Annotated in this window: 57 protein-coding genes and 1 pseudogene (1 of these 58 only partly in view); 14 read left to right on the forward strand and 44 right to left on the reverse strand. The window is 67.5% G+C overall.

Going from position 1 to position 55,671, the window contains the following annotated elements; genetic code table 11:
• Positions 1-50: 50 nt before the first annotated feature.
• Positions 51-374, reverse strand: a complete 324-nt coding sequence (locus QZ607_RS18145) for a hypothetical protein (protein WP_295885576.1) — start codon at positions 372-374, stop codon at positions 51-53.
• Between the two features lie 53 nt (positions 375-427).
• Between QZ607_RS18145 and QZ607_RS18150 the strand changes: the two genes are divergently transcribed.
• The 10 genes from QZ607_RS18150 (at position 428) to QZ607_RS18195 (ending at position 9,512) form a co-directional block, all read left to right on the forward strand.
• Positions 428-865: a hypothetical protein gene (locus tag QZ607_RS18150; protein WP_295885579.1), complete on the forward strand. Its 438-nt coding sequence runs from the start codon at positions 428-430 to the stop codon at positions 863-865.
• A 179-nt stretch (positions 866-1,044) separates the two neighbouring features.
• The gene (locus QZ607_RS18155) at positions 1,045-1,236 is read left to right on the forward strand and encodes a hypothetical protein (RefSeq protein WP_295885582.1); all 192 of its coding nucleotides are present in this window, start codon (positions 1,045-1,047) and stop codon (positions 1,234-1,236) included.
• Positions 1,237-1,303: 67 nt separating this feature from the next.
• Positions 1,304-2,425, forward strand: coding sequence for a class I SAM-dependent DNA methyltransferase (locus QZ607_RS18160; RefSeq protein WP_295885584.1), 1,122 nt, complete (start codon positions 1,304-1,306; stop codon positions 2,423-2,425).
• Positions 2,349-3,482, forward strand: coding sequence for an N-6 DNA methylase (locus QZ607_RS18165; RefSeq protein WP_295885586.1), 1,134 nt, complete (start codon positions 2,349-2,351; stop codon positions 3,480-3,482). The genes QZ607_RS18160 and QZ607_RS18165 overlap by 77 nt, the downstream gene beginning before the upstream one ends.
• On the forward strand, positions 3,479-4,765 hold the full coding sequence (locus QZ607_RS18170; RefSeq protein ID WP_295885589.1) for a restriction endonuclease subunit S: 1,287 nt from the start codon (positions 3,479-3,481) through the stop codon (positions 4,763-4,765). The genes QZ607_RS18165 and QZ607_RS18170 overlap by 4 nt, the downstream gene beginning before the upstream one ends.
• Positions 4,762-5,373, forward strand: coding sequence for a hypothetical protein (locus QZ607_RS18175; RefSeq protein WP_295885592.1), 612 nt, complete (start codon positions 4,762-4,764; stop codon positions 5,371-5,373). The genes QZ607_RS18170 and QZ607_RS18175 overlap by 4 nt, the downstream gene beginning before the upstream one ends.
• Positions 5,374-5,376: 3 nt before the next feature.
• A complete protein-coding gene (locus tag QZ607_RS18180; protein WP_295885595.1) occupies positions 5,377-8,451 on the forward strand; it encodes a DEAD/DEAH box helicase family protein in 3,075 nt (1,024 codons plus the stop codon).
• A gap of 137 nt (positions 8,452-8,588) precedes the next feature.
• A complete protein-coding gene (locus QZ607_RS18185) occupies positions 8,589-8,717 on the forward strand; it encodes a hypothetical protein (RefSeq protein WP_295885598.1) in 129 nt (42 codons plus the stop codon).
• Positions 8,718-8,726: 9 nt separating this feature from the next.
• The gene (locus tag QZ607_RS18190) at positions 8,727-8,939 is read left to right on the forward strand and encodes a hypothetical protein (protein ID WP_295885601.1); all 213 of its coding nucleotides are present in this window, start codon (positions 8,727-8,729) and stop codon (positions 8,937-8,939) included.
• 39 nt (positions 8,940-8,978) lie between these two features.
• On the forward strand, positions 8,979-9,512 hold the full coding sequence (locus QZ607_RS18195) for a restriction endonuclease (RefSeq protein WP_295885603.1): 534 nt from the start codon (positions 8,979-8,981) through the stop codon (positions 9,510-9,512).
• Between the two features lie 583 nt (positions 9,513-10,095).
• On the opposite strand, the gene glgC is transcribed toward QZ607_RS18195, so the two are convergent.
• Complete coding sequence (gene glgC, locus QZ607_RS18200) at positions 10,096-11,367, reverse strand: glucose-1-phosphate adenylyltransferase (protein ID WP_295885605.1); 1,272 nt, start codon at positions 11,365-11,367, stop codon at positions 10,096-10,098.
• Positions 11,368-11,668: 301 nt separating this feature from the next.
• Between glgC and glgB the strand changes: the two genes are divergently transcribed.
• On the forward strand, positions 11,669-14,020 hold the full coding sequence (glgB, locus tag QZ607_RS18205) for a 1,4-alpha-glucan branching protein GlgB (protein WP_295885607.1): 2,352 nt from the start codon (positions 11,669-11,671) through the stop codon (positions 14,018-14,020).
• A 196-nt stretch (positions 14,021-14,216) separates the two neighbouring features.
• On the forward strand, positions 14,217-15,791 hold the full coding sequence (gene dacB, locus QZ607_RS18210) for a D-alanyl-D-alanine carboxypeptidase/D-alanyl-D-alanine-endopeptidase (RefSeq protein WP_295885609.1): 1,575 nt from the start codon (positions 14,217-14,219) through the stop codon (positions 15,789-15,791).
• Positions 15,792-15,958: 167 nt separating this feature from the next.
• Here dacB and QZ607_RS18215 read toward each other — a convergent pair whose 3' ends face one another.
• From QZ607_RS18215 to QZ607_RS18230, 4 genes are all read right to left on the reverse strand, one after another.
• The gene (locus tag QZ607_RS18215) at positions 15,959-17,410 is read right to left on the reverse strand and encodes a TolC family protein (protein WP_295885611.1); all 1,452 of its coding nucleotides are present in this window, start codon (positions 17,408-17,410) and stop codon (positions 15,959-15,961) included.
• A 116-nt stretch (positions 17,411-17,526) separates the two neighbouring features.
• A complete protein-coding gene (locus tag QZ607_RS18220) occupies positions 17,527-19,746 on the reverse strand; it encodes an FUSC family protein (protein ID WP_295885613.1) in 2,220 nt (739 codons plus the stop codon).
• 55 nt (positions 19,747-19,801) lie between these two features.
• Positions 19,802-20,989 (reverse strand): multidrug transporter subunit MdtN, encoded by a 1,188-nt coding sequence (gene mdtN, locus QZ607_RS18225; RefSeq protein WP_295885616.1) that lies wholly within the window; start codon positions 20,987-20,989, stop codon positions 19,802-19,804.
• 4 nt (positions 20,990-20,993) lie between these two features.
• A complete protein-coding gene (locus QZ607_RS18230; RefSeq protein WP_295885619.1) occupies positions 20,994-21,212 on the reverse strand; it encodes a YtcA family lipoprotein in 219 nt (72 codons plus the stop codon).
• A gap of 509 nt (positions 21,213-21,721) precedes the next feature.
• Between QZ607_RS18230 and QZ607_RS18235 the strand changes: the two genes are divergently transcribed.
• Positions 21,722-22,783: an EAL domain-containing protein gene (locus tag QZ607_RS18235; RefSeq protein WP_295885622.1), complete on the forward strand. Its 1,062-nt coding sequence runs from the start codon at positions 21,722-21,724 to the stop codon at positions 22,781-22,783.
• Between the two features lie 34 nt (positions 22,784-22,817).
• Here the strand turns inward: QZ607_RS18235 and QZ607_RS18240 are convergent, their stop codons facing one another.
• The 8 genes and pseudogenes from QZ607_RS18240 to QZ607_RS18275 all read right to left on the reverse strand — a co-directional run bounded on the left by QZ607_RS18240 (position 22,818) and on the right by QZ607_RS18275 (position 30,906).
• Positions 22,818-24,053, reverse strand: a complete 1,236-nt coding sequence (locus QZ607_RS18240; RefSeq protein ID WP_295885623.1) for a hypothetical protein — start codon at positions 24,051-24,053, stop codon at positions 22,818-22,820.
• Positions 24,040-24,984: a glycosyltransferase gene (locus tag QZ607_RS18245; RefSeq protein ID WP_295885624.1), complete on the reverse strand. Its 945-nt coding sequence runs from the start codon at positions 24,982-24,984 to the stop codon at positions 24,040-24,042. Before QZ607_RS18245 ends, QZ607_RS18240 begins: the two co-directional genes overlap by 14 nt.
• 72 nt (positions 24,985-25,056) lie before the next feature.
• Positions 25,057-26,562 (reverse strand): NDP-sugar synthase, encoded by a 1,506-nt coding sequence (locus tag QZ607_RS18250; RefSeq protein WP_295885625.1) that lies wholly within the window; start codon positions 26,560-26,562, stop codon positions 25,057-25,059.
• 85 nt (positions 26,563-26,647) lie between these two features.
• Complete coding sequence (locus QZ607_RS18255) at positions 26,648-27,382, reverse strand: exopolysaccharide biosynthesis polyprenyl glycosylphosphotransferase (RefSeq protein ID WP_295885626.1); 735 nt, start codon at positions 27,380-27,382, stop codon at positions 26,648-26,650.
• Positions 27,379-27,915 carry a WecB/TagA/CpsF family glycosyltransferase gene (locus QZ607_RS18260; RefSeq protein ID WP_295885630.1) on the reverse strand — a complete coding sequence of 179 codons (537 nt, stop codon included), beginning with the start codon at positions 27,913-27,915 and terminating at the stop codon, positions 27,379-27,381. Before QZ607_RS18260 ends, QZ607_RS18255 begins: the two co-directional genes overlap by 4 nt.
• 383 nt (positions 27,916-28,298) lie before the next feature.
• A pseudogene (locus QZ607_RS25940) lies at positions 28,299-28,787 on the reverse strand (sugar transferase); the annotation flags it as partial.
• A 404-nt stretch (positions 28,788-29,191) separates the two neighbouring features.
• The gene (locus tag QZ607_RS18270; protein WP_295885634.1) at positions 29,192-29,944 is read right to left on the reverse strand and encodes an SOS response-associated peptidase; all 753 of its coding nucleotides are present in this window, start codon (positions 29,942-29,944) and stop codon (positions 29,192-29,194) included.
• 80 nt (positions 29,945-30,024) lie between these two features.
• The gene (locus QZ607_RS18275; RefSeq protein ID WP_295885636.1) at positions 30,025-30,906 is read right to left on the reverse strand and encodes a PEP-CTERM sorting domain-containing protein; all 882 of its coding nucleotides are present in this window, start codon (positions 30,904-30,906) and stop codon (positions 30,025-30,027) included.
• 702 nt (positions 30,907-31,608) lie between these two features.
• Here QZ607_RS18275 and QZ607_RS18280 point away from each other — a divergent pair.
• A complete protein-coding gene (locus QZ607_RS18280; protein ID WP_295885637.1) occupies positions 31,609-37,293 on the forward strand; it encodes an excinuclease ABC subunit UvrA in 5,685 nt (1,894 codons plus the stop codon).
• A 45-nt stretch (positions 37,294-37,338) separates the two neighbouring features.
• On the opposite strand, the gene QZ607_RS18285 is transcribed toward QZ607_RS18280, so the two are convergent.
• From QZ607_RS18285 to rplC, 30 genes are all read right to left on the reverse strand, one after another.
• A complete protein-coding gene (locus QZ607_RS18285) occupies positions 37,339-38,184 on the reverse strand; it encodes a tellurite resistance TerB family protein (protein WP_295885639.1) in 846 nt (281 codons plus the stop codon).
• A gap of 169 nt (positions 38,185-38,353) precedes the next feature.
• The gene (gene prsT, locus QZ607_RS18290) at positions 38,354-41,146 is read right to left on the reverse strand and encodes an XrtA/PEP-CTERM system TPR-repeat protein PrsT (protein WP_295885642.1); all 2,793 of its coding nucleotides are present in this window, start codon (positions 41,144-41,146) and stop codon (positions 38,354-38,356) included.
• A 102-nt stretch (positions 41,147-41,248) separates the two neighbouring features.
• A complete protein-coding gene (locus QZ607_RS18295) occupies positions 41,249-41,971 on the reverse strand; it encodes an SAM-dependent chlorinase/fluorinase (protein WP_295885644.1) in 723 nt (240 codons plus the stop codon).
• Positions 41,972-42,142: 171 nt separating this feature from the next.
• Positions 42,143-42,541, reverse strand: a complete 399-nt coding sequence (rplQ, locus tag QZ607_RS18300; protein ID WP_295885647.1) for a 50S ribosomal protein L17 — start codon at positions 42,539-42,541, stop codon at positions 42,143-42,145.
• A gap of 36 nt (positions 42,542-42,577) precedes the next feature.
• Positions 42,578-43,591, reverse strand: coding sequence for a DNA-directed RNA polymerase subunit alpha (gene rpoA, locus QZ607_RS18305; RefSeq protein WP_295885649.1), 1,014 nt, complete (start codon positions 43,589-43,591; stop codon positions 42,578-42,580).
• Positions 43,592-43,627: 36 nt separating this feature from the next.
• The gene (rpsD, locus tag QZ607_RS18310; protein WP_295885651.1) at positions 43,628-44,248 is read right to left on the reverse strand and encodes a 30S ribosomal protein S4; all 621 of its coding nucleotides are present in this window, start codon (positions 44,246-44,248) and stop codon (positions 43,628-43,630) included.
• Between the two features lie 20 nt (positions 44,249-44,268).
• The gene (gene rpsK, locus QZ607_RS18315; RefSeq protein ID WP_295885654.1) at positions 44,269-44,655 is read right to left on the reverse strand and encodes a 30S ribosomal protein S11; all 387 of its coding nucleotides are present in this window, start codon (positions 44,653-44,655) and stop codon (positions 44,269-44,271) included.
• Positions 44,656-44,753: 98 nt separating this feature from the next.
• Complete coding sequence (gene rpsM, locus QZ607_RS18320; protein ID WP_295885655.1) at positions 44,754-45,110, reverse strand: 30S ribosomal protein S13; 357 nt, start codon at positions 45,108-45,110, stop codon at positions 44,754-44,756.
• Positions 45,111-45,196: 86 nt separating this feature from the next.
• Complete coding sequence (gene rpmJ, locus QZ607_RS18325) at positions 45,197-45,310, reverse strand: 50S ribosomal protein L36 (protein WP_295885657.1); 114 nt, start codon at positions 45,308-45,310, stop codon at positions 45,197-45,199.
• A gap of 198 nt (positions 45,311-45,508) precedes the next feature.
• A complete protein-coding gene (gene secY, locus QZ607_RS18330; protein WP_295885659.1) occupies positions 45,509-46,861 on the reverse strand; it encodes a preprotein translocase subunit SecY in 1,353 nt (450 codons plus the stop codon).
• Positions 46,862-46,953: 92 nt separating this feature from the next.
• Positions 46,954-47,391, reverse strand: coding sequence for a 50S ribosomal protein L15 (rplO, locus tag QZ607_RS18335; protein WP_295885661.1), 438 nt, complete (start codon positions 47,389-47,391; stop codon positions 46,954-46,956).
• A gap of 1 nt (position 47,392) precedes the next feature.
• Entirely contained in the window at positions 47,393-47,593 is a 201-nt protein-coding gene (rpmD, locus tag QZ607_RS18340) for a 50S ribosomal protein L30 (protein WP_295885664.1), read from the reverse strand.
• A complete protein-coding gene (gene rpsE, locus QZ607_RS18345) occupies positions 47,590-48,096 on the reverse strand; it encodes a 30S ribosomal protein S5 (RefSeq protein WP_295885667.1) in 507 nt (168 codons plus the stop codon). The genes rpmD and rpsE overlap by 4 nt, the downstream gene beginning before the upstream one ends.
• Positions 48,097-48,106: 10 nt before the next feature.
• On the reverse strand, positions 48,107-48,463 hold the full coding sequence (rplR, locus tag QZ607_RS18350; RefSeq protein ID WP_295885668.1) for a 50S ribosomal protein L18: 357 nt from the start codon (positions 48,461-48,463) through the stop codon (positions 48,107-48,109).
• Between the two features lie 10 nt (positions 48,464-48,473).
• The gene (rplF, locus tag QZ607_RS18355) at positions 48,474-49,007 is read right to left on the reverse strand and encodes a 50S ribosomal protein L6 (protein WP_295885670.1); all 534 of its coding nucleotides are present in this window, start codon (positions 49,005-49,007) and stop codon (positions 48,474-48,476) included.
• Between the two features lie 13 nt (positions 49,008-49,020).
• A complete protein-coding gene (rpsH, locus tag QZ607_RS18360; protein ID WP_295885672.1) occupies positions 49,021-49,416 on the reverse strand; it encodes a 30S ribosomal protein S8 in 396 nt (131 codons plus the stop codon).
• A gap of 107 nt (positions 49,417-49,523) precedes the next feature.
• Positions 49,524-49,829 (reverse strand): 30S ribosomal protein S14, encoded by a 306-nt coding sequence (gene rpsN / locus QZ607_RS18365; RefSeq protein WP_295885675.1) that lies wholly within the window; start codon positions 49,827-49,829, stop codon positions 49,524-49,526.
• A 9-nt stretch (positions 49,830-49,838) separates the two neighbouring features.
• Positions 49,839-50,378 (reverse strand): 50S ribosomal protein L5, encoded by a 540-nt coding sequence (rplE, locus tag QZ607_RS18370; RefSeq protein ID WP_295885677.1) that lies wholly within the window; start codon positions 50,376-50,378, stop codon positions 49,839-49,841.
• Between the two features lie 11 nt (positions 50,379-50,389).
• Positions 50,390-50,707 carry a 50S ribosomal protein L24 gene (rplX, locus tag QZ607_RS18375; protein WP_295885679.1) on the reverse strand — a complete coding sequence of 106 codons (318 nt, stop codon included), beginning with the start codon at positions 50,705-50,707 and terminating at the stop codon, positions 50,390-50,392.
• Between the two features lie 52 nt (positions 50,708-50,759).
• A complete protein-coding gene (gene rplN / locus QZ607_RS18380) occupies positions 50,760-51,128 on the reverse strand; it encodes a 50S ribosomal protein L14 (RefSeq protein ID WP_295885682.1) in 369 nt (122 codons plus the stop codon).
• A gap of 109 nt (positions 51,129-51,237) precedes the next feature.
• Positions 51,238-51,495, reverse strand: a complete 258-nt coding sequence (gene rpsQ / locus QZ607_RS18385) for a 30S ribosomal protein S17 (RefSeq protein WP_295885684.1) — start codon at positions 51,493-51,495, stop codon at positions 51,238-51,240.
• 57 nt (positions 51,496-51,552) lie between these two features.
• Complete coding sequence (gene rpmC / locus QZ607_RS18390; RefSeq protein ID WP_295885686.1) at positions 51,553-51,759, reverse strand: 50S ribosomal protein L29; 207 nt, start codon at positions 51,757-51,759, stop codon at positions 51,553-51,555.
• A complete protein-coding gene (gene rplP, locus QZ607_RS18395; RefSeq protein WP_295885688.1) occupies positions 51,756-52,169 on the reverse strand; it encodes a 50S ribosomal protein L16 in 414 nt (137 codons plus the stop codon). The genes rpmC and rplP overlap by 4 nt, the downstream gene beginning before the upstream one ends.
• 3 nt (positions 52,170-52,172) lie before the next feature.
• Positions 52,173-52,853 (reverse strand): 30S ribosomal protein S3, encoded by a 681-nt coding sequence (rpsC, locus tag QZ607_RS18400; RefSeq protein WP_295885691.1) that lies wholly within the window; start codon positions 52,851-52,853, stop codon positions 52,173-52,175.
• Between the two features lie 14 nt (positions 52,854-52,867).
• A complete protein-coding gene (rplV, locus tag QZ607_RS18405) occupies positions 52,868-53,200 on the reverse strand; it encodes a 50S ribosomal protein L22 (RefSeq protein WP_295885692.1) in 333 nt (110 codons plus the stop codon).
• Between the two features lie 23 nt (positions 53,201-53,223).
• On the reverse strand, positions 53,224-53,502 hold the full coding sequence (gene rpsS / locus QZ607_RS18410; RefSeq protein ID WP_295885695.1) for a 30S ribosomal protein S19: 279 nt from the start codon (positions 53,500-53,502) through the stop codon (positions 53,224-53,226).
• A gap of 23 nt (positions 53,503-53,525) precedes the next feature.
• Positions 53,526-54,353, reverse strand: coding sequence for a 50S ribosomal protein L2 (gene rplB, locus QZ607_RS18415; RefSeq protein WP_295885697.1), 828 nt, complete (start codon positions 54,351-54,353; stop codon positions 53,526-53,528).
• Between the two features lie 26 nt (positions 54,354-54,379).
• The gene (gene rplW / locus QZ607_RS18420) at positions 54,380-54,676 is read right to left on the reverse strand and encodes a 50S ribosomal protein L23 (protein ID WP_295885698.1); all 297 of its coding nucleotides are present in this window, start codon (positions 54,674-54,676) and stop codon (positions 54,380-54,382) included.
• On the reverse strand, positions 54,673-55,275 hold the full coding sequence (gene rplD / locus QZ607_RS18425; protein WP_295885699.1) for a 50S ribosomal protein L4: 603 nt from the start codon (positions 55,273-55,275) through the stop codon (positions 54,673-54,675). The genes rplW and rplD overlap by 4 nt, the downstream gene beginning before the upstream one ends.
• 7 nt (positions 55,276-55,282) lie before the next feature.
• Positions 55,283-55,671, reverse strand: the 3' portion of a protein-coding gene (gene rplC, locus QZ607_RS18430; RefSeq protein WP_295885700.1) for a 50S ribosomal protein L3. The gene runs 262 nt beyond the window's last position; only the last 389 of its 651 coding nucleotides appear in the window; its start codon lies off the right edge, out of view; it ends in the stop codon at positions 55,283-55,285.

Consider the following 55,671-nt stretch of genomic DNA (forward strand, 5'->3'; position numbering starts at 1 on the left):
TCGTAGGGCACGCCGCGAGTGTCCGTTATGAGACAAATACCTGCCGGCTCTCAGGGACAGCCTGACCGGCAGTTCCCGGCCCACTGCGGCCACTGGGTCAGCAAACCGAGACGTCTGCTACGGAGTGGTAAGCAGGCAATCAAGTAACCTGTCACCGGAACTGAGCCGCGCAATGCCACCAGTCCGGCCAGACAGCCGGGTTCGACGGCCACGATCTCTGCCAGCCCGAGCGTCTCTCCGATGAGAAGACAGGGTTCTGACAAGGCCGCAACCGGCGCCGCGGCGGCTTGCATGTGCGCAAGCACGCGCTGACCGATGTCGCGAATGTCGGCGGCACGCTCGCGCAGATAGGCATCGTCCATCTGCTCGAACACCAGAGCTGGGCGGAGGTGCGTCACGCCGCCAGCACGCCTAGCACTCGGCGGTAGTGGATGAGCGGGGCGCCGATGCCCTGCGCCGCCAGGCGCACCCGGCCGGCACGCCCGTGCTGTGCGTCGATACGAAGAAGAAGGAGTTGCTCGGCTACCTGCATCGCCCCGGCCAGTGCTGTGGCACCGGTGTCCAGCTCGTCTACGACCATGATTTTCGCCATCTTGCCGAGGGCCAGCTCGTGCCGCACGGCGTGTACGACGACTTCAACCATCGCGGCTTCATCACCCTCGGCACCTCGCGCGAGACCAGTGCGTTCGTCTGCGACGCCATCGCTCCGGCCTGGACCGAAACCTTCCGCCACGACGACCCGCAGGCGACGGAGATCGTCCTGACTTTCGATGCCGGCGGCGCCAACGCGGCGCGCTCGCTGCGCAATTTTTCCAAGCCCCTATTTTTCCCACCGGGGCTGCAAAACGCGAGGCGTTACATGTGAGAACTGACCCCAGTCACCCCGCGAGGCGTTACATGTGAGAACTGACCCCAGTCACCCCGACCCCAGTCACCCCGTGCGAGCGAGTACCGGCCGCGCCATGGCGACGTTCCTTGTAAGGAAAGATCGCTGTAGTATATCCGCAGTACATCCAGCGGCCACAACGGTCTAGGGGTTAACAGATGGCGGCAGTAAAGACCGAGACCATCACGGTGCGGATCGAGCCCGCGGTGAAGGCGGGCCTGAAGGCGGCCGCCGAGCAAGAGCACCGCTCCATCGCAAACATGGTCGAGGTGCTGATCCGGGACCACTGCGGGCGCCATGGCATCCCCATCGGACAGCCAACGTCCAAGACCGGGGCGGAAGAGAAGTGAGCAAGAATCAGACCGAAAACAGCATGGAGCCGACTGTGACTGCAGTCAAAAACAAGGACAACCGCCGTTGAACACTCAGACGCACGAAGAGCTGAAAGGAAAGATCTGGGAGATCGCAAACCGGCTGAGGGGTCCGTATCGGCCGCCTCAGTACCGCCTGGTGATGCTTCCCATGGTCGTCTTGCGGCGGCTCGATTGTGTCCTGGAGCCGACCAAGGATGCCGTGCTGAAGCAACGGGAGAAGCTGGAGGCCCAGCAGATGCCCGAAGCGGCCATGGATCGCCTGCTCGGCAAAGCCGCTGATCCGGACCGCAAACACCCGCTCTACAACACCAGCCCCTACACCTTCGCCCGTCTGCTCGGCGACGCGGAGAACATCGCGCCGAACCTCGTCTCCTACATCAACGGCTTCTCACCGACCGCCCGGAGCATCTTCGAGCGCTTCAAATTCGCCGATCAGATCGAGAAGCTGGACGCCAGCAACCGGCTCTTCACCATCGTCAAGGCGATGGCGGATGTCGATCTCCATCCCGACAGGATCGACAACCTCCAGATGGGTTACCTGTTCGAGCATCTGGTGATGCGCTTCAACGAGCAGGCCAACGAAGAGGCGGGCGATCACTTCACCCCGCGCGAGGTCATCCGCCTGATGGCCAATCTCGTCTACACCGGCGAGCAGGACGTCTACAAGCCCGGCATCTACCGCACCATCTACGACCCGGCCTGCGGCACCGGCGGCATGCTCTCCGAATCCGAGAAGCTGATCCTCTCCCAGAACGAGCGCGCCGAGCTCGCCCTGCACGGCCAGGAGTACAACGACGAGTCCTGGGCCATCTGCTGCTCGGACATGCTCATCAAGGACGAGGACACCAGCAGCATCGTGCTCGGCGACACCCTGGGCGACGGCAAGACCCGCGACGGATTCGAGGGCAAACGCTTCCACTACATGCTCGCCAACCCGCCCTTCGGCGTCGAGTGGAAGGACCAGAAGGCCCAGGTCGAGAACGAGCACAAGACCTTGGGGCTAGCGGGCCGTTTCGGCGCCGGCCTGCCGGCCATCAACGACGGCTCGCTGCTGTTCCTCCAGCACATGATCGCCAAGATGCACCCCCATGCCGACGGGGACGAAGACCGGCCAGCTCTCCAAGATCGCCATCGTCTTCAATGGCTCGCCGCTCTTCTCCGGTGACGCCGGCTCCGGCCCCTCCAACATCCGCCGCTGGATCATCGAGAACGACTGGCTCGACGCCATCGTCGCCCTGCCGGACCAGCTCTTCTACAACACCGGCATCTTCACCTACGTCTGGCTGGTGACCAACCGCAAGCCCCCGGAGCGGCGCGGCAAGGTGCAGCTCATCGACGGCACCCGCTTCTACCAGAAGATGAAGAAGAGCCTCAACAACAAGCGCAACGAGATCAGCGAGGACCAGATCCGCTTTCTCACCCAGGTTTATGGCAACTACCAGGACGGCGAGACCGCGGAGGTACCGATCAACGGCGAGACCGAGACCCGCGTCATCTCGCGCATCTTCGAAAATCGGGAATTCGGCTTTCTCAAGGTCACGGTCGAGCGCCCCTTGCGCATGAACTTCGAGGCGACCCCGGAGCGCATCGCCCGGCTTGACGAACAGACCGCCTTCGCCAATCTGGCCGTCTCGAAGAAGCGCAAGGACAAGGCCCAGGTCGAGCGCGAGGAACAGGAAGGCCGCAAGCAACAGGACGCCATCCGCGCCCTGGTCGCGACGCTCGAAGGCAACGGCCGCTACATGGATCGCGCCGCCTTCGATGCCGACTTGACGCGGGCCGCGAAGCGGGCCGGCATCAAGCTCGCTGCCCCGATCAAGAAGGCCATCTTCGCCGCCCTTGGCGAACGCGACCCGGACGCCGAGATCTGCCGCGACGGCAAGGGGCGCTCAGAGCCCGACAGCGAGCTGCGGGACACCGAGAACATCCCGGTCCCGCCCGGCACCACACTGCCCCTGCCCATGGACTTCGGCCCGGACAAGCCCAACGACCGGCTGATCGCGACCTTCCGGGACGAGATCGACGCCTACATCGCGCGCGAGGTGCTGCCCCATGTCCCCGACGCCTGGGTGGACTACGACAAGACGAAGGTCGGCTACGAGATCCCGATCAACCGGCATTTCTATGTCTACAAGCCGCCGCGACCGCTCGATGAGATCGAGGCAGACATTACGAAACTTGAAGGGGAGATTGCGGGGCTGCTGAAGGGGCTGGTGCCGTGAGCTACTTTGCGCACAGCGATGAACTGCCCGAGTGGGCGGCGCATGTCCCGGAAGGTTGGGGTAGCAACTGGCTAAAGTGGTCGGTTGACCTATCCACGAAGCGCCCGACCGAAGAAGAGCAAGAGGCACTTCCATTCATCTCCAACGAGGATATCGCGCCCTGGACGGGCAAACTTCTGGTCGAGGAGCCGAAGCCGGCTGAGGCGGACAGCCGCAGGTTTCACAAAGATGATGTTCTCTTCAACAAGCTCCGCCCGTATCTCGCCAAGGTATTGCACGCGACATTTGACGGAGTGAGTTCTGGGGAACTCCTTTGCCTCCGGCCTTCCCAGACTGTTGAGCCCCGCTTCTTGTTCTACGTGCTTGTTTCAAAGGGCTTCATTGACACCATCAACGCCGAAACCTTTGGGGCGAAGATGCCCCGCGCGGACTGGGAGATCGTAGGCCATCAGCCGCTACCTTTACCCGCTCCCGACACGCAACGACGGATTGTGCAGTTTCTGGATGAGAAGACGGCGCGAATCGACGGACTGATCGAGAAGAAGCGCGCGCTGCTGGACCGGCTGGCCGAGAAGCGCCAGGCCCTCATCACCCGCGCCGTAACCAAGGGCCTCAACCCCGACGCCCCCCTGAAACCCTCCGGCATCGACTGGCTCGGCGACATCCCGGCGCATTGGGAAAAGGGCAACATACGTCGCTTCGCTCAAATGAAGACGGGACACACGCCTTCGCGGTCCAACCCAGAGTATTGGGACGAATGCACTATCCCGTGGTTCACACTCGCTGACGTTTGGCAGTTAAGGGATGGGACCCGCTGGTATTTGGAAGAAACAGCTGAAAAGATCAGTGAAATCGGCCTCGCCAATTCGGCAGCGGAATTGCTCCCGGCTGGAACAGTGGTCTTCTCGCGTACTGCCTCGGTTGGCTTTTCCGGGATCATGCCGCAGCCGATGGCTACCACGCAGGACTTCTGGAACTGGATTTGCGGCCCCAAGCTGACGTCCGAGTATCTTCTCCTCTTATTCAGGAGTATGAGGCAAAAGTTTGAGGAGAGCACAAGCGGCTCAACCCATAAGACGATCTATCAGGGGATCGCAGCGGGTCTTGAAATCTGTGTAGCACCGATTGAAGAACAGCGGGAAATAGCATGCTTGGTCTTCGAGTGGGCGGCTGCGATCGATGCGGCCGCGAGGCAGGTCCGTAGCTCCATCGATTTGCTGTCGGAGTATCGCGCCGCCCTCATCACGGCCGCGGTTACAGGGAAGATCGAGAGCCTCGAATGATACTGACGGCCGCCACATATTTCGAGCATCTGAAGGCGTACGTAAACAGCGACTACGTCATCCACGATGGATCGGGAAGCAAGGTTGTTCTAACCGAGAAGTACTTCCGCCGGGAAGACGTGAAACCTCAACAGCGAAGAATCGAACTGCTGTTGCCTGGTGCGGGAATGGCATTCAAGCTCGACCAAGATGACTTCGATGCATCAAAGAGTACGAGCAAGCCGCCGCTCTTTCACTTCCTCGACGGTAATGCGAAACCCTGGTCAAAGCGCTGTGATTTCGTGATCTTCTACGTCAACGGTCGATCCTTCTATCCTGACTTCATCGAATTCAAGTCAAAGAGCCTGGCCGCTGAGAAGATCGTGCCGCAGCTCAGGGCCGGGACATGCTGGGTTGCCAGCCTGAAGCGCACGATCGAGCACTACACCGGTGACAAACGCAAGCTCCGTCTGCGCAAGTTCGTCTTTGCTGAGAACGCGAACCCCGGCCCGTATATCGACGGAAACCGGCAGCTCAATGCCGATCCCTCAATTCGCTACTATCACTTAGACGAGGTGCAGGGGCGTCCACTTGCCGACCTTCAAAATACTTCGGTGCAGGAGATTTGAACCATGTCCGGCCAGACCGAACGCGATTTCGAGACAGCGATCGAAGCCGGGCTGACCAGTTCGGGCGGCTATGAGAAGCGAGGCCCGGCCGACTATGACGAGGGCCTGGCGCTCTTCCCCGAGGACGTCACCGGCTTCCTGAAGGACAGCCAGCCGGCCAAGTGGGCCGCACTGGAGGCGCTGCTCGGGCCGAAGACGGCCGCGACCGTGCTCGACAGCCTGGCCAAGGAGCTGGACCTCAAGGGCACGCTGCACGTCCTGCGCCATGGGTTCAAGTGCTACGGCAAGACCTTTCGTATGGCCTGGTTCCGGCCGAACACCCGCATGAATCCCGAGGCGGCGGAGCACTACGCCAAGAACCGGCTGACCATCGCGCGCCAAGTCGGCTTTACCTCGGTGATGAAGAAGGCGGACGGCCCGGATGCAAACAGGCACCGCCGCTGCATCATCGATGTCACCCTGGCCGTCAACGGCATCCCTGTCGTCACCGCCGAGCTCAAGAACCCGTTGACCGGACAGCGCGCCGCCGATGCGATGCGCCAATACGCGCATGAGCGGGACGAGCGCGATCTGCTCTTCGCCTTCAAGAAGCGCGCCCTGGTGCACTTCGCCCTGGACCCGGACGAGGTGTGGATGACGACCCGGCTGAGAGGGAAGGAGACCCATTTCCTGCCCTTCAACCGGGGCAACAACCACGGGGCGGGTAACCCACCGGCGGAGGGGAACTGGAAGACCCACTACCTCTGGGACGAGGTGCTGAAGGCCGACAGCCTGTTGGAGATCCTGCAACGCTTCATGCACCTGGAAGCGAAGGAAAAGCAGGTCAAGACCGACAAGGGTGTGCGCACCGTGCGCAAGGAGACCATGATCTTCCCGCGCTATCACCAGCTCGACGCGGTTCGCCGGCTGGTGGCCCACGCGAAGGCCCACGGCTCGGGCCGCAACTACCTGATCCAGCATTCGGCCGGTTCCGGCAAGTCGAACTCGATCGCCTGGCTCGCGCACCGGCTGGCGAGCCTGCACGATGCGCAGGACGAGAAGGTGTTTCACTCGGTCGTCGTGGTCACGGATCGGCGGGTGCTCGATCAGCAGTTGCAGGCGACCATCTACCAGTTCGAGCACAAGACCGGCGTGGTCGAGAAGATCGACGAGGATACCCAGCAGCTCGCCCGCGCCTTGTCCCAGGGCACGCCCATCGTCATCACCACCATCCAGAAGTTTCCCTTCATCTCCCAAGCGCTCTTGACCCTGGAGAAGAAGGGGAGCGGCGTGACCATCGACACGGCGGGCAAGCGCTTCGCCGTCATCGTCGACGAGGCGCACTCGTCCCAGAGCGGGGAGACGGCGACGGCGCTGAGGGGCATGCTGAACCAGCACGGCATCGAGGCGGCCATTGCCGCGCAGCTGTCTGACGAAGAGGATGATGCCCTGTCCGATGACGCCCGGGCGGCGGTGCTGCGCGATGCACTGAAGCGCGCCCGGCAGCCGAACTTGAGCGTCTTCGCCTTCACCGCCACGCCGAAGTTCAAGACCAAGGCCCTGTTCGACGAGCCCGGCCCGTCCGGCACCTCGCCCTTCCACGAGTACAGCATGCGCCAAGCCATCGAGGAAGGCTTCATCATGGACGTGCTCGCGAACTACACCACCTACAAGCGCTTCTTCGGCCTGATCAAACAGGTCGAGAACGACCCCGATGTGCCGCGCAAGAAGGCCGCGAAGGCGCTGGCGCGCTATCTGGAGCTGCATCCAGTCAATATCGAACAGGTTGTCTCCGTCATCGTCGAACATTTCCGGCTCTACGTGATGCACGAGCTGGGTGGGCGGGCGAAAGCGATGGTGGTTACCGGCTCACGCCTCGCGGCCGTGAGATACAAGCTCGCTTTTGATCGCTACATCAAGGATCAGGGCTACACGGGCATTCGCTCGCTGGTGGCCTTCTCGGGCACGGTCGAGGACCCGGACGACCCCGGTTCGTCCTACACGGAAGTGGCGATGAACGAGGGACTCGCTGAAAGCGAGCTGCCCGAGACCTTCGAGCGCGACGATTACCGGGTTCTATTGGTCGCGGAGAAGTACCAGACCGGCTTCGACCAGCCCCTGTTGCAGACCATGTATGTGGTGAAGCGGCTGGCCGGTGTGCAGGCGGTGCAGACCCTCTCGCGGCTCAACCGCATCGCGCCTGGCAAGTCGCGCACCTTCGTGCTCGATTTCGCCAACGAGGAAGATGACATCTTCCAGGCGTTCAAGCCCTACTACGAGACGACGCCGGTTGACGAGAACGCCGATCCGCAGCGCCTTTCGGAACTGCAACACCGCCTGCTGGAGTGGGCGATCTTCACGCCGGCGGATGTGACCGCTTTCGCCGAAATCTGGTACAGCCATAAGCGCGAACACTCGGCGAGCGATCACAAGAAGATGAACGCTGCACTCGATGTCGTCGTGCAGCGCTTTGCGGAAAGAGAAGAGGAAGAGCGGGAGGAGTTTCGTGGCCAGTTGGCGGCCTACCGCAACCTCTATGCCTTCCTGTCGCAGATCATCCCTTACCAGGATAGCGACCTGGAACGGCTCTACACCTTCGTGCGGAACCTGTTGGCGAAGCTCCCCCCACCGGGAGAAGGTCAGGGCTTCGTGCTCGACGACGAGGTGGCGCTACGGTTCTTCCGGCTTCAACAGATGACCGAAGGTTACATCGACCTCGCGCAGGGGGAGGCTTACCCCTTAAAGGGACCGACCGATGTCGGAACTGGAGGTGTCAGGGATGAACCAGTTGCTCTTTCGAGCCTGATCGACACCCTCAACGAGCGCTTCGGCACCGACTTCACCGAGGCGGATCAGTTGTTCTTCGACCAGATCCGGGCCTCGGCGGAAAGCGACGAGAACATCGCGGAGGCTGCCCGCGCCAACAACTATTCAAACTTCGCCGCCTACTTCGATCGGATGCTCGACGAACTGTTCATCGCGCGCATGGAGGGCAACGAGGAGATCTTCTCTCGGGTGATGACGGATGCCGAGTTCCGCTCGACGGCGCATGAGCACCTTGCGCAGGAGATTTTTCGCCGGGTGCGAGAGCAAGCGTAGGCCGCTCCCGTGCGTGAACTTGCGTAGTCCGGAGTCAAGGCGCACCCCGGAAGGACGACTGCCGGAGCCGTTAAGAGTGCGCGAGAATCGGATGACGTGCGGAGCCGAGCACCGGAGCGATTGACGGGAGACTTGCCATGGCACTGTGGTTGGTTCGCGCCGGTCGTCACGGCGAGTATGAAAAGAAGTTCCTCGGTGAGAGCCGCGTCTATCTCACCTGGAACGGGCTCTCGCAAGATCTCGGCTCGCTCAAGAACCGCGGGTAACTCCGCGTCTTGTTGGAGAAGGTTTATCCCGACGCGCCCAAGGGCCGGATCACCAACAACCTGGGGCAGATCTGGGCCTTCAGCCAGGCCATCGCCAAGGGCGATTGGATCGTGCTGCCCCGCAAGCAGAAGCCCGCGATCCATGTCGCGAAGGTCACCGGGAATTACACCTTCAACCCCGACGGCGATGATCCGTTCTTTCACTTCCGGGATGTCGAATGAATTGCCCAGGATGTACCGCGCACCAACTTCGATCAGGACTTGTTGTATTCCTTCGGTGCCTTCATGACCGTCTGCCAGGTGAGCCGTAACGATGCCGAGCAACGGGTTCACCAGATGGCGAAGCACGGATGGAAGTCCTCGGGCGCCCCGGCCGGCCCGAAGAAGAAAGCCGACGACGAGGCCACGGCTAGCGGCGAGGGACTGGAGGACTTGGCCCAGGCCGCGCGGGATCAGATCGCCAAACTGATCATCGCCCGTTTCCAGGGGCACGGCATGGCGCGGCTGGTGGATGCTGTGCTTCGCGCCAGGGGATACACCACCTACCTGAGCCCAGAGGGTCCGGACAAGGGCATCGACATTCTGGCGTCACCGGAGCCGATGGGGTTCGGCGAGCCGCGTGTCTGTGTGCAGGTGAAATCTGGGGATTCCACCCTGGATCGCCCGACGCTGGACCAGCTCATCGGCGTGATGCAGAACGTCCAGGCCAGCCACGGCCTGTTGGTCTCTTGGGGCGGTTTCAAGTCCAGCGTCGACAAGGAAGAGGCCACCCAGTTCTTCCGCGTGCGCCTTTAGGATCAGGGTGACCTCATCGACCAAGTCCTCGCGCACTACGACAAGCTGGACGAGGAGATCCGCACGGAACTGCCGCTGAAACGGATGTGGGTGGTTGCCGAGGCGGCGGAGTCATCGTTGTTGTGCAACACCCGCTATCGCTCGTGTTGCGGAGCTTTGTTCCGCCCGGCACCAGAAAGGCAAACAACGCCTTTCTGATGCCGGGCTTGGATCACTCCCCATCCACATCAACGGGAGCTTTGAGCGGGCAAGTAACGTACGCCCACGCTGGGTTAAGCAGACATATGGCACGCACCACGATACGTCTCGTCAATGACATCCCTGTACTGCGCTAGCCCGCCCGGTTTAGCGTTCGCGTCCCGCTTCAGCGCCGTCCGATTACGTGTCTGCTGGAGGAGCGGTTGCGGCCGATCTCCGGCGCCGGCTGAGCGTCCGCACTTGGCCGACAGCTGCCCATCCCGGCACTGCCGAAGCCTGTCCGTTGTCTCGCCCCAAGCTGCCGCTTCCCGCAGGCATCGGCGGCGGAGAGTGCGCTCCAGGCACCGACCGCAAGGGAACGCGATAACGCCGATCACGCGTTGTGCTATCTCACTCTGTTGATCTGCTGCCCCAGCATGTCCGGCGTCACCAGCGTCACGCCGCCCTCGCTCACATGGAAGCCGGCGGCCTCGTCGGCGGCGCGGTTGTAGCCGATGGTGGTGTTTGGCGCGATGCGGCACCAGCGGTCGATGACGGCCCGCTGGATGCGGCAGTTGCGACTGATCTCGACGTTCGGCAGTACCACCGAGTCCTGTACGTAAGAAAACGAGTTCACACGCACGCTGGAGAAGAGCAGCGAATGGCGCACCGTGGCGCCGGAGATGATGCAGCCGCCGGAGACCATGGAGTCCACGGCCATGCCGCGGCGCTCGTCGCTGTCAAAGACGAACTTCGCCGGCGGCAGCTGCTCCTGATAGGTCCAGATGGGCCAGTGCTCGTCATACAGGCTGAGCGGCGGTGTGACGCCGATGAGCTCCAGATTGGCCTCCCAGAAGGCGTCCACGGTGCCGACGTCCCGCCAATAGGCCTGCTCGCCGGACTTCGGGTCCCGGAACGGATAGGCCATGACCCGGTAGTGCTTGATCACATAGGGCAGCAGGTCCTTGCCGAAGTCACGGCTGGAGCCCGGTTGGTCGGCATCACGGATGAGCTGCTCGTACAGAAAGTCCCGGTTGAAGACATAGATGCCCATGGACGCGAGCGACAGTCCCGGCTGGTCCGGGAGCTCGGGCGGCGCCGACGGCTTCTCGACGAAGCCGCACACCCGCCCCTCGCTGTCCACGTCCATGACACCGAACTCCCGGGCGCGCTCCGCCGGCACCTCCAGGCAGCCGACGGTGAGATCCGCCCCGGTTTCGACGTGGTGGGCGATCATGGTGCCGTAGTCCATTTTGTAGACGTGATCGCCGGCGAGGATGAGCACGTATTCCGGGTCGTGATTGCGGATGATGTCCAGGTTCTGGAACACCGCATCCGCCGTGCCGGCATACCAGGCGGTCTCGGCGACCCGCTGCTGCGCCGGCCACAGCTCCACGAACTCGCCGAACTCGCCGCGCAGGAAGCCCCAGCCCTTCTGAATGTGGCGGATCAGCGAGTGCGCCTTGTACTGGGTCAGCACCCCGATGCGGCGGATGCCGGAATTGATGCAGTTGGACAGCGGGAAATCGACGATGCGGAACTTGCCGCCGAAGGCCACGGCGGGCTTGGCACGCCAGCGGGTCAGGTCTTTCAAGCGCGAGCCGCGCCCGCCGGCCAGAATCAGCGCCAGGGTGTTGCGGGTCAGACGGCTGACGAAACGCGGTCCGGCATCCGGCATGGGTCACCTCGTGGGGTCTTGGGGGCGCCGGTGTTGGGGCGCCGGCGTCCGGGTGCCGCAGGGACTCAGGCGTCAGCGCGTCCCGGCGCAGCCCGCAGTCGCCCCGCAGTCGCCTGCCTCGCCGGCGGTGGATGCGCTTCGCTCATGCACCCGACTTCGGGCCCCCGCAACCTCCCCATGGCGCTGCCCGCCACCGGCCGGCGGCAACCCCCGGGAGCCCCATGGTAGCATTGCGGGTCGTCACGCCGCCGCCGTTCATGCCCGCACCGGCCCGGCACAAGATACGCCAACGGAAGTCCTCATGCCCATCGGTCCCTCCCCGTCTCCCGCCCTCCCCGAGCCGCTGCTGCGCATCATCGAGGCACGTCACCACGACCCCTTCGAGGTACTCGGCAGCCACCGCCAGGATGACGGCACCGCCACGGTGCACGCCTTTCTGCCGCAGGCGGAGCGCGCCCGCATCAACGAGGCGGGCATCGACCTTGAGCGGATTCCCGGCACGGACCTGTTCGCCTGGGAAGGCCCGGCGGACCAGCTCGCGCAGCACAGCCATTACCGCGTCACCTGGTACGACCGCCAGGGCCGGGTGGAGAGCCGCTGCGACCCTTACACCTTCGGCCCGCAGCTCGGCGACTTCGACCTGCACCTGTTCGGTGAGGGGCGCCACTGGCATGCGTATCGGTTCCTGGGCTCGCACCGGCGCACGGTGGACGGCGTCGAGGGCTTTCAGTTCGCGGTCTGGGCGCCGGGCGCCCACCGCGTCAGCGTCATCGGCGACTTCAACAACTGGGACGGGCGCGCGCACCCCATGCGCGTGCGCGGCGGCTCCGGCGTCTGGGAGCTGTTCATCCCGGACCTGACGCCGGGCACCCTGTACAAATACGAGCTGCGCGACGGCGGCGGCAACGTGCATGTGAAGATCGACCCCTACGCCAACGCCTTCCAGGAGCGCCCGGACAACGCCTGCATCCTGACCGCCCCCAGCAGCTACCGCTGGGGCGACGCCGAGTGGCTCGCCGCCCGCGCCAAGCGCGACTGGCAGCACAGCCCCATCTCCGTCTACGAGATCCACCTGGGCTCATGGCAGCGGGAGGCCGACGGCAGCTTCCTGAACTACCGCGAGATCGCCAAGCGCCTGGCGGCTTACTGCACCGAGATGGGCTTCAACTACGTCGAGCTGCTGCCCGTTACCGAGCACCCGCTCGACGCCTCCTGGGGCTATCAGGCAACGGGATACTTCGCCCCCACCGCCCGCTTCGGCGCGCCGGACGACTTCCGCGCTTTCGTGGACGAGCTGCACAAGCACGACATCGGCGTGCTGCTGGACTGGGTGCCGGCACACTTCCCGCGCGACACCACGGCGCTCGCCAAGTACGACGGCACGGCGCTGTACGAGCATGCCGACCCGCGCCAGGGCGAGCACAAGGACTGGGGCACGCTCATCTTCAATTACGGCCGTCACGAGGTGAAGAATTTTCTGCTGTCCAGCGCCCTCTACTGGCTCGCCGAGTACCACATCGACGGCCTGCGCGTGGACGCGGTGGCCTCCATGCTCTACCTGGACTACTCCCGGGAAGACGGCGAATGGATCCCGAACAAGTACGGCGGCAACGAAAACCTGGACGCCGTGGATTTTCTGCGCCAGTTGAACACCGTCACCCATGAGCAGCACCCGGGCTCCCTGATGGTGGCAGAGGAGTCCACCTCCTGGCCGCAGGTCTCCCGCCCCACCTATTTGGGCGGCCTGGGCTTCAGCATGAAATGGAACATGGGCTGGATGCACGACACCCTGTCCTACATGGAAAAGGATCCGATCTACCGCCACTACCACCACGACCTGCTGACCTTCGGGCTGCTCTACGCCTTCACCGAGAACTTCGTCCTGCCCTTCAGCCACGACGAAGTGGTCCACGGCAAGAAGTCCATGCTGGACAAGATGCCGGGGGACGCCTGGCAGAAGTTCGCATCGCTGCGGCTGCTCTACACTTTCATGTTCACCTACCCGGGCAAGAAGCTCCTGTTCCAGGGCTGCGAGTTCGGCCAGGGGCAGGAATGGAACTTCGATGCCGAGGCCGACTGGTATCTGTTGGAGCGCCCGCAGCATCAGGGCATCAAGCAGATCGTGCGCGACCTGAACCAGCTCTACCAGGCGCATCCGGCGCTGCACGAGGTGGACTTCGACAGCGCCGGCTTCGAGTGGATCGACTGCCACGACTCCAGCCAGTCCGTGCTGAGCTATCTGCGCAAGTCCAAGGACGGCAAGCAGATTGTCTGCTGCGCCTTCAACTTCACACCCGTGCCGCGGGAGAACTACCGCATCGGCGTGCCGCTGCCGGGCTACTACCGCGAGGCCATGAACTCCGACGCCGAGCTCTACGGCGGCAGCAACGTCGGCAACCGCGGCGGCGTGCATGCCGAGCCCGTGAGCTGGATGGGCCGGCCCAACTCCATCCCCCTCGCGCTGCCGCCGCTGGCGGGGGTCGTGATGGTGCATGAGCCGGAGGTGGACGCCGCAGCGGAGACCGCGGACACGCCGACGGCGACCGCCGAGGGGGCTGCTGCGGCTGCGCCCAGGGGCTCCGCCGCAAGCCCGGGCGCCGCCGCCGGCAGCGACGCAGACGCCGGTGCCGACCCCGACGCCACGCCGGGCTGACACGGCGGCTGCCCCGTCGCCGCGCCGGCGGGCGCTGACGACCGCCGCGACAGCGCTGTGCCTGCTGCTGGCGGCGCACGCCCTGGCTCAGCAGGCGGCACCAGACCCAGGCCCAGCGCCGGACGCCGCAGCTCGGGAAACCGCCGCACCGGAACAGCCCGGGGCAAGGGCACCCCATGACCGGCTCCCGCCCGAGGTGGCGGCCCTGCTGCCGGAGCTGACGCTCGAGCCGAGCCAGGTGAGCGCCTACGTGCGCGCGGTGGACGCCGACCGGCCCCTGCTGGCCGTGGCAGCCGAGCGGCCGCGCATCCCCGCCTCCACCATCAAGCTCGTCACCAGCATCGCCGCGCTGGACCTGCTCGGGCCTGACCACCAATGGCACACCGAGGTGCGGATTGATGGCGAGGTGGTGGCCGGCACCCTGGAGGGGCGCTTGAGCATCAAGGGCTACGGCGACCCCTTCCTCAGCACCGAGGATTACGCTGCGCTGATCCGCGCCGTCCGCGCCAAGGGCATTCGCCACATCGCAGGCGATCTGATCCTGGACAACAGCCACCTGGTGGCCCCCACGGCCGGGCGCGGCGACTTCGACGGGGCCGCGCAGCGCAGCTACAACGCCCTGCCGGCGGCACTCAGCCTGAACCGGCAGGTGACGGACGTGCACCTCTACCACGACCGTGCCCGCGGCGGGGTCGGCGTCTACACCGAGCCGCCGCTCAGCCACCTCGACATCGTCAACGAGGCGCGGGTGGTGCAGGCGCCCTGCCGCGGGCGCTACCACAGGCTCAGCGTGCGTTACACGGAGCCTGCACCCGCATCCACCGGTGAAGAGACGATTGCCGCAACGCCGCAGCCCGATGCCGACGGCAGCCCCGGCGGGGGCGATCCCGGGCCGCTGGAGCCGCAGCCGCCTGCGGATGACACACAGGCACAACAACCGCAGACCATCCCGCTGCCCGAGCTTCCCGGCAATGGCGGCCCCCAGGCCGGCTCGCGGGACCTGGACGCCGACGCCCGGGCGGCACAGCCGCCCAGGCTCACCATCACCGGCACCTTCGCCAGCGAATGCCCGGACGAGCGCATCCCGCGCCTGATCCTGAGCCCCGAGCAGCATGCCGCCGCGGCCTTCGACGCCCTCTGGCGGGAGGCCGGCGGCACCCTGAGCGGCCGGGTGCTGGCGGCATCCACGCCCGCGGGCGCCGAGCTGTTCCACAGCACCGACTCGGAGCCCCTGCACGCCGTGCTGCGGCGGATCAACAAGTGGTCCGACAACCTGATGGCGCGGCTCGTCTTCCTGGCCCTGGGCAGCCAGCACGCGGGTCCACCGGGCAGCAAGGAGAAGGCCCGGGAGGCGCTGCATGCCTGGCTCGCCGAGCGCGGCTTCCGCTTCCCGGAGCTTGTCATCGACAACGGCTCCGGTCTGTCGCGGGACAGCCGTATCGCCGCTGCCAGCCTGGGCGAGCTCCTGACCTGGGCCTACCGCCAGCCGTGGATGCCGGAGCTGATGGCATCCATGGCCATCATGGGCGTGGACGGCACCCTGGCCAAGCGCATGCGCAACGAGCCCATTGCCGGCCGCGCGCACCTGAAGACCGGCACCGTGCGCGACGCCAGCTGCATCGCCGGCTATGTGCTGGGCGCGGACGGTCGGCGCTGGGTCGTGGTGGTGCTGGTGAACGCCCTGCCCGGCCAGCGGCTCGCGGCCTGGCACGGTCACGCGGTGCACCACGCACTGCTGCGCTGGTTCCAGGACGGCGCCAAGCTGCCCTGAAGACGCCGCCTGGGGGGCCAAGGCGCTGGCGGCGCCGATGACGCGCCAGCGGCCCGGCCCCGGCCAGCTGGGCGACGGGCGAGGCCGAAGCGGTGCGTCGGGCTTCCAGCAGCGAGCACGGATCTCCCGGCCCCGAGCGGACGGATTTCCGCGTACGCGCTGTCTCGCTAGCGCAGCGCCGCCGTCACAAAGGCAAGATTGGTGGCCGCGTCGAAGGCATCCCGGCGCGTCACCGCGAGCACCTCCTCCGCGTCCATCAGGGCCTTCTCCGCCGCGACGGCTTCGGTGAGCGTGCCGAGGCCGACATCCAAGCCCTTGCGGGCGGCGTCCACGGTGATCCGGCTCGCCGCGACCAGGGAGCGGGCGCTGCGTTGCGCCGCCAGCGCCGTGCGCAGGGCCGTATAGGCCGCCGCGATCTCCCGGGCCGCGGCGTCGCGCACGGCGGCGACCTCCGCCTGGGCCGCACGCACCCGCGCATAGGCGCTCCTGCGCCGGCTCCGGCGAAGGCCGCCGTCGGACAGCGGCAGGGTCATGCCCACCAGCACGCCGGTCTGCTCCAACGGCGTGCCCAGCGTGCCGCTGTTGTTGAGGCGGAATTGGTTGTCGTCGACGGCCAGGCTGCCGACGACCCCGACCTTGGGCATGAAGGCCGCCTGCGCCAGGTCCACGCCGGCCTGTGCCGCGCGCAGCTCCGCCACGGCCGCGATGATGTCCGGGCGCTTGGCGAGCGCCGCATCGATGACCTGGTCCAGGGAGCGCGCGCTCGCCGCCGGCAGCGGCCCCGGAGACGCCAGGCGCAGCCGGATCGCCTGGGGCAGGCCGAGGGCGGCGTTGAGCGCCACATGGGCGGTGTCGGCCTCGCCCTGTGCATTGGTCAGCGACAGCTGCGCCTGGGCCAGCTGCTGGCGCGCCTGAGCCACCTCCACGCGGGTGCCGACCCCGCGCGCCTGCCCGGTCTCGGCAGCAGCGAGGATCTGCCGGGTCGCGGCAACGGCCCGCGCAGCGGTGCGGCGTTTCTCGGCCGCGGCCACGGCGGCGTGATACGCCTGGCTCACGTCGAACACCAGCTGCTGGTGCACCTGGTTGAATTCCACATTGGCAACGGTGGTAAGGTGCCGCGCCGCCCGCACTGCCGCATCGCGCTCGCCGAAGTCGAACAACAGCCACTCCAGGCTCAGCACCGGCATCACCCCCTGCACATCCGCGCTCAGGGTGCGGGTGCCGCCCAGCGGCAGCTGGATGGGCGTGGAGACGCGCTGATAGCCGCCGACGACAGTGGCGGCGAGCCGTGGCAGCAGCGTGGCCTCGGCCTCCCCCACCGCCTGCGCCGCCTGTCGTGCCGCCTCCCAGGCCACGCGGGTCTGCGGGTTGTTGCGCTGGGCGATGTCGATGAGCTCAGGCAGCGCGTAGGCGCGACCCGTATCGATGCCGACAGCCGGCGGCGCAGCGGCCCCGTCCCGGCGCCCGGCGCCCACCTGCGCCACCACGGAGGCGACCTCTGCCTGAAGCTCCTCCGGCACGGGCCAGGGCGCCGCCGGGCTCGCCGGCGTCGGTGCCGGCGTCAGGGTGCGGCAGCCCGTCAGCAACACCAGCAGCAAGCCGCCGGCGGCAAGGCCCAACAGAGCAGCACGGCGGCGCGCCCGGCGCATGCTGCATCGCACGCACCAGCGCGATAATGCCGGGCCGGCTTGGCGCCCGGCGCCGCCGCGTCGAGGCCGCCTGTCAGGTCGCTGGATCATACGCTTGCCCACTGCGCTCGACTCCCCAGGGCGGGCTCGCCGCCCGCATGCGCGAGGGCCAGCAACGGTGCCAGCCGCGCATCGAAGGCTTGGTACAACCGCCAGCGGTCCTGAAGGTCCGGGTCCTCGGCGCGGGCGAGCGCCGGCGCACCCTCGGGCATTCCCGGCGGCGCCGGCGCATCCGGCGCGTGCGCCCGCAGCCGCGCGGCAAAGGCTTCGAGCGCGTTGGCCCGCGCGCGGTCCTGGGTCTCGATGTCCGCGAGCATGTCCTGCCCCAACCACGCCGTCGCCCCGTCTGCGCCCGAGTGCATCGCCAGCAGCCGCAGCCGCTGCTGCGCCAACTGCGCGCCCACCTGGTAAAGGCCGTCGGCCAAGGCCGCGAGCTGCACCGCCTCGCGCCGGCGCTGACGGCTCGGGCGAATACGGGCGGGCTCGAACACCACCAGCTCGGCCGCATCCCGGGCCGCGGTGAGCGCCGCATTGATGCGGTCGCCGGCGCGTGCCACCGCCGCCGGGCGCGCGGGCGCCGCAAGCACGGCAGCGATGCCGTCCAGCCCGTCGGCGAAGCGCCGGCGCACCTTAGCTTCCGCGCTGACGGGCCAGAGTGTTGTAAAGAACAGCGCCACGGCAAGATTGCCCACCACCACCCCGATAAGCCGGCCGCTGGCCACGTCCAGGTGCACCGTGGGGCCGAACCCGTGCAGGGTCGCCAAGAAGAAGCAGAGTGCGATCTGCAGGCCGATGTAGGACGTCCGCTCGCTGCCGACGCCGATCCAGGCGGAGGCGAAGGCGACGACACCGATGACGAGCGCCAGCGAGCCCACGGAAGTCATGTGCGGAAAGGCGAAGATCAGCACCGCATAGCTCAGCACCGCGCCGATGGCGCAGCCGATGAGCCGCAGGATCAGCTTGTGCATGGTCTCCGCCACCGAGCTCAGGGCGACGTAGAAACAGGTGATGACACAGGTGTGGATGCCCGGCCAGTCGAGGGAGACATAGAACAGGTAGCAGGCGATCACCGCCAGCGTGGTCTTGAGCGCATAGCGGGGGTACTCGGGGTTGGTGAAGGCGTCCGCAACGAAGAGCCCGCCGCCAGCGGCGGGCGCCGCATCGCCCCTGGCCTCCGCGACGGCGGCGTCGTCGCCGGCGCAGACCCGCGCGAGCGCCGCCACCACGCGGTCGATCTCCTGCTCCTCGGCGCGGGGCGGTCGCGGCAGGCGGGTCGGGTCCAGCCCGCTCGGCCCGACGGCGGCCGGGTGCGGCGGGTCGGGCCGCTGGAGCCAGGCCTCGCAATGGCCGAGCACCGCATCGCGCTGTCGCAAGCGGGCAGGATCGCTCGGCAGGTGGGGCTGAGGCGCGGCGCCCGACAGCGCACTTGATCGCAACGCTGGATCAGCGCGCGCCGTCGCCGGCGTCTGCGCTGCCGCCAGCGCCGAGCGCGCCGCCAACGCCGTCAGCAGGCGCATGGACAGGCGCTCCATGGCCTCCAGCTGCGCCAGCCTGCGCATCGGCACCAGATGCAGCAGACGGGTCATCTTGGCGAAGTCCGCACTGCGGGCGTCGCCCTCGTGCAGCAGGGTCAGAAGACGGCGGCCGCCGCCGTCCCCATCGTGCAGCGCGGCACGGGCGGCAGCGAAGCGCTCGCGCAGCAGCGCGCGATAGAGCCGTACCGGGCTGCGCCCCGCCACCAGGTTACTGACGATGAGCAACGCCATGGGCACCAGACCCACCGGCAGCATCCAGAAGAAGGCGGTCTCGATGAGCTGCGGATAGCCGATCAGGTCCGGCGCCGTCAGCGCCATGGCCAGCACCATGGCCACGGAGCTGGCCACGGGCCCGAGCGACGTGGTGGCCGCGAGGAACATCCCGCCGAACACCAACAGGCCCAGAGCCGACACCCGCAGCGCCGGGGAGCCCAGGGTCGCCGCGGTGGCGACGAAGGCGACGCCGATCACCAGGACGATGAGCACCATCAGCACGAAGCCGTCGATGGAGCTGGTGGCGGCGTCGTCCTTGCTCGCGAAGAACACCAGATACGCCGCGAGCGCCGACTCCGGCATGCCGAAGGCCATGAAGACGATCACCACCAGCATGCACAGGACGGCGATGCGAAGGGCCCGGCCGAAGCGCCCCGGGAAGGGGGCGAGCTCCCGCCACAGGAAGGCCCACAGCCGCGCGCCCGCGGACGGCTCCAGCACGGCGGCGGTGGGGCTCATGCGCGCCGGCCGGCCGGCCGGCCACGGACCCCGCCGGCCGCGGGCACCGGCGGCGTCAACGCCGCTCATCCACCTGCACCACGGCGGAGGCGCCGATGCGCATGAGCCGCTCCGGCGGGTCCGTCAGCGCGATGCGCACCGGAAACCGCGCGGCCACCCGCACCCAGTTCAGGGTGCGCGCCACATAGGGCAGATCCCCGAGGGCACCGATGGCGTCGTCGGAGACCACGCCCCAGCCGATCTCCGCCACCTCGCCGGCGATGGGCCTGGACTGGTCGATCATGACGTAGACCCGGGCCGGATCGCCGACGCGCAGGTGCTTGAGGTCCGTCTCCCGAAACAGCGCCCGGGCATGCCAGCTTGCGGTGTCGATAAGGGTGAACAGCGGCTCCCCGGGCTGCAGAAACTCCCCCTCAGCCAGCCGCAGACCGGCCACCCGGCCGGCGATGGGTGCACGCACCGCGGTCTTTTCCAGCTCGCGGCGGGCGATGGCCACCAGGGCCTCGTTGGCGCGCACCTGCGCCTTGAGCGCGCGGGCGGTCTGCACCTCGCTCTCTGCGGCGCGGGCGCCCTCCAGTGCCTGGCGCAGCGAGACCTCGGCGTCGCCGACGGCGGTGCGCGCCTCGTCCAGCGCCTGCTGCGAGGCATAGCCATCCGCAGCCATGGCGCGGGTGCGCGCCAGTGACCGGTTGGCGAGCTCCAGGTTGGCGCGGGCGCGGCTCACCTCGTCGCGTGCCGCGGTGGCATTGGCGCGCTCGGACTGGAGCAGCCGCTCCTGCTCCGCCAGCTGCGCCTGCACGGCGGCCAGCTCGGCCTCGGCCAGCGCCAGCTCCTGACGGTAGGATTCGGCGGCGATGCGAAACAGCACCTGCCCGGCGTCGACCCGCTCGCCGTCGGCCACCCGCAGTGCCTGAAGGCGCCCCGGCACGGCAGCGGCGATGCGCACCACCTCCGCGTCGATCTCCGCATCGCTGGTGCGCGGGGCGTCGCTCAGCGTCGTCAAAAGGCGATAGCCCAGCCCGATGGTGCCCGCCAGCATGAGCACAAACAGCAGATGTCCCAGGGCCGCCAGCAGTCGCTCATGACGGCGACCGGTGCGCGCGGCGGGCTCCGGCATTGCCAGCGAGCCGACGGCGCCCGGACTCGCTGTGTCTGCCGTGCGCGCGTCCTGTCCGTCGGCCCGCACCGGTGTGCCACCCGCGGTCTCGGGCGGACCGTTCTCGGTGGGTGTTGTCCCGCTCATGCCGTCAGCCCAGCGCGTCCGTGAACAGCAACAGCCAGAACAGCATCGCCGCGGATGCCCCGGCCATCAGATAGAACAGGCCCGGCAGGGGAATCCAGCGCGCCATGCCGAGCTTGACCAGCAGCGCATAGAGCACCACGGCTGCAACGACACCGAAGACGGCGCTTGGAATCCAGCCCGGGAAATAGGACCCCGCGATATCGATGACCGGCCCTGCCAGCATAGGCGCGGGCTATTGCGGCACCGGACCACGCAGCCCTGAGTCCGCCGCGACCAACGCCGCCGTCTGGGGAAGCTTCATGGACTGGGGTTTTACCTGATGCAAGGGTAATATCCCCCCTTTATGGCATAGGGCTCAAGCGGGCCGCAAGCCCGCCGGTGAGATCGCTGCGCCGCGCGGGCCCAAGATCCGGGGGAAATGGCCCAAACTGGTGCAGATTCAGATCAGCCATCCTTTTAAAGCGCCCCCAAGCCCCGTACTTTTCTGTCGCATGGATCAGCAGCGGCCTGCGGCAGCCGGGGACGGCCTGGTTGACGGGCCGTCGCGACCGGCCGGGGGCAACCGCGCAGGGCTTCGCCCTGGGCTTGCGGGCGGTTCCCCGGTAGTCAAAGCCATTGCCGCCTGCGGGCGATCCCCCGCCCCGCCGGCGCTGCCCTGGTCCAGGTCACCCTGGGCGCGACCCCCTCAGATGCCGCCGGTCACGCCTGCCCGTTGGTCCGCCGGAGCCCTCCATGCGTTGTCCTGAATGCGAAGCCATCGAAGCACTGCTGTTCGAGCCCACGCTGTTCTGGCTGCACCTGCCCACCGTCGATGTGCTGGACAAGCTGAAGCAGGCCTATGCCAGCCACGAGCCGCCGCTGCGCAGCGACCATGACCACCACGCGGCGCTGCTGGTGCCACGCGCCCAGGTGGGCCGCTTCATCGACACACTCAGCGCAACCCTGAACGGCCAGGAGCTCGCCGGCATCCGGCTGATCACCACTCCGGGCAAGGACCCCGGCATCGAGGATCTGGGCCGGGTCCTGGACGGCAAGGTCTTCGTGAACCGCTACCGGGGCCGCGAAATCACCGATGCACTGGCCGCAGGGCGCTACACCTCCTGGTTTCAGCCCATCCGCGCCGCCCAGGCACCCGAGGATGCGAAGCCCTTTGCACGGGAGGCCCTGTTCCGCCTCTGGGACGCCGCCGGTCATCTGATCCCGCCGGCTCGGGCCTTCCTGCAGGCGGACCTCTCCGGTCAGCTCTTCACGCTGGACTTGCTTGCCCGCCGCTGCGCCGTCGAGACCGCTGCCCGCGCCGGCTTCGCAGGCAACCTCTTCATCAACTTCAATCCGTCCAGCATCTATGATCCGGCCTACTGCCTGCGCACCACCGCGGCCACCATCGCCGAGCTGGGGCTGCGTCCGGAGAACATCGTCTTCGAGCTGACGGAGACCCATCGCGCCCGGGATATGGAACATCTGAAGCAGATCCTGCACTTCTATCGCGACGCCGGCTTCGGCGTCGCCATCGACGACATGGGCTCAGGCTGGGCGGGGCTGAATCTGCTGCACGAGCTGCGCCCCGACTACATGAAGCTCGATATGGCGCTCATCCGGGACATCGACCGGGATCGCTTCAAGCAGTCCATCGTCGTGCACCTGTTCGAGACCGCGCGACGCAACGGTATCCAGAGTCTCGCCGAAGGTGTGGAGACCGAGGCCGAGGCGGATTGGCTGCGCGCGGCCGGCGCGGATCTGTTGCAGGGCTTCCTGTTCGGCAGGCCCGAGCCCGTGGCGGATGCCGGGGATTGAGAGCAAGACCCGACGCGCAGACGCCCCGGCGTGCTCAGGCGTAGCGCGCCCAAAGTCCGAGAAACCGCTCCGCCGCGAGCTTCCAGTGGACCTGCGCCGGCAGCCCCAGGGCGCTCGCGGCACAGGGGTCCAGCAGCGAGCCGGCCTCGGTGAGCAACAGCGGCAGGACGGCGATGAGACGCTCGCGGGGATAGCGCAGGGCGCGGCGCGGCCGGCGCAGCGGCTCACGAGGGCCGAAGTCGCGCAGGGTGACGCCGAGGTTGCGGACCAGGTTGCCGCCCTGGCCCTTGGGCAGGTCGGGGCGACAGTAGTCGTGCCAGTCCGCAAAGCTGCGGCCCAGCCTGCGGATCTCGAACGCACGCAGGGTGGCGGTCCAGATGCGCAGCACGCGCGCCAGCCAGTCCGACGGGCGCGCGTGCGCAAACTCCGCATAGGCCGGATGGAACTTGTGCCGATAGGCAAGTCGGTAGAGCTCCAGAAACTCGTCATGCCTGGGCATGGGGTCCGGGCGCTCGTGCTCGTCCACGTAGACCGCCGGGCGCGGCGCCTGCAGGCGGGCGAGCTTCTCGGGGTAGGAGGGATGGTAGCACCCCGCGGCGGCGAGGCGGGCGTCGCCGCAGGCGAGCACTGCCTTGAACAGGTACTTGAAGAAGACCTCCCGCTCGCCCGCATCCAGACCACCGCCCACGCCGAGGGAGCGGCGCTCCAGCAGCAGTTGCTGATCCATGAGCAGCAGGGCGCCGCGGTTCAGCATGAGCCGGGTGAATTCACCCGGAGGCAGGCCGTGGAAGGGCATGTCGCGCATACCCCGCAGCACGTCCTGATCCCCCGCCACCACGCGGTGGCCCCAACGCATCTCGGCGTTCATCAGTGAGTATTCGGCGCGCTTCAGCCGCTCGACGCCGAGGAGCGCGAAGTCCACCTCCACACCCAAGCGCACGGTGAGCGTCTCGGCAAGCTCGCCCAGGGCCGCGTGCAGGGCGGCGCGGGCGCCGCCCGACATGCGGCGGACGACGACGAAGTAGTCGTAGTCGTTGAAGGGCGCCGGTCCCTGGTCGGTGACCACATAGCCGCCCTCGCCGCGCCCATAGCCGCCCATGAGCACCAGGGCGACGAGATGCGGCGCCGGCACCACGGCGGTGACCGCCGCCGCCACCTCGTGCTGGTCGGCCTCGATGCGTGCCTCCACCTCCGGCCCGCCGTCCAGGGTCCAGCGCGCAGGCGGGGCGGCGATGGGCTCCGCCGCTGCAACCGGCTCAGCCCTGCCCATGCGCAGCGCCCCGCTTGCCGTTCACCGCCCGCAGCCCCGCCCGCAGTCCACGCCAGCGGCCCCACTTCTGGGTCAGCCGCAGCGGGACGCTGTGCAGCGCCGCGTCCAGGGAGCGCTCGCGCACGGCCCAGTCCAGGTCCCGCAGCACCTCCATGCCCGCGGGCAGCACCATGTAGCGCAGGAAAGACATGTCCATCTCGCCGTTACGGAAGATCCAGGCCTCGGCCTTGCCCTCGCCGAACTGGCGCTTGTACGACTGCGCCAGGGTGTAGTTGTGGGAGTGCGTGGCCGCCGCCTCCGGCACGTAGACGATGCGCAGCCCCGCGCGGCGCAGCCGGTAGGACCATTCGATGTCTTCGGAGTATTGCACACGCGTCTCGAAGGGGTACTGCTCCAGTACCTCCCGCCGGGCGGCGGCGTTGGCCATGGAGAAGAAGTGCACCCAGTTTGCGGACTCGCTGCCGTCGCCGAAGGCGCGCTCCGTGTCCTTGCGGAACAGCTCCCGGCAGTCCGGACGCGCGGTCTGCCGGCCGAACACGGCGCCGACCTCCGGCGCCGCCAGCGGGGCGATGAGCCGCTCCAGCCAGTCCTCGCGCTCGGGGGTGGCATCGGAGTTGAGAAAGACCACGATGTCCGCGTCGGCGCCCGCCGTGGCCACGGCGTGGTTCAGCACCCGGCCCGGATTGTAGTCCTTGGGGTCGTTCTGCAGAATGCGCGCCGGGTCGTTGTACTCGCGGATCACCTCCAGGGTGCCGTCGCTGGAGCTGGAGTCGAAGCTCCAGAGCCTGAAGTTGCGGTAGCCCTGGCGGGCGACCATCTCCAGCGTGCCGCGGATGGTGTCGATGTCGTTGTAGGAGCGCATGGCGATGGCCACACGCGGTGCATGGCCCGGCTGTCCGCCGGCCCTGACCTGAGCACTGTCCCCGGGCATCTCATCCTCCCCGTGCCGTGTCGTTGTTGTGATTTGGGCGCCGTCGCGGGCTCGAAAGCCCCGCCACCGGACTCAGACGCGCTGCCAGGCCCGGCGGCTGAAGAGGCCGAGCAGGCCGGTCCAGAGCCAGCGCAGGTCGCCCAGGGCGCTGCGCTTGCCGGCATAGAAGGCGTCGCTCATGAGCCGCTCGTCGAAGGGCGCGTCCGCCGGCAGGTTCAGCTGGGTCGGCCCGATGAGCCCCACCGGCGCCTGGTCGCGCACCCGCTGCCAGTCCTCGGTGCGCGCCTCCGCCTGCTGCGGCGTCAGGGGTGCGACCCCCACCGGTCGCAGGTCGCCGCTGATGACGGCCAGGACCCGCGGCAGGGTCGCCAGCACCGGAATGCGGGTTGCGAACCTTCGGGTGACGAAGGCCCGCTCATTGCCGCCGCCGGCAGCGCCGTTCAGCGCCGGCGCGCGGTTGCCGATGAGGGTCTCCCCACGCAGCAGGCCGCCGCCGGACTCCAGCGCCGCGGCGGCAAGCGCAATGGGCCAGAGCGGCAGCGACAACAACAGCAGCAGCACGCCCAGCATGCGGTCGGAGAGGCGCGGACCCTCCGGCTGTGCGGCCTCCCCGCCCAGGCGCCCGAGCAGGAAGGCGTCCGCCACCTTGAGCACCGCACCCGTGTCCACTCGGATCAGCACATCGTGGGCGACGATGGCGTTGCTCACCTCCACCAGCTCGCCGATGTAGCTGTGCGGCAGGATGACGCTGTCGGCGATGGTGGCGCCCCGGTCCACTACCACGTCCCGGGCGACAACCACCTCGCCCAGCAGCTCCGCATCGGCGCTGATGCGGCTGTTCTCGCCCACATAGGCCTGGCCCTGCTTGAGGCTGCGGGGGGCCACGGCGGCGCGGCGCCCGGCAGTGAGGCCGAGCGCCACCTCGCGGCCGGCGGCGGCGAGGCCCGGGAGCCGCCCGGCCACCAGGTCGCGGTTGGCGCGGTGGTAGTCCGGCAGCGTCGCAAGCAGATTCAGGGGCGTGGCGGTGAGGTCTATGGCGTGGGCTGCACCGGCGGCGTCACCCGCCGCAGGCTGCGGATCCGGGGCGCCGCCCCAGTGCAGCAGATCCAGGAGCGGGCCCGGGTCCGGATGGCCGGCGCGCAGCAGCAGCAGCGAAGCGCGCGGGTCCGCCGCCTGCCCCACCACCACCGCACCGGGCAGCCCCTGGGCCTGGTCCAGGAAGGCCGCGATGCAGGGCGCCGCAAGCACGTCCGCGCGCAGCGCCAGCAGCGGCTCGTCGTCGCGCAGGGCGATGCGCGGCCAGACCGCGCTCGGCGCCTCCGCGCCCCCGCCGCCGGTCCGGCTGAGGGCAAAGCGAAAGCGCCCGCCCCAGCGCTCGCCGGCGCCGAGCAAAGCCTCCAGCTTGTCCGCATGCTCGCCGAGCACGAAGATGCACTCGGTGATGCCGGCGTCGATGAGCTCCTCCAGCCGGAACTGCACCAGGGGCCGGTCCGCCAGCGGCAGCAGCGCCGGCGCGTACTGGGCGTCCAGGGGCGCCAGGTCGGCGGCGGGGCGGTCTGCGAGCACGAGTGCGCGCATGGCTCAGGCGCTCCCGCCGCTGACGGGTGGGCGCACAGGCGCGCGGTGGCAAGCGGTGCGTCTCGCCTTGCACATGTCATGGTCCTCAGTAGGCGCCGGTGCCGAGCAGGAGCGCCGGCACGGTTTTGAGAAGGATTTTCAGGTCGGTCCAGAAGGACTGGGACTCGATGTACTGCACGTCGAGCTCCACCTGCTGCTCGAAGGGGATCTCCGAGCGCCCGGAGATCTGCCAGATGCAGGTGATGCCCGGGATGACTTCCAGGCGCCGGCGGTCGGAGAGGGAATACTCGTCCACCTCCGCGGGCACCGGCGGCCGCGGCCCCACCAGCGACATCTCGCCGCGGAGCACGTTCCACAGCTGGGGCAGCTCGTCAATGCTGGTCTTGCGGATGAAGCGGCCGACCTTGGTCACCCGCGGATCGTTCTTCATCTTGAAGATGACGCCGCCGGCCATCTCGTTCTGCGCCATCAGCGCCGCCTTGCGCGCCTCCGCGTCCACGTACATGGACCGGAACTTCCACATGGTAAACAGCCGCCCCCAGCGCCCGACGCGCGTCTGCCGGAACAGGATGGGCCCCGGCGACTCCAGCCGGATGGCCAGCACCACCATGGCGAATACCGGCAGCAACAGCACCAGCAGCACCGCGGAGGCTGCGATGTCGAACAGGCGCTTGACCAGATAGGAGCCGCGCACCACGCCCACCCAGGCGGCGCGCTTGAGCCACATGCGCGTCCGTGCCCGGGCACCGAGGGCAGCGGGATTGCCGTAGCGCTTGATGAGCGCCGCCTGCCGGCGCCGCTGCTCGCTGGCGGTGCTCATGGCGCGCCCCCGGGCGCGGCTTGCGCTGCCGGTGCGGGCCGCGGGGCGGTCGGCAGTTGGGCGGGCAGCGGGAAGCGCTCCGGGCGCTGCATCTGCCACCAGACGCGGTACAGGAACAGCGGGTTGCCGATGACGTAGCGCCGCCACATGCGCCCCAGCTCCTGAAGCAGCCGGTAGGCCCACTCCAGGCCGATCTCACGCATCCACTCGGGTGCCCGCGGGATGCGCCCGGAGTAGAAGTCGAACAGGCCGCCGACGCCCATGCGCACCGGCGGTGCGAGAACGTCCCGGTGCTGGTGCAGCCACAGGTCCTGGCGCGGCGCACCGAAGGCCACCAGCAGGATGTCGGCGCCGCTGGCGTTGATCTGTTCGATGACGGCGGGCTCCTCGGCGGCGTCGAAGTAACCGTCCCGCGTGCCGGCAATGCGCAGCGCCGGGTAGCGCTGGCGCATGCTCTGCGCCGCCGCCGCGGCGACCCCGGGCCGGGCGCCCAGCAGGAACAGCGAGCGCCCTGCGCCGCCGCCGCCTCGCACAGCAGGGGGAACAGGTCGGTGCCGTTGACGTTCTCCCGCAGCGCCAGCCCCTGCATGCGGCAGCCGATGTGGATGCCGATGCCGTCCGGCAGCACACGCGCCGCCGCAAGCAGCGCCGTGCGGTAGTCCGCATGGCGCCAGGCGATGTTGAGGCAGTCCGGGTTGACGAAGGCGACCTGCCGAGGCGCCCGGTCCGCCGCCCCGCAGGCCGCCATAAGCCAGTCCACCGCCGCCTGCATGCTGGTGTTGAGGATGGGAATGCCGAAGAAGTTGAGCACCGCGGGCATCTCCCGGGCGCCGCCGCCGCCCAGCACTCCGCTCACCATGGAGCGGGCGGCGAGACCGAGGTCCCCATGCATCGATTGGCTGTAGACGAAGTCCCGGTCCAGCCGGCTCTCGCCCACATGGGCGATGCCCACGCTGCGCTTGACGCCGAAGGGGGACACCAGACCCGGGCGCACCGTAAAGCGCACGGCGTCCGCAACCGGCACGGCAGCGGCCTCCGCCGCCGTGAGCGGGCGTGGCCCGACGATGGCGAGGTCCCCCTTCAGCACGCTGAGCCACACGGCGAGCCCACGCAGCGGACCCCGGCCGGCAAAGCGCAGGCGCTGGATGCGGCTGCGAAAGCGCCCGATGAGCGCCTGCGGCGTGAACAGTCCGCCCGTTTGCGCCAGGCTGGCGGCGGCGCGCGCCAGGACCAAGGGCGAAAGCACCAGCAGCAGGGCCGACGCAATGGCAATGTCCAGGAGCCGCGGCAGGGCATCCGCAAAGAAGCGCAGCACCGGCAGCAGCCTGCGCCTGACGGCAAGGCGCCACCGCCCGCGCGTGCGCTTGCCGAGCGGCCCCGGAATCTTGAGCGCTTGTCGTCCCATGTGCCTGCCGACGTCGTGCTGATTTATGTGCGTCTCAGGGTGGCGCTCAGGGTGGGTCTAAGGCTGGCTCTCAGGGTGGGGCTCAGGCGCCCGGCGCCCTCGGTGCCCCATGGCCGAAAGCGCCGCCGCCGGCCTTGGTGCCACCGCAGCCGCGCGCAGGAGAAGGACAACGGGTTCAGCCCACAGGAACTGTGCGCCGCATCACATTTTCAGGCGCAGCGCCGGGCGGCACGGACCGCGCCCGGAGTCCCGGCACCGAGCCGCATCGACCCTTGAGCACAGTTCGGCAACAGGCATGCTGCAAGTGGTTGGATGCAGGTAACTGACGCACACGCCCCAGCAATCCGCCGACGACGCGGGGAGCCCTGGACATGGCTGGGGCAGCCGCGTCGGGAGGGGGCGGATCAGCCGCCGTCGGTGATCGGCGTCAGCAGATCCGCATCGTCATTGCGGGGGCTGTTGACCCGGCGCGAGACCGGGTCCAGCACCCAGGCGCCGGCGGGCGCCGGTCTGAGCAGGGCCTGCAGGGCATCGGTGTCGGCGTTGTCCGGGTCGAGCCAGGTATCCATGGCGCCCGGGGTATCCGGGTCGAGCACCACGGGCATGCGCTCGTGCACCGGTGCGATGGCGGCATTGGCATCCGTGACCACGATGGTGCACGAGTGCACCGGATCACCTTCCTGCGGCCGCCAGACCTCCCAGAGCCCCGCGAGCAGAATGGGCGCGCCGTCCCGGCGGTGGATGAAATAGGGCTGCTTGGGCTTGGACCTATCCTTGCCCACGCCCTTACCGCCGCCCTTGCCTGCATCCTCGCCGGCGACAGGTGCCTGCCATTCGTAGAAGCCGTCCGCGGGGATCAGGCAGCGCCGGCGCTTGAAGGCGCTGCGATAGGCCGGCTTGGTCGCGACCGACTCGGCGCGGGCGTTGATCATGCTGTAACGGTTGTCCGGCCCCTGCGACCAGCTCGGAATCAGCCCCCAGCGCAGGGCCGCGAGCTCCCGCCCGCCGTCCTTGGCCGCACGGATCGCCAGCACCGGCCGGGTGGGCGCAACATTGAAGCTCGGGCGCCAGTCGCCCAAGCCATCCGCCGGCAGCTCCGCGGCGTATCGGCTCGCGTAGATCTCCGGGTCCGCGTGTTGGACGAAACGACCGCACATGGGAGGAGCCTAGCGAGTCGAGTCTGCTCACTGCAAGCGCTGTCCGTCGAGCGCCGGCCGGCAATCAACTGGTATCTCCCTTAGGCAGCCCCCCGCCGTCGCCGCTGAACACCGATGGCAGCAATGCCGATGCCGAGAAGCGCGACCGTGGCCGGCGCAGGGACGGTGGGCCCAGCGGTAGCCGACGCGAAGCCGTCTGCGTCGATCAGGCCGGTGATGAAGTTCTGCCCGCCCGCGGCCAGATCGAAGGAAAAGGTCCCCGTGCCGCCGTCGCTGTCGCTGAGGGGGCCGAAGAGTAGGCCTGCGCTTGCTTCGAGCACGAAATCAACAAAGCCCTCGTCGTCGAGGATGTCCACGAGCGCGAAGGCAGAGGCATCGTCCCCATCGGCGAGGGAACCGGTGACCCCAGCAGCCACCGCGAAATCGTAGGCGAAGTTGAAGTTCAGAACGTCAGGGGAGAGGTTCTCGACGAATAAGCTGAAATCCGTCCAGGAGAGGGACTCGGCGCTGCCGAGCGTGGCGTTCCCGAAGGCCCTGGACGACTGGACCACGGTGTCGTCGACGCCCAGCAACAACGGCGGATCGACGACGACGTTGTCGAAGTCGGCGTTGGCCGATCCTGTGGTGAAGGCGCCCTCGTCGAAGGTCGAGCCGGAGGCCCCGACCAAGAAGTCGTCGGGGCTCGCAGCGCCGTCGCTGCCGACCACCGAGAGGAGCGTCAGACTGATGCTGGCTTCCGCCTCATAGGTGGCGAAGGCGCTTGCCGCCGGCGTAAACGCTGTACCCAATATGAGGGTCGCCGCGAGCGCCGCTGAACGCGCGCAAGAAGATTTCGTTTGCCTACCGTACATGTCATTCACCCTGGTGGTCAGACGTTTGCGGGATGTACATTTGCACGACGAGACGGCACCCAGCGCCAATGGACATTGCGGCCGTTGCAGGCCCGCATTCATGCCCATCATTGATAACCGCGGTGTCCGATCAGTCGGTCAGCCTGCCAAAAATCTCTCTCCGACGTTTTCACTGCGTTCCCGGGTGAAGCCGAAAACACAGGGGCTGCATCGCATACGCCCGCGATTAAATCTCTGCTGGCGAGCATGCAACAGCTCCAATCAGCAATGGCAGCGTGCGAGACGATACAAATCGAACACGCTCTGCGAAAGCATCCGGGAGCCCGAAGCCTGTGGAGGCGCAAAAAAGTCCGACGAACGGCCAATGTATAGGTCTTTTGACTGAGCTTGGAATACAGTGATTCCCTGAGCCTTATATCCAGCTTTCTGCAGAAAAAGCGTTTTTGGTCGGCAGCCCGTGTCCGGGTCAGGTTTCACGCGCCAGCGCCTTGCAGCCTCATTGCGCATCGACGCAATGCTGTGTCATTCGCAATCGCGGGGGCCTCAGCGCACTGACATTGGGACGACGGTGCACGGGGCGCTGGACCATCGTGCAAGGCGTACCGACCAAGAGCACACCATGGACCACGTGGATGATCTCAGCGCTGCCGATGCCGCAGCTCCCGGCGCCGAGCTGGCGCTACGCGGGTTGGGTACTCCGCCGGCGGCAGCCTCAGGCCATCGAAGGTTGCTGCGCCTTGACGCCCGCCACGCGCCTGCGATGATGGCGGGCTCCGCCACCGCGCCTTTGCACGCCCTTTCCTGACGCCCGCCATGCCCGACCCCGCCGACCGCATCCGCCTGCGCGGGGTGCGGCAGAACAACCTGAAGCACCTGGACCTGGACCTGCCGCTCGGCGAGCTCATCGTCGTCACCGGTGTCTCGGGCTCCGGCAAGTCGTCGCTGGCCTTCGACACCGTCTATGCCGAGGGCCAGCGGCGCTATGTCGAGACCTTCTCGCCCTATGCCCGGCAGTTCCTTGACCGGATGGACCGCCCGCAGGCGGACCGCATCGACGGCATCCCCCCGGCCATCGCCATCGACCAGACCAATCCCGTGCGCACCTCACGCAGCACCGTCGGCACCATGACGGAGCTGAACGACCATCTGAAGCTGCTCTTCGCCCGCGCCGCCCGGCTGTTCTGCCGTGGCTGCGGCCGCGAGGTGCGCCGGGATACGCCCGAGAGCATCTGGGGCGCCCTGCGCCACCGCACGGGGCAGGACCGGGCGGATGCCGGTGAGCGGCCGGAGCCCCTGCGCGCACTCATCTGCTTCGACGTGCCGGTGCCGGAGTCCATGACCGCGGCGCAGGTGAAGGAGCTGCTGGGCCAACAGGGCTACATCCGGTTCCTCGCCGAGTCCGATGCGCGGCTTGAGGTGATCCAGGACCGGCTCAAGCTGGACGCGGACAACCAAAGCCGTGCCGTGGAGGCACTCGCCGCAGCGCTGGAGCACGGCCGCGGTCGGCTCCGGGTCTATCCGCTGGACGCGGAGCGCAATCCGGGCGAGCCCTGGCGCTTCTCCTCTGACCTGCACTGTCCGGACTGCGACATCCATTACCGGGACCTGCAGCCGGCGCTGTTCTCGTTCAACTCGCCGCTCGGGGCCTGCGACAGCTGCCGCGGCTTCGGCCGGGTCATCGGCATCGACTGGTCGCTGGTGGTGCCGGATGCGTCCAAAAGCCTGCTGGACGGGGCCATCAAGCCCATCCAGTCGGACAGCTACTCGGAGGTGCAGGAGGACCTGATGGCCTTCGCCCATCGCCGCGGCGTGCCCACGGACGTGCCCTGGCGGGATCTCTCGGAGGCCGATCGCGAGTGGGTACTGGAGGGCGAGGGCGAGTGGGAGGAGCGGGTGTGGTACGGCATCCGCCGCTTCTTCGACTGGCTGGAGGGCCGCGCCTACAAGATGCACGTGCGGGTGCTGCTGTCGCGCTACCGCAGCTACGACAGCTGCCCCGCCTGCGCCGGCGCCCGGCTCAAGGACGCGGCGCTCGACTTCCGCGTCGGCGACCATGGCCTGGCGGACACCGCCCTGCCCCGGGGGGAGCGCTTCCGCCACCAGCGCATCGCCATGCCGGATCTCGCCTGGCTCGGCCTGCCGGGGCTCAACCTGCACGACCTCATGCGCCTGCCCATCGCCCGCTGCCGGGCCTTCTTCGACGACCTGGCACTGCCCGGGGCCATGGACCAGGCGATGGAGCTGCTGCTCGCGAACATCCGCTCGCGGCTCAGGTATCTCACCGAGGTGGGACTCGGCTACCTGACCCTGGACCGCCAGTCCCGCACCCTCTCCGGCGGCGAGGTGCAGCGCATCAATCTCACCACGGCGCTGGGCACCTCGCTGGTGAATACGCTGTTCGTGCTGGACGAGCCGAGCATCGGCCTGCATCCGCGGGACATGGACCGGGTGGTGGGCATCCTCGAGCGTCTGCGCGACCAGGGCAACACGCTGCTGGTGGTGGAGCACGACCCGCAGGTGATGCTCGCGGCGGACCGGATTCTGGACATCGGCCCGGGCCCCGGCGAGCGCGGCGGCGAGTTGGTGTTCCAGGGGCCGCCGGCGGCGCTGCTGCAGGCGCCTGGGTCCCTCACCGGCGCCTACCTGGCCGGGCGCCGCCGGGTGGAGCCGCCGCGGGAGCCGAGACCACCCGCGGCGGATGAGCCCGCCATCGGCATCCGCAACGCCCGCGAGCACAACCTGCGCGGCGTCGACCTCGAGATTCCGCTCGGCCGGCTGGTGGTGGTGACGGGCGTCTCCGGCTCCGGCAAGTCGACGCTGGTGCAGGAGGTCCTGTTTCACCACCTCGCCAAGGCCAAGGGGCATCCGGAGGGTGCGCTCGGCGACTGCGATGCGGTCACCGGCGCCGACCTTGTGCGCGACGTACTGATGCTGGACCAATCCCCCATCGGCCGCTCATCGCGCTCCAACCCGGCGAGCTTCGTCGGCGCGCTGGACCCCATCCGCAAGCTGTTCGCCGCAACGCCTCTGGCCAGGGAGCGGGGCTGGAAGGCGGGGCACTTCAGCTTCAATTCGGGCACCGGGCGTTGCCCCACCTGTGCAGGCTCGGGCTTCGAGCACGTGGAGATGCAGTTCCTCTCCGACGTCTATCTGCGCTGCCCGGACTGCAACGGGCGGCGCTACAAAAGCGCGGTGCTCGACGTGCGCCTGGACGGGCTCGCGCAGCCCGGCGCCGGGCATGCGCCGGAGCAGCGCCCGAAGCAGCACCCGGAACAGCATCAGCAGCCGAGCGGGGCCGGGCTCAACATCGCCGAGGTGCTGGAGCTGACGGTGGCCGATGCCCTGAGCGCGTTCGCCGCGCATGCGGACGTCACCCGCGCGCTCAAGCCGCTGGCCGATGTGGGCCTGGACTATCTGCGCCTGGGGCAGCCGGTGCCGACGCTGTCCGGCGGCGAGGCACAGCGCCTGAAGCTCGCCGGGCACCTGGCCAAGTCGCTCGGGAAGCGCCGTGGGGCGGGGCTCCTGTTGTTGCTGGACGAGCCCACCACGGGTCTGCATTTCGATGACATTGCGACCCTGCTCCGGGCCTTCCGCCGCCTCATCGACGCCGGCCACTCCCTGGTGGTGATCGAGCACAATCTGGACCTGATCCGCGCCGCGGACTGGCTCGTCGACCTGGGCCCCGAGGGCGGCGACGGCGGCGGGAACATCGTCTGCACCGGAACACCTGTGGATGTCGCCCGGCATGAGACAAGCCACACGGGCAAGGCGCTGCGGGCACTGGGAACGAGTATCGAGGCGCGCGGTGCGAGGGCTGCGCGGCGGGTCGCTGACAGCGCCGGGCACTACATCGCGGAGGAAACCGTGGTGGCCGCGCCCCTTGAGCTTCGCCCCTCGAAACCCGACCACCAAAACGCGATCCTCATCAAGCATGCCCGCGAGCACAACCTGAAGGATCTGACCCTGTCCATCGAGCGCGAGCGCTTCGTGGTGGTCACCGGCGTCTCCGGCAGCGGCAAAAGCACACTCGCCTTCGACATCCTGTTTGCAGAGGGCCAGCGGCGCTATCTGGAGTCGCTGAACGCCTATGCGCGGCAGTTCGTGCAGCCGGCGGCGCGGGCCGATGTGGACGCCATCTTCGGCATCCCGCCCACCATCGCCATCGAGCAGCGCACCAGCCGCGGCGGGCGCAAGAGTACCGTCGGCACCCTCACGGAAATCCATCACTTCCTGCGGCTGCTCTACGTGAAGCTCGGCGTGCAGCACTGCCCGGACTGTAACCTGCCCATCGCCGCACAGCCCCGCACGGCCATCCTGGAGCGCCTGCGCTCGGACTTCGCCGGCCGCAGCGTGACCCTGCTGGCACCGCTGGTGATCGCCCGCAAGGGCCTCTACAACGATCTCGCCGCCTGGGCGGCCCGCCAGGGCCATCCGCTCTTGTGGGTGGACGGGGAGCCCATGCCCACGCAGCCCTGGCCGAAGCTGGACCGGTTTCGCGAGCACGACATCGACCTGCCCGTGGGCGATGTGGAGCCGGGCAGCGCACCCACCGAGACCCTGGCGGCCCTGCTGGACCAGGCGCTGGATGCCGGCAAGGGCCTGGTGCGGGTGCTGCCGGCGGGCGCGGCCACGGCCGCCGCCACCTATTCCACCAGCCGCACCTGCCCGGGCTGCGGGCGCGGCTTCGAGGAGCCGGACCCGCGGCTCTTCTCCTACAACTCCAAGCACGGCTGGTGTCCGAGCTGCTTCGGCACCGGCGTCGAGCTCGCCGGCTTCGACGCGGAACAGAGCGGCGAAGAAGGCCAGTGGCTGGAGGGCGACGACGGCGGCGCCGAGGTCTGCACCGCCTGCGACGGCGCCCGGCTCAAGGCCGAGGCTTTGGCGGTGCGCTTCAAGGGTCAGAGCATCGCCGAGCTGTCGGCGCTCACCGTGGCGGCGGCGGCGGACCTGCTGGGCGCTCTGACGCTGGATGCCCGGGAGGCGGCCATCGGTGCCGACGTCATCGCGGAGGTGCGCTCTCGGCTCGGCTTTCTGGCCCAGGTGGGCCTTGCGTATCTCAGCCTGGACCGGGCGGCGCCGACGCTCTCCGGCGGCGAGGCCCAGCGCATCCGCCTTGCCGCCCAGCTGGGCTCGAATCTGCGCGGTGTCTGCTATGTGCTGGACGAGCCGAGCATCGGCCTGCATCAGCGCGACAACGCCCGCCTCATCGACACCCTGGCGGGCCTGCGCGCGCGTGGCAACAGCGTCATTGTGGTGGAGCACGACGAGGACACCATGCGCGCCGCCGATGAGATCATCGACCTGGGCCCCGGCGCCGGGCGCAACGGCGGCGCCGTGGTGGCCCGCGGCAGCGCAGCGGAGCTGGCGGCGGCCCCGGCTTCGCTCACCGGGCGCTTCCTGAGTCGCCCTCCCCAGCCGCCCGCACAGCCGCCCCGCCCCTGCCGGCCGGACGCCGCCGACCGGCTCCGGCTCCAGGGCGCGGCGCGGCACAACCTCCGGCACCTGGACGTCGCCCTACCCCTGGCGCGGCTGGTGTGTGTCACCGGTGTGTCGGGCTCCGGCAAGTCGACCCTGGTGCGCGATGTGCTTGCACCCTCCCTGCGGGGACTGCTGGCGGCGGAGCGCCCGGGCCCGCGTGGGCGCCGGCATGTGCTTCAGGGCTGCCGCTCGGTCACCGGCTGGCAGGCCCTGAGCCGGGTGCTGGAGGTGGACCAGACACCCATCGGCAAAACCCCGCGCTCCTGCCCCGCCACCTACATCGGTTTTTGGGACGCCATCCGCCGGCTGTTCGCGGCGACGCCCGAGGCGCGCATGCTGGGCTGGGGGCCTGGGCGCTTCTCCTTCAACACCAAGGGCGGGCGCTGCGACGCCTGCGACGGCCAGGGCGTGCAGCGCATGGAGATGAGCTTCCTGCCGGACGTGAAGGTTCCGTGCGAGGTCTGCCACGGCAGCCGCTTCAACGCCGAGACCCGGGGCATCCGCTACCGCGACCACAGTATCGGCGAGGTGCTCGGCCTCAGCATCGACGCGGCGACGGAGCTGTTCGCCGCCCATCCTGCTGTGCGCCGGCCGCTGGAGCTGTTGCAGGCCGTGGGCTTAGGCTACCTGACCCTGGGCCAGGCAAGCCCGACCCTGTCCGGCGGTGAAGCGCAGCGCATCAAGCTGGTGGCGGAGCTGGCGAAGGCGCGCAGCGACGCCGAAGGCCGCGCCGCGCGGCCCACGCTCTATGTGCTCGACGAGCCGAGCGTGGGGCTGCACATGGCCGACGTGGAGCGGCTCATCGTGGTGCTGCAGCGGCTGGTGGACGCCGGCCACTCGGTGGTGGTGATCGAGCACGACCTGGACCTGATCGCCGCCGCCGACTGGGTCATCGATCTCGGGCCAGAAGGAGGCGCCGGCGGCGGTACCCTGGTGGCAGCGGGGCCGCCAGCCGCAATTGCAGCCGCGGGCACGGGCCACACCGCCCTGGCGCTGCGCCGGAAGCTCGGCCTCGGCTGAAGCCGCGCTTTCGGCGCCGCCCGGGCGCGGGTTGACGTCAGTCGCTCACGCATGGACGCCGAGGGTCTGGTGGATCTGGCCCACCACCAGCGGATGCAGTCCGCTCGCCTGGGCGAACTGCTGGAGGTACTGCCTCTCGGCGTCGGTGTCCACCTCCACCGCCAGCAGCGAGGCCGTGTACACCTGCGCCGCGACCTCCTGATTCGGAATCTCCGCCGCGAACGCCTGCACATTGAGCGGCGCCTGCATCTCCTGCATGACCCACTGCTGCATGCCCTGATCCGCGCCGGATTCCTGGAGCTTGCCGACGATGCGCTGCATCTCCTTCGGGGAGATCTGGCCGTCGGACTTGGCGGCGTTGATCATGCCCTTCAGCACCAGCTGGGCGGTGGACTCCAGGGCCTCTTCCTCCGCCGTGGTCTGCGGCGGGCGCATGCCGAGCGGCACGTCGCCACCGGACCAGGGGCCGCTGCCCTGAGCTTGACCACCGCCGGGCATCAGCCCCCCCAGCAGGTCCGCGAGGCCGCCGCCCTGCCCGCTCGCTGTCTGCTGCTCGCCGGCTGCGGTGAGCGCCTTCATGGCGACGCTGGCCAGCACCGCCATCATGCCGCCCTGCACGGCCCCCTTGCCGCCACCCATCAGCGAGCCGAGCACGGCACCGAGGCCACCCGCCTGCCCAGGATGCTGCGCAGCGCCGCCGAGCCCGCCTTTGACCATGTCGAGGATGCCGCCGAGCATGCCACCCGGGCCGCCTGGCATGCCGCCGGCCGGCGCGCCGCCGCCGAAGCCGCTGCGCTGGAGCTGCTCCAGTGCGCTGCCGATGCGGTTGCCCGCAGACGGCGCCATGGCGCTTTCCATGAACGCGCCGATGAGATTGCCGAAATTGCTCATGTGCCTTGCCTCTGTGGGGTAGAACGCAGGGGCGGCGGCTGCCGCGCCTGTTCAGCCCGACGCTCAACCGGATGCCCGGGCCGGCGCATTGTGCGCCGCGCCCGGTGACCTGGGAAGTATCGATGTCCGAAACAGGCCGGTTTTGCTGCCATGCGGAGCGGCAGCAGCGTCAACCGCCGAGGCGCTTAAGCAGCGCCCGTGCCGCGCTGCGCTCGGGGAAATCCTTGTCCAACAGATTGAGCAACACCACGCGCGCCTCTGCATCGCGCTCGGCCATGGCCAGGGCCTCGGCGTAATGGAAGCCGATGGTCGCGTTCGTGGGCTCGGCGCGCGCGGCCTGCTCCAGCAGCCCCAGGCCGCGCTGCAGCTCGCCGGCATGCACCAGCAAGTTGCCGAGGGTGTCCTTGACGGCGGCGGAGCCGGGCTCGTCACGATAGGCGCGCTCGGCGTACTTGAGGGCCTGCTCCGGGTCCGTCTCCCGCAGCAGCCAGGCGAGGTTGTTCAGCAGCAGCGGGTCCGAGGCAAGGGCGGGATCGGATGCCATCAATCCCTCAAGCAGCTCCCGCGCCGCGGCATCGCGGCCGAGCTCCGCCTGCACCTGCGCCAGCATTACCCGCGCAGTGACATCGTCCGGGTGGCGCTCCAGCCAGGCCGTGAGCACCTCCTCGGCGGCGGGCTGGGCATTGCCCGCGAGCTGGATCTCGACGAGCTTGTGCAGCACGCCGAAGTCGTCCGGATAGCGCATCAGCAGTCCGCGCATGAGCCGCTCGGCACGGGCGTGGTCGCCGTACTCCACCAACAGGTCCGCCTTGGCGGCGACGAGGCGCGGGGCATTGTCCGTCACCCTGAGCAGCCGATCCAGCAGGCTCAACCGCAGCGCCGGGTCTTTGTACAGCGTCTTGCCCGCCGCCAGCGCAGAGCGCAGCAGGGGACTGTCCGGCGCCTTGGTCGCCCCCTCCAGCAGGGCCTCTTCCATGGCGGGCCGGTTCTTGCGCTCGGCGTAGAGCGCGGCCAGCAGAAAGTTGGGCGTCGCACTCTCCGGCGTCTTCAGCAACAGGGCCTGGAAGGTCTCCAGCGCCGCATCGAGATCGCCCACACTGGCCTGCGCCTGCCCCAGCACCAGCATCATTTCCGCCCGCTCACGCAGACGCTCCGGTGCCGACTGCACCAGTAGACGGGCACGCTCCGGCGTGCCGTTGCGCAGGTAACTCTGCGCCAGGGCGAGCAGGAACCGGGGCTCGTCCGGAACGGCGTCCAGCACTGCACGCAGGCGACGCTGCTGACCGCGTATGTCGCCTGCACTGGCGTCGAGCTCCGCCAGAGCGAGCGTGGCCTCGACATGGTTGGGCACGGCCGCCACCACGTCCTCCAGCAGGGCGCGGGCGCCGCCGGGATCACCCTCCCGCAGACTGAGCTTGGCGAGGTTGAGCGCCGCGTCCGGGAAGGCCGGCGCCGCATCCAGCGCGGCTCGGAAGGACCGCCTGGCCGCCGCCGCATCACCCTGCGCCAGCTGGGCCAGGCCATGCGCGTTGAGCGCGTAAGGATCGTTGCGGCGGGCGCGGATGAGGGTTTCCGCGTGCGTGAGCGCCTCCTCCATGCGCTTGAGCTCGAGCAGGACCTTGATGCGCAGCAGTGGCGCGCTGCGGTGCAGCGGGTCCAGCGCCAGCGCCTGCTCCAGCTGTGCGAGCGCCGCGTCGTGCTCACCGATTCGATGCAGATACTCGGCCGCGGCGAAGCGATGATCGGCGACGTCGGGTTGGATGTCCACCACCCGCAGCAAGGCCGCGCTGGCCGCCTCCCATTCCCCCTGACGGCTGAGCGCCTGGGCGAGGGTGAGCAGCAGCTCGGGGCGGTCCGGCCGTGCCTGCAATGCCTCGCGCAGGAGCGCCTCCGCCGCCGACGGCTTGCGCTGGCGCAGCAGCACCTCGGCCAGCGCCCGGCTCGCCGGCACCGAGTCCGGCAAGCGCTTGCGGTAGCGCGTCAGCAGGTCCGACGCCAGCTCCAGGTTGCCGCGCTCCGCCTCGCCGATGGCGGAGAGGAACAAGGCCCGCAGGTTGTTCGGGTCGTACTTGAGATAGGTCTCCAGGGCGCTCAGCCCGGCGTCCAGCTCACCCTGCTGCAACAGCAGGGCGCCCCGCGCAAAGGAGAGCCCCGGAAAGTTGGGAAAGGTGCGGGCAACGGCGTCGATGTCCGCCGCTGCGGCCTGAAGCTCGCCGAGCTCGATGCGGGTCAGCGCGCGCTTGAAGCGGGGCAGCCATTTGTTCCGGCCCGCGATCACCGCTTTGACGAGCGATTGCTCGGCTGCGGCGTGCTCACCTCGGGCGAAGTCCACCTCCGCGAGGAGCTCCCAGGCGCGGGCCGCCTCGGGGTTGGCAGTGGTCGCGGCGACGAGCAGCTCGCGTGCGTCATCGATCCGGCGCTCTGCGAGCGCGAGCCGGGCCTTGCCCAGCAGGGCATCGGTCTGCGCCGGCGCCAGCTCCAGGGCGCGCTCGTACTCGGCGAGTGCGGCGTCCGTGTTGCCGAGGCCGCGCTCGGCATCACCGCGCAGGGCGGCCAGCACGGCGCGCTGTGCCGGGTCCGCCACCGCGGCCACCGCCACCTCGTCCAGCACGCGCTGATGGGCGCCAGTCAGCAGCAGCGCCCGGGCGCGGGGCTCCAGCAGGCGTGCCCGCGGGGCGCCCAGGCGTTGCGCTGTCTCAAGCTCCTTGAGCGCTGCATCGCCCTGATAAAGATCCAGATAAACACGCGCCAGCAGGATACGTGCAGCTGCATCTTCGGCCTCAGTGCGCAGGTGCTCTTTCAGCACCAGGCCCGCGGCGTTCAGCTCGCCCCGCTCCCAGTAGGCCCGTGCATCATCCAGGGACCCGGCGGGCGCAGGCGCGGCCCAGAGCAGCAGGCAGGTGATGGCGATGGCCGCAGATGCGGGCCAACCGAATCGCAGCGGTGATGGGAACAGGTTCACGGGCTCACTCTGTTGTGCCGGTCTCGGAGCAATCTCGCGGTTATGCGCAGCCTTGAGCCGGGAGACGCATCGGCGAAGCACACCCGAGGGCGCAGTCGTACCTCAGGGGCGGCATGTTATCGAATCGCCGGGGTGGAGACTGAGATCAACGTCAGCACGTCCCTGATTGACAGCGATCTCGACGAGACCGAAGGCGTTTTCGTACCAGAACGGCGTACCCACGGCGACGTCGGAGAAGGTGCGGGCGTGCGCGACTCGCGTGTCGCCGATGACGACCACGGCGGCATCGCTCAGCTCGCGCGCCGGGATGCCCGTCATGACGTTCCCGTAACGATCTACGTAGCACACCGTTGCAGTAGTGGCCGGCCGGTCGGCACCGACGAGGTCCGCGACGTCCACCGGCGTCGCCTGCGGCAGCCGCCCGCGCGCAATCTGTTGGGCGAGCGGCGTGAAGAGATCACGACCATGAAAGCTCGCGGATAGGGTCGGAGGTCGCCACAGAACGCGCCACAGACGCACATCCGTCGGCGCGCTCCCCCGCAGCAGCGGCACGAGAAGGCCGTTGTCCGGCGCGAGCAGCCAGTCCGCGCCGACGCGCGCAGCGAGGATACCGCGAGCACCGCCGACCCCAGGGTCAACGACGCACAGGTAGAGGGTCCGGCCGGGCATGCCGCGGCGCAGACCGGGAAGGAGTAAACCGGCGAGATCCGGGCGGAACGGCGTCAGATCCGACACCAGGTCCACCACCGGGCGCCGCGGACGATGCGCCGCGAGCAGCAGCTGGATCTGACCCGTGTAGGGTCCGCGGCCGAAATCCGTGACCAACGCGAAGCGCCGTGGGCGCCACGCCCGCGGAATCCGCCATCGGCCTGAGCCTTGACGCATGGGCCCTCACGCAAAAGGCCGGGACGAGCTCGGCCTTCGATATTCTTAAGGATGCGAGGCCGCCGACAGATGCATGTCGGCGGGCCAATACGGCCTCAGACGGCTTCGCCCTCAGACGGCTTCGTCCTCATCGTCCTCGATCTCGTCGACCATCGGCCGGTCCACGAGCTCGACGTAGGCCATTGGTGCGGCATCCCCCGGACGGTAACCGCATTTCAGGATGCGCAGGTAGCCACCCGGCCGGGTCTCGTAGCGCGGACCGAGCTCTGTGAAGAGCTTGCCCACTGCCTCTTTGTCCCGCAGCCGCGCAAAGGCCAGGCGCCGGTGATGTACGGAATCGGTTTTGCCCAGGGTAATCAGGGGCTCCGCGACGCGCCGCAGCTCCTTCGCCTTGGGGAGCGTCGTCTTGATCAGCTCATGGCGAATCAACGAGCCGGCCATGTTCCGGAACATCGCTTCGCGATGGGCGCTGGTGCGGTTGAGGTGCCTGCCGGCTTTGCGATGGCGCATGATCTTGCTTCCGTCTGAATACCGTTTCCAACAGGTCTACTTGACCATCAGTTCGTCGATGTTCTCGGGCGGCCAGTTGTCCAGTCGCATACCCAGCGACAGCCCGCGGGTGGCCAACACATCCTTGATCTCGGTAAGCGACTTCTTGCCGAGGTTGGGGGTCTTGAGCAGCTCCACCTCTGTGCGCTGAATCAGATCGCCGATCAGATAGATGTTCTCGGCCTTGAGGCAGTTGGCGGAGCGCACGGTCAGCTCCAGCTCGTCCACCGGCCGCACCAGGATCGGGTCGAAGGGCGGCTCTTTCGGGGCATGCTCCGCCGGTGCCTCGCCGCCGACCGATGTTTCCAGATCGACGAAGCTCGAGAGCTGATCGCGCAGAATGATCGCCGCCCGCTGAATCGCGTCCTGTGGATCGATGGTGCCGTTGGTTTCCAGGTCGATCACCAAGCGGTCGAGGTCTGTGCGCTGCTCCACACGCGCGGAAGGCACTTCGATCGCCACACGCCGCACCGGGCTGAAGGAGGCATCCAGCGGCAGCTTGCCGATGGGACGGTCCTCGCTGCCTTCGGCATCGCGCTGGGTTGCCGGCTCGTAGCCACGGCCCCGCCTGATGGTGATGGTCATGCTGAGCTCGGTCTCGCCGGTGAGGTTGGCAATCACCAGCTCGGGGTTGGCGATCTCGGCCGTGTGATCGATGGCGATGTCACCCGCCGTCACCGGCCCAGGACCCACTTTGCTCAGCGTAAAGGTCGCCTCATCACGCCCGTTGAGCGCGATGGCGAGATCCTTCAGGTTGAGCAGGATCTCGAGCACATCCTGCTGCACACCCTCGATGGTGGTGTACTCGTGGAGGATGCCCTGAATCTCCACCTCCGTGACCGCGCACCCGTCCATGGAGGACAGCAGGATGCGGCGCAGCGCGTTGCCCAGCGTATGGCCGAAGCCGCGCTCCAGGGGCTCCAGCGAGACCCGGGCACGATGCTTCGAGCCATCCACGGGCTCCACCTTGACGATGCGCGGCTTGAGGAATCCGCTCCCGGCCTCTGCCATACTAGGAACCTCTGGGGTTGATACCTCTGGAATGCGTTACTTCGAGTACAGCTCGACGATGAGCGACTCGTTGATGTCCGCGGGCAGGTCGGCCCGATCCGGAACGCGCTTGAACACACCCTTCGCGGCCTTGGTGTCAACGTCCACCCAGTCCACGAAGCCGTACTGCTCGGCCAGCGCCATGGCGTTCTGGACCCGCACCTGCTTCTTGGCCTTCTCGCGCACCTCGATCGCATCTTCCGGTGCAACGGTGTAGGACGGAATGGACACCACTTGGCCGTTGACCAACACGCCCTTATGGTTGATGAGCTGCCGCGCTTCGGCACGTGTCGAGCCGAAGCCCATGCGGTAGACAACGGAATCGAGCCGCCGCTCAAGGAGTTGCAGCAAATTCTCACCGGTGGCGCCTTTACGCCGGGCGGCTTCTTTGTAGTACCCGCGAAACTGCTTCTCCATGATTCCGTACATGCGGCGCACTTTCTGCTTCTCGCGCAGCTGGACGCCGTAATCCGACAAGCGGCGGCGACGCTCCATCGCCTGCCCGGGCGTTTTCTCCATGTTGCACTTGGACTCCAGTGCACGCGCCCGGCTCTTGAGGCCGAGGTCGACGCCCTCGCGGCGCGCAAGCTTGCAGGTCGGTCCGACGTACCTTGCCATTTCGAGACTCTCTCTCTGATTCAGACGCGCCGCTTCTTGGGCGGGCGGCAGCCGTTGTGAGGGATCGGCGTCACGTCCGTGATGCTGGTCACCTTAAACCCGGCGTTGTTCAGTGCCCGCACCGCGGACTCGCGCCCCGGTCCCGGGCCCTTGACGTTGACATCGAGGTTGACCACACCGAACTCCTTGGCCGCGGCACCCGCACGCGATGCGGCCACCTGGGCCGCAAACGGGGTACTCTTGCGCGAGCCACGGAAACCGGAGCCACCGGAGGTGGCCCACGCCAACGCGTTGCCCTGACGATCCGTAATGGTGATGATTGTGTTATTGAAGGATGCGTGCACGTGGGCGATGCCATCGGCCACCTGCTTCTTCACCTTCTTGCGAGTCTTGACCTGTTTTGCCACCAGTTGCTCCCGGTAGAAATCGGCGGACGAGCTGCCCGCTGAGCCGCCGCCGAAGCCGTCGGCTGCGGGTTCTCTCGCCTGTCAGCCCGACAGGGCGCTCAACGCTTGATGGGACGCCGCGGTCCCTTGCGGGTGCGTGCGTTGGTCCGGGTGCGCTGTCCGCGCAGCGGGAGGCCGCGCCGATGCCGGATACCCCGGTTGCAGCCCAGATCCATCAGGCGCTTGATGTTCATGGACACCTCGCGGCGCAGATCCCCTTCGACGGTGTGCTTCCCGACCTCGGAGCGCAGCCGCTCCACTTCGTCTTCAGAGAGGTCCTGGATGCGCGTGGCCGCCGGCACATTGGCAGCGTCACAGATCTGCGCTGCACGCGTCCGACCGATGCCGTAGATCGCAGTCAGCGCGACGACCGCGTGCTTGCGGTCCGGAATGTTGACACCGGCTATGCGGGCCATGCCTGAAACTCCTCGCTACTTTTAACGGCGCGAACGTAAACCGCGCAGAATACCAATAATTGGAGGCAGCGTCAATAGGCGTGTTCTCACCCCTGACGCTGTTTGTGCCGCACGTCCTTGCAGATCACGCGAACGGTACCGTGGCGACGGATGATCTTGCAGTGACGGCAGATCTTCTTCACTGATGCCTGAACTTTCATACCTCTCTCCTGGCGCGCGTTGCGCCTGCCCCCGCAATCTGCGGAAGTCGTCTTTGTTGTCCACCGAAAAAGGCTGATCTCGGCAGCCACCGCCGCCGGGGTGGCGGCGTCATTCACCTCGCCCGTCGCGAACGCTTGGCCCCGAGCGACATCCGCCCGACCGCCTGATCGGGCACGCACGGGGCTCCGGCACAGCCCTCAGCGCGTGAGGCCGGCGCCCGGTGCCTTCAGGTTCGCCTTCTTCATCAGCCCCTCGTACTGATGCGACATCAGATGCGCCTGCACCTGGGCCATAAAGTCCATCACGACGACGACGACGATGAGCAAGGACGTCCCGCCAAAGTAGAAGGGCACGTTCCAGCCGACGATCAGGAACTCGGGCAACAAGCACACGGCTGTGATGTACAGCGCACCGGCGGCAGTGAGTCGTGTCATCACCGTGTCGATGTAGCGTGCCGTCTGCTCACCCGGGCGGATACCCGGAATGAAAGCCCCGGACCGCTTCAGGTTGTCCGCGGTGTCCTTGGAGTTGAACACCAGGGCAGTGTAGAAGAAGCAGAAGAAGATGATCGCCGCCGCATAGAACAGCACATAAATGGGCTCGCCTGGCGACAACTTGGCGGTGATGTCCGCAAGCCAGCGCAGATCTTCCGACTGCCCGAACCATTGTCCGAGCGTGCCCGGGAACAGGATGATGCTCGACGCAAAGATCGGCGGGATCACACCGGCCATGTTGAGCTTGAGCGGCAGGTGCGTGCTCTGCGCCGCCATCATCCGCCGGCCTTGTTGCCGACGCGCATAGTTGACCGTAATGCGGCGCTGCCCGCGCTCGACGAACACGACGAAGGCGGTCACGGCGAGCGCCAGAGCGAACAACGCCAGCACCGTCAAGGCGTTCATTTCGCCCGTGCGCACCAGCTCCAGGGTGCCGCCGACGGCGGCAGGCAGCCCGGCCACGATCCCCGCGAAGATGATCAGCGAAATGCCGTTGCCGATGCCACGCTCGGTAATCTGCTCTCCCAGCCACATCAGGAACATGGTGCCCGTGACCAGGGACACGGCTGCGGTGAACACGAACCCGAAACCCTGCTGCACGACGATGGGCGAGCCGCCGGCGGTCTGACCCTGCAGCGCGATGGAGATGCCGATGGCCTGGAAGGTCGCAAGCACCACGGTGCCGTAGCGCGTGTACTGGGTGATCTTGCGACGCCCGGACTCACCCTCTTTCTTCAGCTGCTCCAGCTTCGGGATGACGGCCGCCATCAGCTGCATGATGATGCTCGCCGAGATGTACGGCATGATACCGAGCGCCAGGATGCTCGCACGCTCCAGCGCGCCGCCTGAGAACATATTGAACATGTCCAGGATCGAGCCCTGGTTCTGATCGAAAAGAACGGCCAGCGCCTCAGGGTTCACGCCGGGCACCGGGATGAAGGTGCCGATGCGATAGACGAGCAGCGCCCCGAGGACGAACAGCAACCGCTGCCGCAACTCCGTGAGTCTGCCCATGCCCCCGAGGGACTGCATGGCCGATGCACTGCTTTTCGCCATAGGTCTGTCGCCGAACCCTTGGGTTGAACCTAAACTCGGCGGCGCGCCTCAGGGCGCGCCGCACGGCTCCGTCGGTAAGTCGGGCGAGCCCCTCAGGAGTCCTCCACCGAGCCGCCCGCGGCCTCGATGGCGGCCTTCGCACCTGACGTGACGGCCAGACCGCGCACCGTAACGGCACGCGACACATTGCCTGACTTGATGATCTTCACGCGCTTCACGGCGACGCCGATCAAACCCGCCGCTCGCAGGCTGTCCAGGGTCACTTCGCTGCCCTCGACACGCCCAAGCTCGCTCAACCGGATCTCATCGCGCTCCAACGCGCCGCGCGAGCGGAAGCCCACCTTCGGCAGGCGCCGCTGCAACGGCATCTGACCGCCTTCGAAGCCGAGCTTGTGAAAACCACCCGAGCGGGACTTCTGGCCCTTGTGGCCACGTCCGCCGGTCTTGCCCAACCCACTGCCGATACCGCGCCCGACCCGCTTGCGTGCGGGACGGCTCCCCGGAGCGGGCTTCAGATCGTTCAGTTGCATATCACTGCTCCGTGACTTCGCGCACCATGTAGGCGACCCGGTTCAGCATGCCGCGGGTCGCTGGGGTGTCCTCAACCTCCACGATCTGGTGCATGCGCCGCAGACCGAGCCCGCGCACGCAGGCTTGGTGAGTCTTCAATCGCCCGTGCATGCTGCGCACCAGCTGCACGCGCATGATCGGCTTACTGCCTGCGGCACTCATGACAAAATCTCCTCGACCGTCTTGCCGCGCTTTGCGGCCACCAGCTCGGCATCGCCCATCTGCGCCAGACCGTTGATGGTGGCCCGAACGACATTCATGGCGTTGTTGGTGCCGATGCACTTGGCCAGAACGTTCTGCACGCCCACCACTTCGAAGACCGCGCGCATGGCGCCCCCGGCGATGATGCCTGTACCATCGGAAGCCGGCTGCATGTAGACGCGTGCAGCGCCGTGACGGCCGACCAGCGGATACTGCAGGGTGCTGCCCTTGAGCCGCACGTCGACCATGTTCTTGCGCGCCGACTCCATGGCCTTCTGAATGGCGACCGGCACCTCGCGGGCCTTGCCTGTGCCGAAGCCGACGCGGCCCTTACCGTCCCCGACCACCGTGAGCGCGCCGAAGCCGAAAACGCGGCCGCCCTTGACCACTTTCGCGACCCGATTCACCGAGATGAGTTTTTCAAGGAGCTCGTCGCCCTCGGGCGCGGGATTGTATGCTGCCATGACCCTAACCTCAGAACTTGAGTCCGTTTTCGCGCGCCGCGTCGGCCAAGGCCTTGACACGCCCGTGATACTTGAAGCCCGAGCGGTCGAAGCTTACTTCGTCCACACCGGCCGCGCGTGCCCGCTCGGCGACGATCCGGCCTACGGCGGAGGCCGCAGCGATATTGCCGGAGTGGCCCTTCGCACCCTGGCGGTACTCCTTGTCCAGCGTGGACGCACTCGCGACGACGCAGTCACCGGATGGCGAAATGACCTGGGCATAGATATGCCGTGGTGAGCGATACACACACAACCGATGCGCACCGAGCTCGCGGATCTTCAACCGCGCACGGGCCGCACGCCGCAGTCGGGATTGCTTTTTGTCCATCGCTGACCCCCTATTTCTTCTTCGCTTCTTTGCGCACGACGTACTCGTCGGCGTAGCGCACACCCTTGCCCTTGTACGGCTCGGGGGGACGGAAGCCGCGGATCTCCGCTGCCACCTGACCGACGCGCTGCTTGTCGGCGCCACGCACGACGATCTCCGTCGCCGCCGGCGTCTCGATCTCGATGCCTTCGGGCACCGGATAATCGATGGGATGGGAGAAGCCCAACGCCAGATTCAGCACCTTGCCCTTGGCCTGCGCGCGATAGCCCACACCCACCAGCGTCAGCTTGCGCTCGAAGCCGGTGCTCACGCCGGTCACCATGTTGTTGATGAGCGCGCGGGTGGTGCCGGCCATGGCCCAGTGCTCAGGCCGATCACCGTTCGGCTTGACGCGCACGAGCCCGTCCTCGACCCCGACAGAGACGGTGTTGTGCACCGACCAGCCCATGACACCCTTGGGGCCCTTCACAGCGACGTCCTGACCGGTGACCTTGACCTCCACCCCGGACGGCACTTTCACGGGCGCTTTTGCGATTCTTGACATGTCCAGCCTCCGGTTACGCCACGTAGGCGACGATCTCGCCGCCGTGCCCGGCTTCCCGCGCTGCGCGGTCGGTCATCAGCCCCTTGGACGTCGACACGATGGCGATGCCGAGGCCGCCCCAGACGCGCGGCAGCTCGTTCCGACCGCGATAGATGCGCAGCCCCGGACGGGAAATCCGCTTCAACTCTTCAATGACCGGCTTGCCGCGGAAGTACTTGAGCCGCAGCTCAAGCTGCGCCTTGCCCTCCGCGTCATGGACGGCGTAGTCGTTGATGTAACCTTCATCCTTGAGGAGGACGGCGATGGCCTGCTTCTGCTTCGACGACGGCATGCGAATGGTGATCTTGCCGCGCGCCTGGCCGTTGCGGATATGCGTCAGCATGTCCGCAATGGGGTCCGACATACTCATTGTTTGTCTCCTCGGGTCAGCCCGCCGTAGCCGGCGCGATACCCCGTCTGTCTCTGCCACCGCGGCCCATGCCGCGGTGCCCGTGCTGCCCGCAACAGCGGGCGCCGTTACCAGCTGGCTTTGACCACACCCGGCACGTCGCCGCGCATCACGGCCTCGCGCAGCTTGTTGCGGCACAAGCCGAACTTGCGGTAGACGGCATGCGGTCGCCCGCTGACGCGACAACGGCGCTGCTTACGCACCGGGCTCGCGTCGCGCGGCAGCTTCTGCAGCGCAACCACTGCAGCATCGACGGCCTCCGGCTCAGCGCTGCGGTCGTTGATCACCGCCTTGAGCCGCTCGCGCTTGGCGGCGAAACGCGCCGCGGCCTGCGCCCGCTTCGACTCGCGGGCGATCATGCTCTTTTTTGCCATAACTCGCTCTTATGTCCGAAACGGAAAACTGAAGGCGTCCAGCAGCGCACGCCCCTCCTCGTCCGTCTTGGCGGTGGTGCTGATGGTGACATCGAGGCCGCGGATGGCGTCGATCTTGTCGTAATCGATCTCCGGGAAGATGATCTGCTCGCGCACACCCATGGAGTAGTTGCCACGGCCGTCGAACGCCTTCGGGCTCAGCCCGCGAAAATCGCGGATTCGCGGAATGGCGATGTTGATCAGCCGGTCCAGGAACTCGTACATCCGTTCCCGGCGCAGCGTCACCTTGCAGCCGATGGGCCAGCCCTCCCGGATCTTGAAACCAGCGACGGACTTACGCGCCTTGGTGACGATGGGCTTCTGCCCCGAGATCCGCGTGAGATCGCCGACGGCATTCTCCATGATCTTCTTATCGTTGATCGCCTCTCCGACGCCCATGTTGAGCGTCACCTTCACCAGCCGGGGCACCTGCATCACGCTCGTGTAGCCGAAGCGCTGCTGCAGCTGGCCGACGATCTCTTCCCGGTATTGCGTTGCCAGTCTGGACATACTTGCTCAACTCAAACGTCGACGACTTCGCCGTCGGATTTGAACACCCGCACCTTTCTACCGTCACCAAGCACCTTGAAGCCCACACGGTCCGCGGCCCCTTTGCTGGGGTTGTAAAGCCCGACATTGGAGACGTGCAGTGGCATCTCTTTGTCCATGATGCCGCCCGCGACGCCGCGATTCGGATTCGGCTTCTGATGCTTCTTGGCAATGTTCACGTTCTCGACCACCACATGCTCGGCGTCGATGACACGCAACACGGTGCCCCGTTTACCCTTGTCTTTACCGGCGACCACCATGACATCGTCGCCCACTTTGATCTTACGCATGAATTTGAACCTGTCAGCCCTGCCGGCTGCCGCTGCACGCTGCGCGCCGTGCTCAGAGCACCTCGGGCGCAAGCGAAATGATCTTCATGAACCGCTCGCTGCGGAGCTCACGGGTTACGGGCCCGAAGATGCGAGTGCCAATGGGCTGCAGCTGATTGTTCAGCAGCACGGCCGCGTTCCCATCGAAACGGATCAGCGACCCATCAGGCCGCCGCACGCCCTTGCGCGTGCGCACCACCACTGCGTTAAAGACATCGCCCTTTTTCACCTTCCCCCGCGGGATGGCGTCTTTGACCGTCACCTTAACGATGTCACCGATGTTGGCGTAGCGCCGATGCGAGCCGCCGAGCACCTTGATGCACTGCACGGCCCGCGCACCACTGTTGTCCGCGACCGCGAGGCGGGTTTGCATTTGAATCATTGTCAGTACCTACCTCTGCCAAAATTGCCCGGCTTGTACCCACCCTGCCGACGCGGGGCTGTGCGCGCATTTGCGCTGCACTCCCGTCAGGGCGCAACGGCCGGCACACTCAGCGCGCGCGCTCCACGATCTCCACCAAGCGCCAGCACTTCGTCTTCGACAACGGCCGGCATTGCTCGACCCGAACCAAATCGCCGGTGTTGCAGGCGTTGTCGGCGTCGTGTGCATGCAGCTTCATGGAGCGCCGCAGGAACTTGCCGTACAGTGGGTGCTTGACCCGCCGCTCCACCAGCACGGTAATGGTGCGGTCCATCGCGTTGCTGACGACGCGACCGCTCACAATTCGATTGCTCTTGTCTTCGGACATGTTGTTCTGTTCCGTTGTCGCCGGCTTCACGCCTGAACCAACCCCGATGACCGACGCTTACTGCGGACCGACCGTGGCAGCCTGCTCTGCGAGCACCGTCTTGATACGGGCAATCTCGCGGCGCACCGTCTTGAATTGCGACGGCCGACTCAGCTGGCCACTGCCCTTTTGCATGCGCAGATTGAACTGCTCCTTGAGGAGCTCCAACAGCTGCTTCTCCAGCGCCTCACGGCCCTGGCCCCGCAATTCTCCGGCCTTACTCACAGCATCGACCTCTTCTCGAACTTGGTCTGCACCGGCAGCTTCGCTGCCGCCAGCCGAAACGCCTCACGCGCCAGATCCTCGGACACGCCCTCGATCTCGTACAGCATCCGGCCGGGCTGGACCAGTGCCACCCAGTATTCGACGTTGCCCTTGCCTTTACCCATGCGCACTTCCAGCGGCTTCTTCGAAATGGGCTTGTCCGGAAAGAGCCTGATCCAGAGCTTGCCGCCGCGACGCACCTTGCGCGTGATAGCACGGCGGGCCGCCTCGATCTGTCGCGCTGTGAGCCGCCCCCGGCCGGTGGCCTTGAGCCCATACTCGCCGAACGACACCTGATTGCCGCTTTGCGCCAGGCCGCGGTTGCGGCCCTTATGCTGCTTACGGAACTTGGTTCTTTTCGGTTGCAGCATCGATCACCCCCTACGTCCGCCGCGCTTCTCGGCCGGCTGCGGCTCTTCGGGCATCCCTTCGAAGACCTCGCCGCGGAAGATCCATACTTTGACGCCGAGGATGCCGTAGGTCGTCCGTGCCTCGGCAAAGCCGTAATCGATATCGGCACGCAATGTGTGCAGAGGGACACGACCCTCGCGATACCACTCCGAGCGCGCGATCTCGGCGCCGTTGAGTCTGCCCGCAATATTCACCCGGATGCCCCCGGCGCCAGCACGCATGGTCGATTGCACGGCGCGCTTCATCGCGCGCCGAAACATGATGCGACGCTCGAGCTGCTGGGCGATCCCTTCGGCCACGAGCTGCGCGTCGAGCTCGGGCTTGCGGATCTCCTCGATACTGATGTGAACCGGGATTCCCATGCGCCGGGAGACCTCGGCCCGCAGCTTGTCGATTTCCTCGCCCTTCTTGCCGATCACGACGCCCGGCCGTGCCGTGTGAATCGTGATGTGGGCGTTCTTCGCCGGACGATTGATCTGGATCCGGCTCACCGAGGCGGCGGCGAGCTTCTTCTTGAGGAAGCCCCGCACCTCGATGTCGTTGTTCAGGAAATCGGCATAGTCCTTCGAATCGGCATACCAGGTGGACGTCCAGTCCTTGACGATGCCGAGCCGAATGCCGGTCGGGTTAACTTTCTGTCCCATGACCTCTTGCCACCTCAGCCTTCGGCCACAGTCACACTGATGTGACTGGTGCGCTTGAAAATACGCGACGCCCGGCCCTTGGCGCGGGCGCGAATGCGCTTCATGGTGGGGCCTTCGTTCACCTGGACGGCGACCACCTTGAGCTCGTCCACGTCGGCCCCTTCGTTATGCTCGGCATTGGCGATGGCGGACTCCAGGATCTTGCGGAAGATCTCCGCCGCCTTCTTGGTGTTGAACTGAAGGTCGTTCAGGGCACGCTCCACGTGCCTACCCCGGATCTGATCCGCCACCAGCCGCGCCTTCTGCGCCGAGATACGGGCGTATTTGAGTGTCGCCACCGCTTGCATGATGCTTCTCCAACTGGTCCGAGTCAGCGCTTCTTCGCCTTGCGGTCGGCAGCGTGACCGCGGAACGTCCGGGTCAGCGCGAATTCGCCGAGCTTGTGGCCGATCATGTTCTCGTTGATGAGAATGGGCACATGCTGACGGCCGTTGTGCACGGCGATGGTCAGGCCGACCATCTCCGGCAGGACCATCGAGCGACGCGACCAGGTCTTGATCGGCCGCTTACTGTTCTGGGCCACCGCATCGGACACCTTCTTTGCCAGGTGGTGATCGATGAACGGGCCTTTTCTGATTGAGCGTGGCACTGGATCGAACCTCGAAACTGTTCCTACTTGCGGCCCCGGCGGCGCACGATCATGCCGTCGGTGCGCTTGTTCTTGCGGGTCTTGAACCCCTTGGTGGGCACACCCCAGGGAGTGACGGGGTTGCGGCCACCCGAGGTGCGGCCTTCGCCACCGCCGTGCGGATGATCCACCGGATTCATCACAACGCCGCGCACGGTCGGCCGTACACCGCGCCACCGCGTCGCGCCGGCCTTGCCGAGCTTGCGCAGACTGTGCTCCCCATTGCCGACCGCACCGATGATGGCCCGGCACTCGGCGTGGACCTTGCGCATCTCACCGGAGCGCAGTCGCAGCGTGGCGTGATTCCCTTCGCGAGCCACCAACTGCACGGAGGCGCCCGCTGATCGGGCCATCTGCGCGCCCTTACCGGGCCGCAGCTCCACGGCATGAACCTCGGTGCCCACGGGGATGTTGCGCAGCGGCAAGCAGTTGCCGACAGCAATGGGCGCGGTTTCGGAGGCCACGACGGTATCGCCCGCCTTCAGCCCCTTCGGCGCCAGCACGTAGCTCCAGTCGCCGTCGGCGTATTTGAGCAGGGCCAGATTCGCGGAGCGATTCGGGTCGTACTCGAACCGCTCGACCGTCGCCGGGACATCCTGCTTGCGCCGTTTGAAATCGACGACCCTGTAGCGCTGCTTGTGGCCACCACCACGGTGACGGACGCTGATGCGACCGGCGTTGTTGCGGCCCCCGCTGCGGGATTTCTTCTCCAGCAGCTGGCTCAAGGGCGGCCCCTGATACAGCTCGGGGCTGGTCACCTTCACCATGAACCGGCGGCCAGGCGAGGTCGGTTTCGTCTTTGCGATTGCCATCTCGGTTTACTCCCGTGCGACGCCGCTCAGGCGCCACCGCCGAAATCGATATCCTGCCCCGGCTTCAGACGCACGTAGGCTTTGCGCCAATCGGGACGACGGCCGTTGCGGGCACCGAAGCGCTTGCGCTTGCCCTTGACGTTCAGCACGCGGACATTGTCCACTTTCACGTCGAAAAGGAGCTCCACAGCGCGGCCGATCTCCTGCTTGGTCGCATCCGTCGTGACCCGGAAGACGAACTGACTGTTCTCATCCGCCGCCAAGGTTGATTTCTCGGAGATGACGGGACCGAGCAGGACCTTCATCAAGCGTTCCTGATTCATGCGAAGCGCGCCTCCAGCCGCGCGAGCGCCGCTTTCGTCAACACCAGATGCTCGAAACCGATCAGACTCACAGGATCCACGCTCACCGCGGCGGCCACATCCACGTGTGGGAGGTTGCGCGCGGCCAGGGCCAGCGTGTCATCCTGCCCATCGATTACGATCAACGCCTCACGCAGGCCCAGCTCGTCGAGCTTGGCCCGGAGCGCCTTGGTCTTCGGCGCATCCAGCCCGAGCGACTCCAGAACATGGACGCGACCGAGCCGCGAGAGCTCGGACAGGATCGCGCGCATGGCGCCGCGATACATCTTACGGTTGACCTTCTGCTCGTAGCTGCGCGGCGCTGCCGCGAAGGTCTTGCCGCCGGAGCGCCACAGCGGGCTGCGCGTGGTGCCTGCCCGAGCGCGGCCGGTACCCTTCTGACGATACGGCTTGGAGCCGCCGCCGCTCACCGCGGAGCGGCTTTTCTGCGCCTTGGTGCCGGCACGGCCACCCGCCAAGTAGGCGGTGACCACCTGATGCACCAGGGGCTCGTTGTAATCAGCGCCGAAGACCGAGTCGGACACCTCGACCGTGACGCCATTTGCCGCGCTCAGCTGCATGACCGCCTCACCCCTTGTTCTTCTGCTTCACCGATGGCAAGACGACGAGCCGACCACCCGCGGGACCGGGCACACCGCCCTTGACGAGCAGCAGGTTGCGCTCAGCATCCACACGCACGATCTCCAGGTTCTGCTGACAACGCTTCGCGTTGCCGTGCTGACCCGCCATACGCTTGCCCTTGAACACCCGACCCGGCGTCTGGCACTGGCCGATGGAGCCTGGGGCGCGATGCGACAACGAGTTGCCGTGGCTGTTGTCCTGGCCGCGGAAGTGGTGCCGGCGGATGCCGCCAGAGAAGCCCCGGCCCTTGGTGACACCACGTACATCGATCTTTTGACCCGGCTCGAACAGACCCACACCGAGCTCGGCCCCAGCGTCGAGGTCTGCGCCCTCAT

This window comes from uncultured Thiohalocapsa sp. (assembly GCF_913063425.1).
Taxonomy (GTDB): domain Bacteria; phylum Pseudomonadota; class Gammaproteobacteria; order Chromatiales; family Chromatiaceae; genus Thiohalocapsa.

What these genes read in the sequence shown, in the direction of transcription:
- QZ607_RS18155 (WP_295885582.1), top strand. Translation starts at nt 1,045, where the DNA reads ATGGCGGCAGTAAAGACCGAGACCATCACGGTGCGGATCGAGCCCGCG.
- QZ607_RS18165 (WP_295885586.1), top strand. Translation starts at nt 2,349, where the DNA reads ATGCCGACGGGGACGAAGACCGGCCAGCTCTCCAAGATCGCCATCGTC.
- QZ607_RS18175 (WP_295885592.1), top strand. Translation starts at nt 4,762, where the DNA reads ATGATACTGACGGCCGCCACATATTTCGAGCATCTGAAGGCGTACGTA.
- QZ607_RS18180 (WP_295885595.1), top strand. Translation starts at nt 5,377, where the DNA reads ATGTCCGGCCAGACCGAACGCGATTTCGAGACAGCGATCGAAGCCGGG.
- QZ607_RS18185 (WP_295885598.1), top strand. Translation starts at nt 8,589, where the DNA reads ATGGCACTGTGGTTGGTTCGCGCCGGTCGTCACGGCGAGTATGAAAAG.
- glgC (WP_295885605.1), bottom strand. Translation starts at nt 11,367, where the DNA reads ATGCCGGATGCCGGACCGCGTTTCGTCAGCCGTCTGACCCGCAACACC.
- glgB (WP_295885607.1), top strand. Translation starts at nt 11,669, where the DNA reads ATGCCCATCGGTCCCTCCCCGTCTCCCGCCCTCCCCGAGCCGCTGCTG.
- QZ607_RS18220 (WP_295885613.1), bottom strand. Translation starts at nt 19,746, where the DNA reads ATGAGCCCCACCGCCGCCGTGCTGGAGCCGTCCGCGGGCGCGCGGCTG.
- mdtN (WP_295885616.1), bottom strand. Translation starts at nt 20,989, where the DNA reads ATGAGCGGGACAACACCCACCGAGAACGGTCCGCCCGAGACCGCGGGT.
- QZ607_RS18230 (WP_295885619.1), bottom strand. Translation starts at nt 21,212, where the DNA reads ATGCTGGCAGGGCCGGTCATCGATATCGCGGGGTCCTATTTCCCGGGC.
- QZ607_RS18235 (WP_295885622.1), top strand. Translation starts at nt 21,722, where the DNA reads ATGCGTTGTCCTGAATGCGAAGCCATCGAAGCACTGCTGTTCGAGCCC.
- QZ607_RS18240 (WP_295885623.1), bottom strand. Translation starts at nt 24,053, where the DNA reads ATGGGCAGGGCTGAGCCGGTTGCAGCGGCGGAGCCCATCGCCGCCCCG.
- QZ607_RS18245 (WP_295885624.1), bottom strand. Translation starts at nt 24,984, where the DNA reads ATGCCCGGGGACAGTGCTCAGGTCAGGGCCGGCGGACAGCCGGGCCAT.
- QZ607_RS18250 (WP_295885625.1), bottom strand. Translation starts at nt 26,562, where the DNA reads ATGCGCGCACTCGTGCTCGCAGACCGCCCCGCCGCCGACCTGGCGCCC.
- QZ607_RS18255 (WP_295885626.1), bottom strand. Translation starts at nt 27,382, where the DNA reads ATGAGCACCGCCAGCGAGCAGCGGCGCCGGCAGGCGGCGCTCATCAAG.
- QZ607_RS18270 (WP_295885634.1), bottom strand. Translation starts at nt 29,944, where the DNA reads ATGTGCGGTCGTTTCGTCCAACACGCGGACCCGGAGATCTACGCGAGC.
- QZ607_RS18275 (WP_295885636.1), bottom strand. Translation starts at nt 30,906, where the DNA reads ATGATGGGCATGAATGCGGGCCTGCAACGGCCGCAATGTCCATTGGCG.
- QZ607_RS18280 (WP_295885637.1), top strand. Translation starts at nt 31,609, where the DNA reads ATGCCCGACCCCGCCGACCGCATCCGCCTGCGCGGGGTGCGGCAGAAC.
- QZ607_RS18285 (WP_295885639.1), bottom strand. Translation starts at nt 38,184, where the DNA reads ATGAGCAATTTCGGCAATCTCATCGGCGCGTTCATGGAAAGCGCCATG.
- rplQ (WP_295885647.1), bottom strand. Translation starts at nt 42,541, where the DNA reads ATGCGCCATCGCAAAGCCGGCAGGCACCTCAACCGCACCAGCGCCCAT.
- rpoA (WP_295885649.1), bottom strand. Translation starts at nt 43,591, where the DNA reads ATGGCAGAGGCCGGGAGCGGATTCCTCAAGCCGCGCATCGTCAAGGTG.
- rpsD (WP_295885651.1), bottom strand. Translation starts at nt 44,248, where the DNA reads ATGGCAAGGTACGTCGGACCGACCTGCAAGCTTGCGCGCCGCGAGGGC.
- rpsM (WP_295885655.1), bottom strand. Translation starts at nt 45,110, where the DNA reads ATGGCCCGCATAGCCGGTGTCAACATTCCGGACCGCAAGCACGCGGTC.
- rpmJ (WP_295885657.1), bottom strand. Translation starts at nt 45,310, where the DNA reads ATGAAAGTTCAGGCATCAGTGAAGAAGATCTGCCGTCACTGCAAGATC.
- secY (WP_295885659.1), bottom strand. Translation starts at nt 46,861, where the DNA reads ATGGCGAAAAGCAGTGCATCGGCCATGCAGTCCCTCGGGGGCATGGGC.
- rplO (WP_295885661.1), bottom strand. Translation starts at nt 47,391, where the DNA reads ATGCAACTGAACGATCTGAAGCCCGCTCCGGGGAGCCGTCCCGCACGC.
- rpmD (WP_295885664.1), bottom strand. Translation starts at nt 47,593, where the DNA reads ATGAGTGCCGCAGGCAGTAAGCCGATCATGCGCGTGCAGCTGGTGCGC.
- rpsE (WP_295885667.1), bottom strand. Translation starts at nt 48,096, where the DNA reads ATGGCAGCATACAATCCCGCGCCCGAGGGCGACGAGCTCCTTGAAAAA.
- rplR (WP_295885668.1), bottom strand. Translation starts at nt 48,463, where the DNA reads ATGGACAAAAAGCAATCCCGACTGCGGCGTGCGGCCCGTGCGCGGTTG.
- rplF (WP_295885670.1), bottom strand. Translation starts at nt 49,007, where the DNA reads ATGTCAAGAATCGCAAAAGCGCCCGTGAAAGTGCCGTCCGGGGTGGAG.
- rpsH (WP_295885672.1), bottom strand. Translation starts at nt 49,416, where the DNA reads ATGAGTATGTCGGACCCCATTGCGGACATGCTGACGCATATCCGCAAC.
- rpsN (WP_295885675.1), bottom strand. Translation starts at nt 49,829, where the DNA reads ATGGCAAAAAAGAGCATGATCGCCCGCGAGTCGAAGCGGGCGCAGGCC.
- rplE (WP_295885677.1), bottom strand. Translation starts at nt 50,378, where the DNA reads ATGTCCAGACTGGCAACGCAATACCGGGAAGAGATCGTCGGCCAGCTG.
- rplX (WP_295885679.1), bottom strand. Translation starts at nt 50,707, where the DNA reads ATGCGTAAGATCAAAGTGGGCGACGATGTCATGGTGGTCGCCGGTAAA.
- rplN (WP_295885682.1), bottom strand. Translation starts at nt 51,128, where the DNA reads ATGATTCAAATGCAAACCCGCCTCGCGGTCGCGGACAACAGTGGTGCG.
- rpsQ (WP_295885684.1), bottom strand. Translation starts at nt 51,495, where the DNA reads ATGTCCGAAGACAAGAGCAATCGAATTGTGAGCGGTCGCGTCGTCAGC.
- rplP (WP_295885688.1), bottom strand. Translation starts at nt 52,169, where the DNA reads ATGCTGCAACCGAAAAGAACCAAGTTCCGTAAGCAGCATAAGGGCCGC.
- rpsC (WP_295885691.1), bottom strand. Translation starts at nt 52,853, where the DNA reads ATGGGACAGAAAGTTAACCCGACCGGCATTCGGCTCGGCATCGTCAAG.
- rplV (WP_295885692.1), bottom strand. Translation starts at nt 53,200, where the DNA reads ATGCAAGCGGTGGCGACACTCAAATACGCCCGTATCTCGGCGCAGAAG.
- rplB (WP_295885697.1), bottom strand. Translation starts at nt 54,353, where the DNA reads ATGGCAATCGCAAAGACGAAACCGACCTCGCCTGGCCGCCGGTTCATG.
- rplW (WP_295885698.1), bottom strand. Translation starts at nt 54,676, where the DNA reads ATGAATCAGGAACGCTTGATGAAGGTCCTGCTCGGTCCCGTCATCTCC.
- rplD (WP_295885699.1), bottom strand. Translation starts at nt 55,275, where the DNA reads ATGCAGCTGAGCGCGGCAAATGGCGTCACGGTCGAGGTGTCCGACTCG.